53 protein-coding genes (2 of these 53 only partly in view) are annotated in these 56447 nt (G+C 70.0%); 24 read left to right on the plus strand and 29 right to left on the minus strand.

From position 1 onward, the window contains the following. Positions 1-692, minus strand: the 5' end (the start) of a protein-coding gene (locus tag PROPJV5_RS02790) for an AMP-dependent synthetase/ligase (RefSeq protein WP_119714989.1). 1189 nt of this gene lie to the left of the window's left edge; the window shows 692 of its 1881 coding nt (coding positions 1-692); its start codon is at positions 690-692; its stop codon lies beyond the left edge, outside the window. 190 nt (positions 693-882) lie between these two features. On the opposite strand from PROPJV5_RS02790, the gene PROPJV5_RS02795 reads away from it, so the two are divergent. Together PROPJV5_RS02795 and PROPJV5_RS02800 are read left to right on the plus strand one after the other, a co-directional pair. Next, a complete protein-coding gene (locus tag PROPJV5_RS02795) occupies positions 883-1362 on the plus strand; it encodes a MarR family winged helix-turn-helix transcriptional regulator (RefSeq protein ID WP_119714810.1) in 480 nt (159 codons plus the stop codon). Positions 1363-1518: 156 nt separating this feature from the next. Then, positions 1519-4347, plus strand: a complete 2829-nt coding sequence (locus PROPJV5_RS02800) for an FAD-binding and (Fe-S)-binding domain-containing protein (RefSeq protein ID WP_420812712.1) — start codon at positions 1519-1521, stop codon at positions 4345-4347. A gap of 64 nt (positions 4348-4411) precedes the next feature. Here the strand turns inward: PROPJV5_RS02800 and PROPJV5_RS02805 are convergent, their stop codons facing one another. Next, positions 4412-6463, minus strand: a complete 2052-nt coding sequence (locus PROPJV5_RS02805) for a M3 family metallopeptidase (RefSeq protein ID WP_119714990.1) — start codon at positions 6461-6463, stop codon at positions 4412-4414. 110 nt (positions 6464-6573) lie between these two features. On the opposite strand from PROPJV5_RS02805, the gene PROPJV5_RS02810 reads away from it, so the two are divergent. From PROPJV5_RS02810 to PROPJV5_RS02820, 3 genes are all read left to right on the plus strand, one after another. Next, positions 6574-7908 carry a DUF4921 family protein gene (locus PROPJV5_RS02810; protein ID WP_220474309.1) on the plus strand — a complete coding sequence of 445 codons (1335 nt, stop codon included), beginning with the start codon at positions 6574-6576 and terminating at the stop codon, positions 7906-7908. 256 nt (positions 7909-8164) lie between these two features. Next, a complete protein-coding gene (locus PROPJV5_RS02815) occupies positions 8165-8770 on the plus strand; it encodes a TetR/AcrR family transcriptional regulator (RefSeq protein ID WP_119714813.1) in 606 nt (201 codons plus the stop codon). After that, on the plus strand, positions 8767-9381 hold the full coding sequence (locus PROPJV5_RS02820; RefSeq protein WP_119714814.1) for an NAD(P)H-dependent oxidoreductase: 615 nt from the start codon (positions 8767-8769) through the stop codon (positions 9379-9381). The genes PROPJV5_RS02815 and PROPJV5_RS02820 overlap by 4 nt, the downstream gene beginning before the upstream one ends. Before the next feature lie 23 nt (positions 9382-9404). Here the strand turns inward: PROPJV5_RS02820 and PROPJV5_RS02825 are convergent, their stop codons facing one another. The 10 genes from PROPJV5_RS02825 to PROPJV5_RS02870 all read right to left on the minus strand — a co-directional run bounded on the left by PROPJV5_RS02825 (position 9405) and on the right by PROPJV5_RS02870 (position 18525). Then, positions 9405-10028, minus strand: a complete 624-nt coding sequence (locus tag PROPJV5_RS02825) for an SDR family oxidoreductase (RefSeq protein ID WP_119714815.1) — start codon at positions 10026-10028, stop codon at positions 9405-9407. Continuing rightward, entirely contained in the window at positions 10025-10321 is a 297-nt protein-coding gene (locus PROPJV5_RS02830) for a DUF6767 domain-containing protein (protein ID WP_147385328.1), read from the minus strand. Before PROPJV5_RS02830 ends, PROPJV5_RS02825 begins: the two co-directional genes overlap by 4 nt. Positions 10322-10397: 76 nt before the next feature. Further along, positions 10398-10904, minus strand: coding sequence for a GNAT family N-acetyltransferase (locus PROPJV5_RS02835; protein ID WP_119714817.1), 507 nt, complete (start codon positions 10902-10904; stop codon positions 10398-10400). 195 nt (positions 10905-11099) lie between these two features. After that, the gene (locus PROPJV5_RS02840; protein ID WP_119714818.1) at positions 11100-11771 is read right to left on the minus strand and encodes a methyltransferase family protein; all 672 of its coding nucleotides are present in this window, start codon (positions 11769-11771) and stop codon (positions 11100-11102) included. A 140-nt stretch (positions 11772-11911) separates the two neighbouring features. Further along, complete coding sequence (locus PROPJV5_RS02845) at positions 11912-12853, minus strand: DMT family transporter (RefSeq protein ID WP_182858547.1); 942 nt, start codon at positions 12851-12853, stop codon at positions 11912-11914. A 79-nt stretch (positions 12854-12932) separates the two neighbouring features. Beyond that, positions 12933-15452 (minus strand): excinuclease ABC subunit UvrA, encoded by a 2520-nt coding sequence (locus tag PROPJV5_RS02850; protein WP_119714820.1) that lies wholly within the window; start codon positions 15450-15452, stop codon positions 12933-12935. A gap of 136 nt (positions 15453-15588) precedes the next feature. Continuing rightward, positions 15589-15879: a putative quinol monooxygenase gene (locus tag PROPJV5_RS02855; protein WP_119714821.1), complete on the minus strand. Its 291-nt coding sequence runs from the start codon at positions 15877-15879 to the stop codon at positions 15589-15591. Positions 15880-16110: 231 nt separating this feature from the next. Next, the gene (locus PROPJV5_RS13110; protein ID WP_220474310.1) at positions 16111-16326 is read right to left on the minus strand and encodes a DUF3592 domain-containing protein; all 216 of its coding nucleotides are present in this window, start codon (positions 16324-16326) and stop codon (positions 16111-16113) included. 480 nt (positions 16327-16806) lie between these two features. Beyond that, positions 16807-17349, minus strand: a complete 543-nt coding sequence (locus PROPJV5_RS02865) for a GNAT family N-acetyltransferase (RefSeq protein WP_119714823.1) — start codon at positions 17347-17349, stop codon at positions 16807-16809. Positions 17350-17367: 18 nt separating this feature from the next. Then, on the minus strand, positions 17368-18525 hold the full coding sequence (locus tag PROPJV5_RS02870; protein ID WP_119714824.1) for a class I SAM-dependent RNA methyltransferase: 1158 nt from the start codon (positions 18523-18525) through the stop codon (positions 17368-17370). A 508-nt stretch (positions 18526-19033) separates the two neighbouring features. Here PROPJV5_RS02870 and PROPJV5_RS02875 point away from each other — a divergent pair. Then, entirely contained in the window at positions 19034-19681 is a 648-nt protein-coding gene (locus PROPJV5_RS02875; protein WP_119714991.1) for a potassium channel family protein, read from the plus strand. 12 nt (positions 19682-19693) lie between these two features. Beyond that, a complete protein-coding gene (locus PROPJV5_RS02880; RefSeq protein WP_119714825.1) occupies positions 19694-20383 on the plus strand; it encodes a potassium channel family protein in 690 nt (229 codons plus the stop codon). Between the two features lie 17 nt (positions 20384-20400). On the opposite strand, the gene PROPJV5_RS02885 is transcribed toward PROPJV5_RS02880, so the two are convergent. Both PROPJV5_RS02885 and PROPJV5_RS02890 read right to left on the minus strand, forming a co-directional pair. Then, positions 20401-20754, minus strand: a complete 354-nt coding sequence (locus tag PROPJV5_RS02885) for an OB-fold nucleic acid binding domain-containing protein (protein ID WP_119714826.1) — start codon at positions 20752-20754, stop codon at positions 20401-20403. A 2-nt stretch (positions 20755-20756) separates the two neighbouring features. Then, positions 20757-21539: a DUF3710 domain-containing protein gene (locus PROPJV5_RS02890; protein WP_119714827.1), complete on the minus strand. Its 783-nt coding sequence runs from the start codon at positions 21537-21539 to the stop codon at positions 20757-20759. Positions 21540-21759: 220 nt separating this feature from the next. Between PROPJV5_RS02890 and PROPJV5_RS02895 the strand changes: the two genes are divergently transcribed. Beyond that, positions 21760-22065: a DUF4235 domain-containing protein gene (locus PROPJV5_RS02895; protein WP_182858548.1), complete on the plus strand. Its 306-nt coding sequence runs from the start codon at positions 21760-21762 to the stop codon at positions 22063-22065. A gap of 104 nt (positions 22066-22169) precedes the next feature. Here PROPJV5_RS02895 and PROPJV5_RS02900 read toward each other — a convergent pair whose 3' ends face one another. Continuing rightward, positions 22170-22466, minus strand: a complete 297-nt coding sequence (locus PROPJV5_RS02900; protein ID WP_119714829.1) for a DUF4193 domain-containing protein — start codon at positions 22464-22466, stop codon at positions 22170-22172. A gap of 340 nt (positions 22467-22806) precedes the next feature. On the opposite strand from PROPJV5_RS02900, the gene sepH reads away from it, so the two are divergent. Then, positions 22807-23925, plus strand: a complete 1119-nt coding sequence (gene sepH, locus PROPJV5_RS02905) for a septation protein SepH (RefSeq protein WP_119714830.1) — start codon at positions 22807-22809, stop codon at positions 23923-23925. 74 nt (positions 23926-23999) lie between these two features. Here sepH and PROPJV5_RS02910 read toward each other — a convergent pair whose 3' ends face one another. Both PROPJV5_RS02910 and PROPJV5_RS02915 read right to left on the minus strand, forming a co-directional pair. After that, the gene (locus tag PROPJV5_RS02910) at positions 24000-25130 is read right to left on the minus strand and encodes an alkaline phosphatase family protein (protein ID WP_119714831.1); all 1131 of its coding nucleotides are present in this window, start codon (positions 25128-25130) and stop codon (positions 24000-24002) included. Then, positions 25127-25720 (minus strand): DUF5998 family protein, encoded by a 594-nt coding sequence (locus PROPJV5_RS02915; protein ID WP_119714832.1) that lies wholly within the window; start codon positions 25718-25720, stop codon positions 25127-25129. Before PROPJV5_RS02915 ends, PROPJV5_RS02910 begins: the two co-directional genes overlap by 4 nt. Before the next feature lie 81 nt (positions 25721-25801). Between PROPJV5_RS02915 and PROPJV5_RS02920 the strand changes: the two genes are divergently transcribed. The 4 genes from PROPJV5_RS02920 (at position 25802) to PROPJV5_RS02935 (ending at position 31692) form a co-directional block, all read left to right on the plus strand. Continuing rightward, on the plus strand, positions 25802-26905 hold the full coding sequence (locus PROPJV5_RS02920) for an App1 family protein (RefSeq protein ID WP_119714833.1): 1104 nt from the start codon (positions 25802-25804) through the stop codon (positions 26903-26905). A gap of 39 nt (positions 26906-26944) precedes the next feature. Next, the gene (locus PROPJV5_RS02925) at positions 26945-27970 is read left to right on the plus strand and encodes an MDR family oxidoreductase (RefSeq protein WP_220474311.1); all 1026 of its coding nucleotides are present in this window, start codon (positions 26945-26947) and stop codon (positions 27968-27970) included. Between the two features lie 160 nt (positions 27971-28130). Then, positions 28131-30593: a DNA gyrase/topoisomerase IV subunit A gene (locus PROPJV5_RS02930; RefSeq protein WP_119714834.1), complete on the plus strand. Its 2463-nt coding sequence runs from the start codon at positions 28131-28133 to the stop codon at positions 30591-30593. Between the two features lie 184 nt (positions 30594-30777). Beyond that, complete coding sequence (locus PROPJV5_RS02935; protein ID WP_182858549.1) at positions 30778-31692, plus strand: 2-dehydropantoate 2-reductase; 915 nt, start codon at positions 30778-30780, stop codon at positions 31690-31692. On the opposite strand, the gene PROPJV5_RS02940 is transcribed toward PROPJV5_RS02935, so the two are convergent. Together PROPJV5_RS02940 and PROPJV5_RS02945 are read right to left on the minus strand one after the other, a co-directional pair. Continuing rightward, on the minus strand, positions 31693-32973 hold the full coding sequence (locus tag PROPJV5_RS02940; protein ID WP_239018382.1) for an MFS transporter: 1281 nt from the start codon (positions 32971-32973) through the stop codon (positions 31693-31695). A 148-nt stretch (positions 32974-33121) separates the two neighbouring features. After that, positions 33122-35203 (minus strand): DNA gyrase/topoisomerase IV subunit B, encoded by a 2082-nt coding sequence (locus PROPJV5_RS02945; RefSeq protein WP_119714837.1) that lies wholly within the window; start codon positions 35201-35203, stop codon positions 33122-33124. A gap of 113 nt (positions 35204-35316) precedes the next feature. Between PROPJV5_RS02945 and PROPJV5_RS02950 the strand changes: the two genes are divergently transcribed. Further along, the gene (locus tag PROPJV5_RS02950) at positions 35317-35526 is read left to right on the plus strand and encodes a DUF7455 domain-containing protein (RefSeq protein ID WP_420812713.1); all 210 of its coding nucleotides are present in this window, start codon (positions 35317-35319) and stop codon (positions 35524-35526) included. Positions 35527-35649: 123 nt separating this feature from the next. Here the strand turns inward: PROPJV5_RS02950 and PROPJV5_RS02955 are convergent, their stop codons facing one another. Then, positions 35650-37062: an RNA polymerase sigma factor gene (locus PROPJV5_RS02955; protein ID WP_119714838.1), complete on the minus strand. Its 1413-nt coding sequence runs from the start codon at positions 37060-37062 to the stop codon at positions 35650-35652. A 361-nt stretch (positions 37063-37423) separates the two neighbouring features. Here PROPJV5_RS02955 and PROPJV5_RS02960 point away from each other — a divergent pair, with 361 nt between their 5' ends. Next, positions 37424-38347 carry a sigma-70 family RNA polymerase sigma factor gene (locus PROPJV5_RS02960; protein ID WP_119161243.1) on the plus strand — a complete coding sequence of 308 codons (924 nt, stop codon included), beginning with the start codon at positions 37424-37426 and terminating at the stop codon, positions 38345-38347. 100 nt (positions 38348-38447) lie between these two features. Here the strand turns inward: PROPJV5_RS02960 and PROPJV5_RS02965 are convergent, their stop codons facing one another. Beyond that, entirely contained in the window at positions 38448-39326 is an 879-nt protein-coding gene (locus tag PROPJV5_RS02965) for an acyl-CoA thioesterase (protein ID WP_119714839.1), read from the minus strand. A 31-nt stretch (positions 39327-39357) separates the two neighbouring features. Further along, positions 39358-39795: a hypothetical protein gene (locus tag PROPJV5_RS02970; RefSeq protein WP_119714840.1), complete on the minus strand. Its 438-nt coding sequence runs from the start codon at positions 39793-39795 to the stop codon at positions 39358-39360. Positions 39796-39961: 166 nt separating this feature from the next. Here PROPJV5_RS02970 and PROPJV5_RS02975 point away from each other — a divergent pair, with 166 nt between their 5' ends. Then, positions 39962-41713 carry an alpha/beta hydrolase family protein gene (locus PROPJV5_RS02975; protein WP_119714841.1) on the plus strand — a complete coding sequence of 584 codons (1752 nt, stop codon included), beginning with the start codon at positions 39962-39964 and terminating at the stop codon, positions 41711-41713. Here the strand turns inward: PROPJV5_RS02975 and PROPJV5_RS02980 are convergent. Genes PROPJV5_RS02980 through PROPJV5_RS03005 form a run of 6 tightly spaced genes read right to left on the minus strand, consistent with a single transcriptional unit; the run spans position 41628 to position 47617 of the window. Continuing rightward, positions 41628-42410, minus strand: a complete 783-nt coding sequence (locus PROPJV5_RS02980) for an acyltransferase (RefSeq protein WP_147385329.1) — start codon at positions 42408-42410, stop codon at positions 41628-41630. The genes PROPJV5_RS02975 and PROPJV5_RS02980 overlap by 86 nt on opposite strands. Beyond that, a complete protein-coding gene (locus PROPJV5_RS02985) occupies positions 42389-43699 on the minus strand; it encodes a hypothetical protein (RefSeq protein WP_147385330.1) in 1311 nt (436 codons plus the stop codon). Before PROPJV5_RS02985 ends, PROPJV5_RS02980 begins: the two co-directional genes overlap by 22 nt. Positions 43700-43703: 4 nt before the next feature. Further along, positions 43704-45065 (minus strand): hypothetical protein, encoded by a 1362-nt coding sequence (locus tag PROPJV5_RS02990; RefSeq protein ID WP_147385331.1) that lies wholly within the window; start codon positions 45063-45065, stop codon positions 43704-43706. After that, complete coding sequence (locus tag PROPJV5_RS02995) at positions 45062-45754, minus strand: YveK family protein (protein ID WP_119714845.1); 693 nt, start codon at positions 45752-45754, stop codon at positions 45062-45064. Before PROPJV5_RS02995 ends, PROPJV5_RS02990 begins: the two co-directional genes overlap by 4 nt. A gap of 37 nt (positions 45755-45791) precedes the next feature. Beyond that, positions 45792-46382: a YdcF family protein gene (locus PROPJV5_RS03000; protein ID WP_119714846.1), complete on the minus strand. Its 591-nt coding sequence runs from the start codon at positions 46380-46382 to the stop codon at positions 45792-45794. Further along, positions 46379-47617 (minus strand): lipopolysaccharide biosynthesis protein, encoded by a 1239-nt coding sequence (locus PROPJV5_RS03005; RefSeq protein WP_119714847.1) that lies wholly within the window; start codon positions 47615-47617, stop codon positions 46379-46381. Before PROPJV5_RS03005 ends, PROPJV5_RS03000 begins: the two co-directional genes overlap by 4 nt. 245 nt (positions 47618-47862) lie before the next feature. Between PROPJV5_RS03005 and PROPJV5_RS03010 the strand changes: the two genes are divergently transcribed. The 8 genes from PROPJV5_RS03010 (at position 47863) to PROPJV5_RS03045 (ending at position 56127) form a co-directional block, all read left to right on the plus strand. After that, entirely contained in the window at positions 47863-48429 is a 567-nt protein-coding gene (locus PROPJV5_RS03010; RefSeq protein WP_119714848.1) for an LbetaH domain-containing protein, read from the plus strand. Next, positions 48426-50816: a glycosyltransferase gene (locus PROPJV5_RS03015; protein WP_119714849.1), complete on the plus strand. Its 2391-nt coding sequence runs from the start codon at positions 48426-48428 to the stop codon at positions 50814-50816. Before PROPJV5_RS03010 ends, PROPJV5_RS03015 begins: the two co-directional genes overlap by 4 nt. A 71-nt stretch (positions 50817-50887) precedes the next feature. Continuing rightward, positions 50888-51961: a GDP-mannose 4,6-dehydratase gene (gmd, locus tag PROPJV5_RS03020; RefSeq protein WP_119714850.1), complete on the plus strand. Its 1074-nt coding sequence runs from the start codon at positions 50888-50890 to the stop codon at positions 51959-51961. Continuing rightward, on the plus strand, positions 51958-52968 hold the full coding sequence (locus PROPJV5_RS03025) for a GDP-L-fucose synthase family protein (RefSeq protein ID WP_119714851.1): 1011 nt from the start codon (positions 51958-51960) through the stop codon (positions 52966-52968). Before gmd ends, PROPJV5_RS03025 begins: the two co-directional genes overlap by 4 nt. Further along, positions 52965-54575 (plus strand): class I adenylate-forming enzyme family protein, encoded by a 1611-nt coding sequence (locus PROPJV5_RS03030; RefSeq protein WP_119714852.1) that lies wholly within the window; start codon positions 52965-52967, stop codon positions 54573-54575. Before PROPJV5_RS03025 ends, PROPJV5_RS03030 begins: the two co-directional genes overlap by 4 nt. A 1-nt stretch (position 54576) precedes the next feature. After that, complete coding sequence (locus PROPJV5_RS03035; RefSeq protein ID WP_119714853.1) at positions 54577-55011, plus strand: holo-ACP synthase; 435 nt, start codon at positions 54577-54579, stop codon at positions 55009-55011. Then, positions 54983-55225 carry a phosphopantetheine-binding protein gene (locus tag PROPJV5_RS03040; RefSeq protein WP_119714854.1) on the plus strand — a complete coding sequence of 81 codons (243 nt, stop codon included), beginning with the start codon at positions 54983-54985 and terminating at the stop codon, positions 55223-55225. The genes PROPJV5_RS03035 and PROPJV5_RS03040 overlap by 29 nt, the downstream gene beginning before the upstream one ends. Next, positions 55222-56127 (plus strand): class-II aminoacyl-tRNA synthetase family protein, encoded by a 906-nt coding sequence (locus PROPJV5_RS03045; RefSeq protein WP_119714855.1) that lies wholly within the window; start codon positions 55222-55224, stop codon positions 56125-56127. The genes PROPJV5_RS03040 and PROPJV5_RS03045 overlap by 4 nt, the downstream gene beginning before the upstream one ends. Positions 56128-56152: 25 nt before the next feature. On the opposite strand, the gene hrpA is transcribed toward PROPJV5_RS03045, so the two are convergent. Next, positions 56153-56447 carry the 3' portion of an ATP-dependent RNA helicase HrpA gene (gene hrpA / locus PROPJV5_RS03050; RefSeq protein WP_119714856.1) on the minus strand. It continues 3602 nt past the right edge of the window, so the window shows 295 of its 3897 coding nt (coding positions 3603-3897); its start codon lies off the right edge, out of view; the stop codon is at positions 56153-56155.

Genomic DNA, 56447 nt, shown 5'->3' on the forward strand with positions numbered 1-56447 from the left:
CCGTCCCACATGAGGCGCATGGAATGCCCCTCGTAGGTCCAGCAGCGGTGCGGCAGCTCGACGCCCTTGGGACGGCCCGTGGTGCCGGACGTGTAGATGAGGGTCGACAGCGTCTCCGGACCCATCAGGGCCAGACGCTCGTCGAGCACGCCCGGGTTGGCGGCCAGGTGCCCCCGGCCCAGTTCGTGCAGCTGCTCCCAGGTGACGAGACGGTCGTCGACGTACCCGGCGGGACGGTCGTCGTCCATGAGGACGATGTGACGGATCTGCTCGTCGAGTTCGGACAACCCGATGACCTTCTGCGCCTGGATCCAGTTCTCGGCCACGACCATGACCGACTCGGAGTCGCGCAGGATGAACAGCTCGTCATCGGGCTTGGTGTTGGGGTAGACGGTCGTCGTGGCGCCCCCGGCGCAGGCGACGGCCAGGTCGGCGAGAATCCACTCGATGCGGGTCATCGCCGCGATGGCCACGCGTTCCTCACCGCCCAATCCGAGCGCGACGAAGCCGGCGGCGAGTTCGTCGACCTCGCGTTCGGCCTGGTTCCAGGTGATGTCGACCCACTGCTCGGGTTCGGTGTAGAGGGGCACCTGGTAGGCCACGGCGTCGGGGGCGACGGCTGCGCGGGCCCTGAACATCGCCGGGTAGCTGGGCTCGCACTCGGCGAGGATCCGTTCGCGAACGTCCGCCATGAGGCCGCCTTCCATCGAGGTGAGTCCTGGGGTTCGATCCCTGCTCTCCAGACTATCGACTCCGCCGCTCGTCCTCGGAAGAATCCACGAGGACGAGCCACGGCACGTACAGACAAACTCCTCGGTGACATGTTGCAGAAAACAGCTTCATGTTTTAACCAAACCTGTGAGCTCTCATAGGATGTTAATCATGGAAGATGTCTCCTACCCCCGCTGGCTTGACGATGAGCAGCAGGTGATCTGGCGCAGCTGCCTGGCGGGCAGCGCCTACATCCTCGCCCAGCTGGGTGTCGCCCTGCGTCAGTTCGATCTCGACATCAACGAGTACGAGATCCTCGTGAGACTCTCCGAGTCGGAGCCCCATGCGCTGCGCATGTCGACGCTCGCCGAGAACACCTACCAGTCCCGGTCGCGGCTCACCCACACCGTCTCCAGGATGGAGAAACGCGGCCTGGTCACCCGCAGGCGCGCCCCCGAGGACCGCCGCGGCATCATCGCCGAGCTCACCGAGGCCGGCATGGCGCTGCTGCAGGCGGCAGCACCCGTCCACGTCGAGTCGGTCCGGCAGGTGTTCATCGACCGGGTGGACCCCGAGGACCTGAAGGCGGTCGGACGAGTCATGGCGGCCGTCCTGAGAGACCTGCCCACTGACTCCTACGCGCACTGCTGAGGGGGCCGCGCCATCGATGGCGCGAGAACCCTCGGACACGCTGGACGACGCGCCCCGGGCGGGGCATCGGCGGATGGCCTGGGACGCGTCGGGATGCGTCACCGCCTGGTGGCACACTTGGTGCCCGTGAGCGCACCAGCACGGGAAACGAGTCGTCTGCAGGTCCTGTCCCGGGAGTCGGCGGACAAGGCCAGGGCGCTCGATGCGGTGCTCGGCGCCGGCAACTGCCTCGACGACTCCGCTCTCACCCGCGCCGTCTACTCGTCCGACGCCTCGGTCTACCGCATCGTGCCGCAGGTCGTGGCCGCGCCCCGGGACGTCGACGAACTCGGGACGCTCGTCGGCGCCGCCCTCGAGGTGGGCATTCCGATCACCGGTCGCGGCGCGGGCACCAGCTGCGCGGGCAACGCGGTCGGTCCCGGCCTGGTCATCGACATGAACCGGCACCTGCGCCGCATCATCGACGTCGACCCCGACGCGCGGACCGCAACAGTCGAACCCGGTGTGATCCAGTCCGAACTGCAGGCCGCTGCCAGGCCCTTCGCCCTGCGTTTCGGCCCCGACCCGTCCACCTCGAACCGTTGCACGATCGGCGGCATGATCGGCAACAACGCGTGCGGCCCGCGTGCTCTCGGCTACGGTCGCAGCGCCGACAACACCCTCGAGCTCGACGTCATCACGGGCACGGGCGAACGTGTGCGTCTGGGCGAGCAGGATGCGTCCAGCGAGCCGTCCCGCCGCCTGGCCACCCTCGTCGACCAGAATCTCGCCCCCATCCGCACCGAGTGCGGCCGTTTCACGCGCGAGGTCTCGGGCTACTCGCTGGAGCACCTGCTGCCCGAGCGGGGACGTCACACCGCGAAATTCTTCTCGGGCACCGAGGGCACGCTCGGCCTCATCACGAAGGCGACCGTCCGCCTGGTCGCCGACGCCCCGTACAAGACGATGGTGGCGCTGGGCTATCCGACGATGCAGGAGGCCGGCGCCGCCACCACGACCATCCTCGGGTACGGCCCCACGGCCATCGAGGGGCTGGATTCCAGGCTCGTCCAGCTGGTCGCCGACCGGCTCGGCCCGTCGGCGGTGCCGCCGCTGCCGCGCGGCGAGGGCTGGGCCTTCGTCGAGCTCGTCGGCGACGATCCACGCGAGGTCGCCGACCGCGCCAGGCGCGTCGCCTCGGGCTGCGGGGCCATGGAGGGCTGGGTGGTCGACGACGCGGCGCGGGCGAGCCGGCTGTGGGGCATCCGCTCGGACGCCGCCGGTCTGGCCGGCGTCGCCCTCGAGAACCCCGCCTACGCAGGCTGGGAGGACTCGGCCGTTCCGCCCGAGAACCTCGGCGAGTACCTCACCGCCTTCAACCAGCTGCTCGCCGATCACGGCCTGCACGGCCTGCCGTACGGCCACTTCGGCGACGGCTGCGTGCACTGCCGCATCGACTTCCCGTTCGAGAGCCCCGGCGGCACCGAGCGGTACCACGACTTCATGCTGGCCGCCGGCGCCCTGGCCGCCCGCTTCGGCGGCTCGATGTCCGGCGAGCACGGGGACGGCAGGGCCCGCAGCGAGCTGCTGCCGCTCATGTACTCCGAACAGACCATCGCCCTGTTCGGACGGGTCAAGAACATCTTCGATCCCGAGAACCTCATGAACCCCGGCGTGATCGTCGACCCCGATCCCACGGACGAGGCCATCCGCGTGCCGGCCACGATCGCCGCCCCGCTGCGCATCGCCGACCCCGATTTCTCGCGGGCCGTCCACCAGTGCAGCGGCGTCGGCAAGTGCCTGGCCGACACGACCGCCACGGGCGGCGTCATGTGCCCGAGCTACCAGGCCACGGGCAACCAGAAGGACTCCACCCGGGGCCGCTCCCGCGTGCTGCAGGAGATGATCAACGGCGGGCTGCTCACCGACGGCTGGCGCTCCCCCGAGGTCGGCGAGGCCCTCGAGTTCTGCCTGGCCTGCAAGGGCTGCCGCCGCGACTGCCCCACCGGCATCGACATGGCCGCCTACAAGTCCCGCGTGCTGTACGAGAGGTTCAGGCACCGCTTCTGGGCGCGCCCGCGCTCGCACCTCGCCATGGGCTGGCTGCCCACCTGGGGGCGTCTCGTCACGAGGCTGCACGCCGGCGCGGTCGGCAACTTCTTCCTGCAGACCCCAGGGCTGAGGCACCTCGTCCGCTGGCTCGCCTGGGTCGATCAGCGTCGCCCCATGCCCCGGTTCCGCACCGGCGGCTCGGCCCGTTCCGAGGCCGCGGCTAGCCTGCGCGCCCGGCGGCAGGACGAGGGCCGGCCGGTGGCGATCTGGGTCGACTCGTTCTCCGACGCCTTCGAGGGCAATCAGGCGATGGGCCTGGTGCAGACGCTCGTCGCCGCCGGTTACGCCCCGCAGGTCATCGAGCAGGACGCCTGCTGCGGCCTGACGTGGATCACCACCGGCCAGCTCGAAGGGGCCCGCCGTCACCTGCGGCATGCGCTGGAGGTCCTGTACCCGATCGCCGCCCAGGGCATCCCCATCGTCGGGCTGGAGCCCAGCTGCATGGCCGTGTGGCGCTCGGACGCCGCCGAACTGCTCGACGGCGACGAGCGGGTCGAGGTCGTCACCGGGGCGGTGAGCACCCTGGCCGAACTGCTCGCCAGGACCGAGGGCTGGCAGGCTCCCGACCTGAGCGGGCACACGATCGTCGCCCAGCCGCACTGCCACCACTCGTCGGTGCTCGGCTGGGAGGCCGACAGGGCGCTGCTCGAGTCGACGGGCGCGACGGTCGTCGCCCTGGCCGGCTGCTGCGGCCTGGCCGGCAACTTCGGGGTCGAGAAGGGCCACTACGAGGTCAGCGTCGCGGTCGCCGAGCACGACCTGTTGCCGGCCATCGACGCCGCGGGGCCGGACGCGATCCTGCTGGCGGACGGGTTCAGCTGCCGCAAGCAGATGAAGGACCTGCGCGACCGCACCGCGATGAGCCTGGGCGAGTTACTCGCCGCCCACCTGTGACCATCAGGGGCGTACGCCTGCGTTTCTCGTGCGTCATTTCACGAGAAACGCAGGGTGAAGCGGTTCAGTCGCGGCGTCTGCGTCTCGCCAGGTGCGCGGGGTCCGGGTCGGCGCCGCGGAACGCACGGTAGGCCTCGGCGACGTCGACCGAACCGCCGATGGCCAACACCTCGCGGCGGAAACGCTCCCCGGCGCCGCGGTTGAGGCCGCCGTCGCCGTCGGCGGCGTGCTCGGCGAACCAGGCGCAGGCGTCCGCGTCGTAGACCTCGGCCCACTTGTACGAGTAGTAGGCGGCGTCGTAGCCCCCGCTCCAGATGTGCGAGAAGTAGCGGCTGCGATAGCGCGGCGGGACCAGGTCGAAGGCCAGTCCCCTGTCGCGCAGCGCGGCCGTCTCGAAGGCGTCGATCCCGTCGGGCGCCTGGGGCAGCAGGGTCGGCGCCGTCGTGTGCCAGGCCTGGTCGAGGCCCATCGCCGCCAGGATCTCGAGGTCCTCGAAGCCGGCATCGGCGAGACGACCGTCGAGCAGTCGGGAGACGAGTTCGTCGGGGATCGGCTCGCCCGTGGCGTGGTGGCGGGCGTAGCGGGCGATCAGTAACGGGTGCCATGCCCAGTTCTCGTTGACCTGGCTGGGGAACTCGACGTAGTCGCGCGGGGTGTTCGTGCCCGACAGGGATGCGTAGCGGGTGTCGGCGAACAGGCCGTGCAGGCAGTGACCGAACTCGTGGAAGCAGGTGATGACCTGGTCCCAGGTGAGCAGCGCCGGTTCCCCCGGTGCGGGGCGCGTCACATTGGTGTTGAGCGTGACGACGGGGCGGTCGCCGGTCAGGGTGTCGGCGCAGACCAGGTCGGTCATCCAGGCGCCGCCCTGCTTGGTGGGGCGCGTCCACGGGTCGACGATGCACAGTCCGAGCGGGGATCCGTCCTCCTCGTGCGCCTCGAAGACGACGCTGTCACTCGTGTACCCGGCCAGGTCGTCGCGGCGGACCATGGTGATCCCGTAGAGCTCGTGGGCGGCCGCGAAGACGCCCTCGTGCAGCACACGCCAGTACTCCAGGTATGGCCGCAGGGTCGCGTCGTCGACGGCCGTGGCGGCGCGCAGCCGGGCGGCGGTCCACGCCCAGTCCCAGGGGCCGAACTCCAGGCCCGGGGCGAGCCGCGCGAAGGCCTCCCGGTAGCGCTTCTCGTCGGCGCGGGCGAGGAGCACCGCGGGCCCGCCGATGTCGGCGAGCAGCGTCTCGATCGCGTCGACCGTCCGGGCGCAGCCGTCGTCGGCGACGAGGGCCGCGTGGGAGGCGTATCCCAGGAGCTCGGCGCGCCGGGCGCGCAGCCGGGCCAGCTCGATGATGGTCCGACCGGTGGCGTTGTCGCCGCCTGTGCCGCGCCGGGTTGAGGCCTCGAAGACGCGACGGCGAACGTCCTGGCGGTCCAGGCTCGCCAGCCAGTCCTGTCCGGTGGTGTTGACCAGTTCCAGCAGCCAGCCGTCCAACCCTCGTTCCGTGGCGGCGGCCGCGGCGGCTCGCCGCTGAGCCGGCGACAGGCCGTCCAGTTCGGACTCGTCGATGATGTGCACGGCTGCCTCGTTGCGTCCGGCCACGACGAGCCGCTCGAACCGGGCCGAGGCCGTGGCGATGGCCTTGTTGAGTCCCCTGAGGGTCTCCTGGGCGTCCGGGGCGAGATCGACGCCGCTGCGCCGGTGCCGGCGAATCCGTTCGGACAGCCAGAAGCGGTCCTGCTCGTCCAGCTCGGCCCGGCCCTCGGCGTCGGCGTCCCGGAGGGCCAGCAGCCGGTCGAACAGCGGGCGGCTCAGCGCGATGGCGTCCTCGTGCTCGGCCAGCTGCGGGGCCAGGCGCTCGTCCAGCGCGTCGAGATCGTCATTCGTGTCGGCGTCGCGCACGGTCATGAACGCGCTCAGGGCGCGCGTCAGGGGCGTCTGCGCGAGTTCCCAGGCGTGGATGACGTTCTCGGCGGTCGGCGGGTCTGGGTTGGCTGCGAGTTCGTCGAGCACCGCTCGCTGCGAGCGCATCGCCTCGTGGATGATCCGGTCGTGGGCGGCCGCGTCGAGCCGGGCGAAATCGGGCAGCCGGTACCGGGGCTGGTCGGGCAGGAGGGAACTCATGGCGTCCATGATCGTCCGCCGACGCATCCCCCGGCGGGCACCCCGCCGGGACCTGTCCACATTGGGTTGGACTGCCCACATCATGGATTCGGGCCCCTAGAATCACGGTCATGGGCAATGAAGACCATGTCGAGCCGATCCGAGTCATGCCAGATGGCACCGTCAAGCAGATCAACCCCCTGTCGGGCGTCGAGGTCTGGACCGTCCCCGGGCGCGGCAACCGCCCGCTGACCAGACCCGCGGAGAACGTCCGTCCGCTGCAGCCAGGCGACAGCACGCACGCCTGCGTCTTCTGTCTGGGACGGATGTCCGAGACTCCCCCGCCGAAGTCGCGCCGCGTGAAGACGGCCGATGGCTGGCAGACCCTCTCCGGCGTCCTGCCGAGTCAGCGCACCGACACCGTGGCGGAGTTCCGTCGTGTGCCGAATCTCTTCGAGATCCTCGGCTTCAGCTACTGGCGCACCAACTACGACTACCGTCCCTCACCGTCCGTGATGGCCGCCTACGAGCGCTACCGGAATGACCCTGCCGGACGTCAGCACCTGCTGGGCATCTGCCGGGCGAAGCTGGCCGCCTCGGGGCTGAGCCCCGACCAGATCGCCGAGGTCGGCGAGGAGAAGATGCTCGAGGACTCGCTGGCCTTCTTCGCGTCCTCGCACGACGTCATCGTCGCCCGACGCCACTACATGGACTTCGCCGCCGACAGCAGTCAGCTGGCCGGGTCCGGCTCGCTGAGTGTCGAGGAGCACGAGCAGTACACGGCCTTCACCATCGAGGCGCTGCACGACTTGTACGAGGAGAACCGTTACGCCCGCTACGTGGCGGTCTTCCAGAACTGGCTGCAACCGGCTGGGGCCTCCATCGATCACCTGCACAAGCAGCTGGTGGCGATGGACGAGCACGGCGCCCAGACGAACGCGGAGGTCGCGGCGCTGCGCGCCAACATCAACGCCTTCAACCAGTACGTGCTCAACGAGGCCGTGCAGCACAATCTGGTGATCGCCGAGAACGACTCGGCGATCGCCTTCGCCGGGTTCGGGCACCGCTACCCGACGGTCGAGATCTACTCGAAGTCGAGCACCTGCGAGCCGTGGCTGCAGAGCCCCGAAGAGGTTGCTGACATGTCGGCCCTGCTGCACGCGATCCACGCCGCGACGGGCACCGAGGTGCCCTGCAACGAGGAATGGCATCACCGCTCCCCCGACATGGACGTCCCGATGCCCTGGCACATCAACCTCAAGTGGCGTGTCTCGACGCTGGCCGGTTTCGAAGGCGGCACGAAGGTCTACCTCAATACGATCGATCCCTGGCACGTGCGTGACCGTCTCGTGCCCAGGCTGCACGAGCTGCGCCGCGAGGGGCACCTGGCCGACGGCATCCTGCTGGACGAGCAGTGCCCGGCCCGCTACAACAGCCTGAAGTACAACCCGCTCCTTCAGTCCTGAACGGGCACGATGCGGCCCCGGGGAGGTTCGGCCTCCTCGGGGCCGCATCGTTGCATTCCGACGCCGCCCTTCTCTCCCCGCGTTTCTTGCGGGCATCCCCACCGATGGGATCGGTTCACAGGTCACGAGGGCCAACCGGGTCGTTCAGGCGGGCGTCGACCCCAACACATTGATAACAGTGTTATCTTATGGGGCGGGGCACCGGTCCTCGGACCAGGTGCAGGACCCACGATGGACGCCGCGACATTGGAGGAGCATGGTCACCAGACCCGGTCCCGACGCGGTCAGGGCTGAGATCATCAACGCGGCCCTGGCCAGAATCACCACAGGCGGCGCCGAGCAGGTCTCACTGAGGCCTCTCATGGCGGAGCTGTCGCTCACCACTGGCGCCTTCTACCGGTGCTTCCCCGGCGGCCGGGAGGACCTGCTCAACGCCGTCGCACGCACCGCGTCACAGCGGGTTCTGGACCTGCTGCCCGACGCGGAAACAATCGATGCCCTCGCCCCGTACGACGCGTTGCTGGAACTGGGTCGCGGGCTCATCGACCTCATGCGCGAGCAGGGCAGGCTCCTCGAGTTCGTCCTGTCCTATCCGCTCGCCGATGACGAGGGACCCTATCCCCTGGCCCAGCGAACCCTGACCACGGTGGAACGCGCGGCGGCTGACCACGGTCTCGACGGCTCGCTGCTGTTCACTCAGCTCTGGGGCTTCGTCTGCGGGCTGGGGCAGTTGACACGCCTGGGTCTCGTGGCCGATCCCGAATCGCTCATGTCCGCAACCCTGGCCGCCCTGCTGAGCGGCGACGAGCCGGCTCAGGCACCCGTATCCGCCGCATCCTTGAAGGAGAACCGTTCCTCATGAGAATCGCCATCGTCTACTGCCACCCGTGGGAGGGCAGTCTCAACCACGCCATCCTCGAGCAGGTGACGGCAAACCTCGACGAGCACGGCGTCGAGTACGACCTGATGGACCTGCACGCCGACGGTTTCCTGCCCTTCTACGACGCCGAGGAGCTGCGCCTGTTCAGCTCCGGCGGCACCCACGACCCGCTGGTGACCAGGTACCTCGGCTTCCTGCGCGCCGCAGACGGTCTCATCGTCATCACCCCGCTGTGGTGGAACAGCATCCCGGGCATGCTCAAGGGCTTCATCGACAAGGTGATGAAGGAGGGCGAGGGGCTCTCGCACACGGTGTCGGCGCGCGGCGTCCACGGTGAACTGGGCAATCTGCGCCGTGCCTATGTGCTGACGACGAGCACCTCACCGAAGTCCTACATCCGTTTCCTCAACGGCAACGCGATCAAGCGCATCTTCATGGGCCAGACGCTCAAGCAGCTGGGCGTGCGCCGCTCGACGTGGATCCATCACGGCCTGGTCAGGGGACAGGCCGGCGACGGCGCCTGGGCGCGCCGGATGCGCGCCCGCCACGCCCGTCACCTGGAGCGGGTGCGCACGATGGACTTCCGGTTCTGAGACGCCCGGGAAAACTGAGGGGTTCAGTAGGCGGTGATGGCCTCGTCGACCGGGTCCGGTCCGCCGATCAGCGGCACCGTGCGACGGTAGGTGTTGGTGCTCTCCAGCACTGCGACGAGCGCGTCCGCGAGGTCGGGAATCGGGATCGGCCCCACGTCGGGCGGGTCCAGCCGGATCCTGCCCGTTCCGGGGTCCTCGGTGAGGGCGCCGGGCTGGACGATCGTCCAGTCGAGGTCGGTCTGCTCGCTGACGTAGTTGTCGGCGAAGAACTTGGCGATGCAGTAGTTCATGAGCCTGTCCGACCACCTGTCCGGCTGCAGCGAGAACAGGAAACTGAGCAGGACGAAACGCCGGATCCCCCGGCTCTGGGTGGCCTGGGCGAGCTTGACGGCCCCGTAGGCGTCGGTCGCGAGGAGGTCGCCGCCGCGGGAGCCGGCGAGGAAGTAGACGGCGTCGTGGCCGTCGACGGCCCGGGCCAGGGTCTCCACGTCGTCGTGCAGGTCGAGAGCGACCGGGTGCACGTGCTCGCGAACGGTGACCTTGCCCGGGTCGCGCGCCCCGGCCGTCACCTCGTGGCCGCGGGCCACGAGCCCGGCGATGGTCGCGTCGGCGACACGGCCGTTGGCTCCGGCAACGAATATCCTCATGTGTCCTGTCCTTCCATGACGTCAAGGGCCTCCGTCTTCCCGGCGGCCCGGTGTGACTGGTTCCACTGCCTGCCGGCCTCGCGGTATCGGGCCAGTTGTTCCTTGTACATCTCCCGCAGCTCCGGGTCGTGCAGCACCATGTAGACCAGCCCGCAGTCCTGCGGACCGGTGGCGTAGGCCTGGCACTGGCTGCAGTAGTCCTCCGGCCTCAACGGGCACATCGGGATGACGGTGCCGGGCGCCTTCTTCCGCGATCCTGCCGCCGATTCGGCTGGTTGCACGTCTGCACCCATCAGGATCACCTCGTCATGCGGAGCGTGGAAGCGTTTCATCACGACGATACGTCGCGAACAGCCGAAGCACGAGGCCCTAGGTGTTGCGGTGGCCAGGTCCTGGCCGGTCCCGGCCCGGGACGAACTCGAAGGCGATGTCGCCGCGGGTGTAACCGTAGTCGTCGAGCTCGACCCGGCGGAAACCGAACTTCTCGTAGATGCCAAGGGCCGGGCCCAGTCTCGTATTCGAGATGAGCTGGAGACGACTGGCGCCCTTGTTCAGGGCCCAGCGCATGGCTGCGCCGAAGACCAGACTTCCTGCTCCGGCGTGCGGCCGCTCGCTCGTGGAGCCGAGCTTGCAGATCTCCCAGGAAGAACCCGCCCCGGGCTCGGTTCCCGGCACCGGCATGGCCATGCAGCAGGCCAGCACGTCGTCGCCCTCGATGGCGAAGAAGACCATCGCCCCCGTGTCGATGAGTTCCTCAAGGTGCTCGAAGGTCCAGTGGTCCTCATCCTCGAGCGGGCCGAAGTAGGTGGTGATCCATTCGGTGTTGAACCGTATGAAGTAGGGCTTGTACCTGGGTTCGTACTGAACGACGTGCATGTGACGGCTCCTCTGGCGCACCAGGTTATCCGACCGAACCGGTACTGCCCCCTACGACGGGGATCGGACGGGCACCGCGTGGATCGTCCGAGACCCTCCGGCGTTGGGCGGCCATCGTGGATCGCCCCGCCGTGAGGGCATGAAGGGCCCTCGTGTGCCGGCTCGGCCCCCGCAATGGTCGGCTCGGCGCCCGGCTCACCACAGTCCGGGGACGACCTTGTACCTCACCCGGTCCCTGTACTCCGCGTAGCCGTCGAGTCCCGCCACGAGCACCTGCTCCTCGTTCCTGATCCGTTTCGCGATGATCGGGATGGTCAGCAACAGGACGAGCAACGACGGCGGCGATCCCAGGACCAACGCCATGGTGAGGAACAGCGTCAGGACCGCCGAGTACATCGGGTGCCTGACGATGGCGTACAGACCCGTGTCGATCACCTCGTGATGGTCCTGCACCTCGACGGTTCGCGAGAGGTAGGCGTTCTCCCGCATCACCTCGGCGCACAGCAGGCAGGAGAGCAGGAAGATCACTGTCGCGACCCAGACGAGCCACGCCGGGATGATGAACCACTGGAATCTGTGGTTCAGCCCGGCGACGATGAATGCGGTCACGAGCACCAAGCCGCTCAGCAGGACGACCTGTTTCTGTTCCGTCTCGCCCTCGGTGCTGCTCAGCCTCTTGCGCAGCAGTTCCGGGTCCTTCATCGCCAGGACGAGCCCCACCCCGAGCATGGGGACGAAGAGCACGATCATGAGCAGCCAGGCATTCCAGTAGTGCACGGTGCCCGCCGGAACGAGAAGGAGGACGGGGACGAGCACCAGCCCGGCAACGAACCTGCCAAGGGCCAGGGCGAACAGCCTCATGTCCATGCCACCACTCCCACCTGCTCCGGTTCGACACGTCTGGAGCATCATCGGCACGGCTCCGGCGAACATGTCAAGGACGTCGGATCCCCCGGGGGGGATCAGCTGCCACGGAGCCCCGGAGGCCACGTCCTGCCCCAGCGAAGTCATCCAGCGGACGAGCCCGCCGACGCGGCGCCTACTCCTTCCCGTGCCCGGGAGGGGACCTGGGCGAGAACGATCGCGACGAGCATCACGACACAACCGGCCGTCTCGCGGGGACTCATGCGTTCGCCGAGCAGGACCGCCCCCGCCACGACGGCGAACACCGCCTCCAGGCTCAACAGCAGGGCCGCGACCGTGGGATCGGTGAACCGTTGGGCGGTGATCTGCAGGGTGTATCCGATGCCCCCGGACACGAGACCGCAGTACACGATCGGGATCGCGGCCGAGACGATCCTCCCCCAGCTCGGGTCCTCCACCATGAGGGCAACGACGGCCGAGAGGGCCGCCGCGGTGGTGAATTGGATTGCCGAGACCCGGATGGGATCCGCGATCCTGGCGAAGTGATCGCAGCACAGGATGTGGCCGCTGAACAGCAGGGCGCTGATGCCGACGAGGGCGTCACCACGGGCCGGGCTGAATCCCTCCGTCATGCATATCAGGTACATGCCGGCCACGCCGATCAGTACCGCGAGCCACACCAGCCGGGTCGTCCTTCTCCTGAAGATCAGGAAACTGACGACGGGAACGAGCAGGATGTACATGGCGGTGATGAAGCCGGCCTTCCCCGCCGTGATGTGGACGATACCCATCTGCTGGAAGATGCTGGCGGCGGCGAGGAACGCACCGCAGCAGACACCGCCGATGATCGTTCCGTGACGCCGCCGTGATTCCTCCACGACAGGGGCCTGCGAGTTCTCCCCCGCCACGCGACCCCATGCGAGCGCAACCAGTCCGACCGCGACGGCCGCCAGCGTCATCCTCGCCGCGGTGAACGTGATCGGCTCGATGTCGGCCATGCCGGCGCGCTGACCGACGAAGGCCGTTCCCCAGAGCATGGCCGTCAGCACCAGGAGCGAGTTCCCCAGTGCCCGCTTGCCGTTCATTGTCCGCACCCTGCCATGATCACCACACCACCGTTGACCGGCCACCGGAATCATCTGCCGGTGACAGACAGCCCACGCGTCAGGCCTGCCCCACGAGTTCGGCCAGGTACCGTCCCGTGACGCTCTCCTCGTTCGAGACGATGTCCTCCGGCGCACCGCTCGCAACGATTCGTCCGCCCTGGTCACCGCCTCCCGGCCCCATGTCGACGACGTAGTCGCAGTTGGCGATCACGTCCAGGTCGTGCTCGATGACAATGACCGTTGCGCCGGCTTCGACGAGGCGGTTGAACACGTCCAGCAGGACCTGCACGTCCAGCGGGTGCAGCCCGATGGTGGGCTCGTCGAAGACGAACACGCTGCCGACCTGGGTCCTGCCCATCTCGCTCGCCAACTTGAGACGTTGCGCCTCTCCGCCGGAGAGCGCCGGCGTGTCCTCGCCCAGGGTCAGGTAGCCGAGACCGAGGCCGTCGAGGATGGCCAGCCTCTCGTGGATCTTCTTGGCTCCCCCGAATACCTCCAGCGCATCGCTGACGGTCATCGCCATGAGCTCCGGCAGGGAGTACGTCGTGTCGGAACGCCCCGGCGACCAGCGGATCTGTTCGGCCTCGGCGCCGTACCGCGTGCCCTCGCAGGCGGGGCAGACAATCGTGACATCGGGCAGGAACTGAACGTCGAGGGAGATCTGCCCGGTGCCGTCGCACGTCGGGCAGCGCAGCGAGCCCGTGTTGTAGGAGAAGGCCCCGGCCTTCAGCTTCTGCGCCTTGGCGGCGTCCGTCCCGGCGAAGAGCCTGCGCAGGTTGTCGAGGACTCCGCTGTAGGTGGCCACGGTGGATCGGACGTTGACCCCGATCGGTGAGGCGTCGATCAGGCTGGCACGGCGGATCCCCTCGGCATCGATGGCCACGACATGGGGCGGCAGTTTCTGCCCCTCGCACTGCGCCGTGATACCGGGGATCAGGCTCTCCAGCACCATCGTCGTCTTGCCGGAACCCGACACCCCGGTCACGGCGATCAGCCGGCCCCTGGGCAGTTCGACGTTCAACGCGCGCACCGTGTGGATGGGGGTGGTGGCCATGCGGATGGTCCCCTGCGCGAACAACTCGTCGCGGCCGGCGCGCCTGCGGGTCAGCACATCGGCTTCCCCGGTGATGAACGGGGCGATCCTGGAGGCCGGCGTACGGGTTATCTCGTCGACGCGGCCCTGGGCGAGGATCGTTCCGCCCTGGCTGCCGGCCATCGGCCCCAGTTCGATCATGTGGCCGGCACGCTTGAGCACGCGCACGTCGTGATCCACGAGCACCACGGTGTTGCCGTCCGCGATGAGGTCGTCGACCACCGCCATGAGGCCGTCGATGTTCGAGGGGTGCAGGCCGATGCTCGGCTCGTCCAGCACGTAGAGCACACCGGTGGTCTCGTTGCGGACGGCGCGGGCGAGCTGCACACGCTGGCGCTCTCCGGTGGAGAGCGTGCTGCTGGCACGGTCGAGGGACAGGTAGCCGAGCCCGAGGTCGTCGAGGCGGCGCGCGTTGTCCAGGAACGACTGTCCGATGCTCATGGCCATCGGGCGCATCTGCTCAGGCAGGGTGTCGGGGACCTGCCGGACCCAGTCGATCAGGGTGTCCAGGGTCATGGCGGTGGCCTCCGCCAGGTCGATGCCGACCAGCGTGGTGGAGCGCACCTTGGCGCTCAGGCGCGTACCGCCGCAGTCGGGGCAGGCGGCTTCCCGCAGGTACCTCTCCACCCGTTTCATGCCTTTTTCGTCCTTCACCTTGGAGAGCGCGTTCTCGACGGTGTGCACGGCGCTGTAATAGGTGAAGTCCATCTCGGCCGCCACATTGGTCTTCTCGTTGACGTAGAAGATGTGTTTCTTCTCGGCTGGACCGTGGAAGACGATGTCACGCTCGGCGGGGGTCAGATCGCGGAAGGGAACATCGGTCCGCACCCCCATTTCGCGGGCGATGTCCTTCATGAGCGCCCACATGAGGTTCTGCCATGGCGCGACGGCACCCTCGTCGATGGACAGCGACTCGTCCGGCACGAGGGTGTATTCGTCCACCGTACGGACCACCCCCGTACCCGTGCAGGTGGGGCAGGCGCCGTCGGAGTTGAAGGCCATCTCCTCCGCGCCGGGCCCGTAGAACTCCTCGCCACAGACGTGACAGGTGATCGGCAGCATGAGGGCCACGTCCATGCTCGGCGGGCAGGAATGCCCGTTGGGGCAGCGATGACTGCCGAGCCGGGAGAACATCAACCGCAGGCTGTTCAGGAGTTCCGATGCGGTGCCGAAGGTGCTGCGGACCCCGGGGATGCCCGGGCGCTGGTGGAGGGCGAGCGCGGCAGGGACATGACGGACCTGGTCGACCTCGGCGCGGCCTGCCTGCGTGATCCGGCGGCGCGTGTAGGTGGACAGCGCTTCCAGGTAGCGACGAGAACCCTCGGCGTACAGCACGCCCAGCGCCAGCGATGACTTCCCCGAGCCCGAGACCCCGGCGATCGCGACCAGTTCGCCGAGGGGGATGTCGACGTCGATATTCTTCAGATTGTGCACCCGGGCGCCGCGAACGAGAATCTCATTCGGTTTCTTCCTGTCGCTCGTCATGCTGGCAGACTTTACTGCGCCGTGATCTTGCCGGCAAGCGCAGCGCCACCCACTGAACGGATGCACCCACTGCTTTCATGGCTGAACGGGAACGAGCGGCCCCGCCTTTTCGCGGGGCCGCCCGTTCCAGCCTGCATTAGAATTCGATGGTATCGAACTGCTCGATGCCGACCTCACCGTCACACAGTTCCGCCAGCTTGGGAAGCAGGGTGGTGAAGTGCTCGGTGGCGTTGTGGAAGTCGATGGCCGCCTGATCCTTCCAGAACTCCACGATGGCGAAACAGCTGGGATCGTTCTGGCTGACGTTCAGGGAGTAAGAAATATTCCCCTCCTCAGCAGCGGACTTGGCCACCAGCTCCTTGGCGATGGCCTTGAAATCCTCGCTGTTCTCAGCCTTGACAGACATTGTGGCAATGATCTTGATCATGCGACCAGTTCCTTCCAATGCGGTTTGTTCATATCGACAGCAATACACGAATCATATTCCCGGCGTCCCATGGATAAGCATCATTGCAGGTCGACGCCGCGCGGGCCGGCGATGCCGCGGACATCACAGCACCCCGGACACCCCCAGGAAGAGGAACAGCAGTGCGGCGAGCAGGAACACCGAGCCGAACACGGACATCAGGATCCGCAGGACCCTCCCCTCCCGGATCGGTCACTGCACATAGGCATTGCGGGGGTCCGCTGGGTCGTACCAGATGTCGACCTCGGAGCCGACCGGATAGAGCTCACTCAGTGCGCTCTTGTGGTAGTGGAGATCGCGGTAGTGAAGTGACCTGATGTTGCCGGAGAACGTTACCTGCCGGCCCTTGAACGTTCTCGGCAGGTCCTCCCTCGTCGTGAGGTTGCTCTGCACGGAGGGGCCTGTCACGCCATACTCGAATCTCGGGCCCGTCACCTCGTAATCCGTGCCGTTGACCCGGTACGCGCACCTGGGCAACAAATTGTAACCGTAGTGCACCTTCGAGCCTCCGGTCACCGTGCCGACGACGTGAGCGGTGCAGCGATTCTTGTTGTCCCTCCGCAGCAATACGATACAGAAACACAGGATCGCCAGGAGTGCACATATTATCGCCAGCAAGTACGCTAACATCAACACGACCTCCCCATTCTCGACCACACCGGGCAAGGCACCGGCGCGTCATTTTCCCACCTTTCAAGAAATCACCGCGGATGAACCGGAAAGAAAACGAGAGCAATGCCACGCTCTCCAGCCGTCAAGCCCTCGGGCCGGTGATCCCTCTTCTGGCCGGCCATCAGTGTACCTGAGCCCGATCAAGAGGGGACGAAGCACTCATCCCGGCCCCGCACGTCCGGCCCCCGCTCGGTGAGCGCTCCCATGAATGGCGACTCACCTTCCCGATGACCATTCCTGCTTCGACATGCACGTGATGTGTTCTGTCCGGAGCAGTCCCGGTATCGCACAAGGAACGTCCTCCACGGTGCGCTGATAGGTGAACCCGCACTTCTCCTGCACCCGCCTCGACTGCGTATTCCCATCGAAGTAGCCGCACCAGATCCTGTCCAGCCCCAGATCCTCGAAGCCATGGCGGATGACCTCACGGACCGCCTCCGGAATGAGCCCCTGCCCCCAGTAGGGAACACCGATCCAGAAGCCGATCTCACCCTCGGTGTCCGGAATGCCGATGTTGCTCGCCGCACCGATCATCAATCCGATGCTGCCGACCGGTCGCCGTGTCCGTTTCAGGACCACCGCATATGTCTCCGGCGCGGACAGTACGCCCCGGATGATCTGGCGGCTGTTCTCAACGCTCGTGTGAACGGCCCACCCGGCGATCGGCCCCACGGCGGGATCGCTGGCGTACTTGAACAAGTCTTCCGCATCGTTCTCAGTCCAGCAGCGCAGCAGCAGCCTCTCTGTCTCTAGCCTCATTGAGACTCCCCCACGCTCCTACCCCTGACCCCTCGTCAGCAGGACAACGGTCTCCACGTGGTGGGTCATGGGGAAGATGTCGAAGGCCCGCACCCCGGTGAGCTCGTAGCCGCGGGCGCGCAGGCCGGCCACGTCGCGGCCGAGGGCCGCCGGGTCGCAGGCGACGTAGACGATGGCGCGGGCACCCAGCCCGGTCACCGCGTCGATGACCCGCTTGCCGGCACCCGAGCGCGGCGGGTCGAGGACGACGGCATCGGCCCGCGTTCCCAGCCTGGTCAGGCCGCGTTCGAGACGGGAGGCGAGGAAGCGGGCCTGAGGCACATTGGCGCGGGCCAGGCGCACGGCCGTCTGGTTCGCCTCCATGCCCGTGACCCGGGCGCCGGCCCGGGCGAGCGCGCCGGCGAACAGACCCACGCCGCAGTACAGGTCGAGCACTCTCTCCCCCTCGCGCACCCGGAGCGCGTTCAGGACGGCGTCGGTCAGGGCCTCGGCGGCGCCGGGGTGCACCTGCCAGAAGCCGTCGGCGCGGACCCGGAAGTCCATTCCGCGCACCTGCTGGGTGACGACCGGCTCGCCGGAGAGCACCCGGCCGTCGCTCGTGACCGTCACGCCCGAGTCGGCGACGGTGACGGTGATCTCGCGCCCGGCACGGGCGGCATGACGCGCGAGGTCGTGCGGCGCGGGCCCCCGCGGGTCGGCGAGCAGGAAACCCGTCCCCGCCGGTGGTTCGACGAGTTCGTCGGTGTGGTAGCCGCGCAGGCCGACCCGGCCGTCCTCGTGCAGGTACCGCATCCGGGTGCGCCAGCCCCAGCCCTCACGATCACCGGACACCGCCTCGACCCGGACCTCGGCGTCGACGCCGCCGAGGCGGGCGAGCTGCTCGGTGACCACCTGCGCCTTGAGGCGGCGCTGGGCCGCCAGGGTGGCGAAGGCGAAATCGGTGCCGGCGTAGGCGGCCGGCGCCAGCTCCGGCTCGACACGGTCGGGTGAGGCCTCGAGCACCCGGCGGACGCGCCCGTTCCAGTACCGGTCGTGGCGGGTGTCGGTGAGCTCGACGATCGCCGTCTCGCCGGGCAGCCCGCCGCGGACGAAGACGACACGGCCCTCGTGACGGGCCACGACGTGGCCGCCGTGGGCGATGGGTCCGAGTTCGAGCGGTCCGATGAACTCGTTCATGCCGCACCGCCCCGCACGACGGGGGCACCACAGCGGGGGCACCGTGGCTCAAGGGCGCGCGGCGAAGAGGCCCGCGCACCATCGCAGCGTCCGGCCCCGTTCCCGATCCTCACAGGAACTCAGCCTAGTCCGGTCGGGGGCCGGCACGCCCTGCCGAAGGGTCACGGCGGCTGCGTCGCGGCGCGGGCGAGCCCTCGGCGGTCGACTCGCCCGGCCGATGCGGTGCGGCACGAGGAGAGGGCCTGCGGTCGAGCGCCGTCGCCGGCAGGTCCGGCTGTGGGCTGCTCAGAGCGAGCGGCAGCCGCCGACCCCTCGATCAGAGAGGGCGCTGGGGATCGGCCCAGGAGCGTGCGGACGACCGACCGGGGCATCCGGCCGCTGGGAATCCGGCCGGGGTCGGCCCAGGAGCGTGCGGGCGGCCGTCCCCGGGGCTTGGCTAGTCTTGTCAGCGCTGCCGGCATCGTCCGGGCCGGTGGCCGGAGCGGAGGTCGAGGTGCACATCATCATCATGGGCTGCGGGCGTGTCGGCTCGACCCTGGCCCGCGGCCTGGAGCGGCGCGGGCACACGGTCAGCGTGATCGACCAGAACGCCGAGTCCTTCCGCCGTCTGGGTTCGGAATTCGGCGGCCACACCTACAAGGGCATCGGTTTCGACCGTGACGTGCTCATCCGGGCCGGTATCCGTGATGCCGACGGTTTCGCCGCAGTGGCGAGCGGAGACAACTCCAACATTCTGGCGGCCCGGGTGGCCCGCGAGGAGTTCGGCGTGCAGAACGTCGTCGCCCGCATCTACGACCAGGGGCGCGCCGAGGTGTACGAGAAACTCGGCATCCCCACCGTCGCCACCATCCGCTGGGCGGCCGGCCAGGTGATGAACCGGCTCCTCGGGGACGCGGCCACCCCCGTGTGGCGTGACCCGTCGGGCACCACGGCGCTCTACCAGATGCCCTTCGCCGCCGAATGGGTCGGCACCCCCATCGAGACCATCGAACACCGCCTGCACCTGAGGATCCCGTTCCTCACCCGGCTGGGCACCGGCATGGTGCCCTCGGGCGAGCTGCTGGTTCAGGAGGGCGACGTACTCTACGCCGCGGTGCCCACCGAACGCGCCGCCTCGGCGTACGAGGCCATGTCGAACCCACCCGAACAGGACTGAGAGGGAATCACGGTGCGCATCTCCATCGCCGGGGCGGGCAACGTCGGCCGTTCCATCGCTCGCGAACTCATCACCAACGGGCACGAGGTGCTCCTCATCGAGAAGGACCCGCACGCCATCAGGTCCGATGCGGTCCCGGAGGCCGAGTGGCTGCTCGCCGACGCCTGCGAGATGGATTCGCTGGCCGAGGCGGGTCTGGAGACCTGCGATGTGATCATCGCCGCGACCGGTGACGACAAGGTCAACCTCGTCTACGCGCTGCTGGCCAAGACCGAGTTCGGCGTGCCCCGGACCGTCACCCGCATCAATCACCCGGAGAATGAGTGGCTGTTCACCGAGCAGTGGGGGGTCGACGTGGCCGTGTCCACGCCGCGGATCATGTCGGCCCTGGTCGAGGAGGCCGTCTCGGTCGGTGCGGTCGTGCGCCTGCTGACCTTCAACGCGGGTTCGGCCAACCTCGTCGAGCTGACACTGCCGGATTCGGCCCCGGCCACCGGCCGTCGCGTGAGCGACCTGGAACTGCCCGGCGATGGCGTGCTCGTGGCGATCATCCGCGACGGCCAGGCCCAGCCACCACGCCCGGACGAGGCCCTCGAGGGTGGCGACGAACTGCTCTTCACGATCAGTGCGGACCACGAGCGGCAGCTGACCGCCCTCCTGGCCGGCAGTGACTCCGAGGCACCGCGCCACCCCACGCGCTGACCAGGTCCATCCCCGGCTCAGGCGAGCAGTTCGTACCGCGGGTTGAAGATGACGCGTCTCCCACGGTGCTCGCCGATGAGGCCGGTCACCCTCAGGGCCCGGCCTGGGGTGACGCCCGCGATCTGGCGGCGGCCCATCCAGATGATCGTCACGGTGCCGGTACCGTCCGCCAACTCGGCCTCGAGCCAGTGCTGCCCGGGGCCCGGGTTGGCGGCCAGGGCCGCCACCCGGCCCTGGAGCGTCAGGCGCTCCCTGGCGGGTGCGGTGGCGATGGGAACCGGCCCGTCGTCGCGGGCCTCGTCCTGGTCGTCGTCCCGGTCGCTGCCGAACAATCGGGACAACAGGCCTCTGCGCCCACCCCCGCCGGGCATGATCACTTCGTCCCGGCGGGCTTCTGCCGAGTCTGGGCGGCGAGCTCGGGCGACATGGTCATCGGGATGAGCTCGCCGGGCACCTTCGGCTTGTCGCCGCGGCGCACCACGGTGTTGGCGAAGAGTTCGTAGAGCAGCTCGGTGGAGCCCTCGACGCCCTCGGCCAGTCCCGCCTCGCCCATGAGGACGCCGCGCAGCAGCCAGCGGGGCCCCTGGGCGAACCAGGTGCGCGAGACGTGGTAGCCGTGCTGGCCCTGCTGGGTGGTGATCGGGACGACGCGACGCACCTCGGTGCCGAACGGGCCGGCCGTCAAGGTGGCCTTGCCGCCGGCCTTCTGGGCGTTGGCGACCATCTCGTCACGCACCTCGGCGCGCATGTCGCGGTGGGCCGGCGCGGCGAACAGCGACAGCTCCATGACGGACTGGCCCGACACGGCCAGGATCGCCTGCAACTGCTGCGTCTGCTGGTTGACCTGCAGCTGCAGCTGCATGCCGTCGAAGGGGGTCAGGATCAGCGCATCGAAGTCCATGCGTTCGATGTCGTCGGCGTCCAGGTCGACCTCTGACAGGTCGAAGGGCCCCTCCTCACGCCAGTCGCGCGACGCGTCGAGCCGCTGCCACTCGTCGAGCTCGACCTCCGGCTCATCGGACTCCGCTTCTGCGTCATCGTCGACGTCGTCGACGGCCTCGTCTGCTGCCTCGTCCGCGTCGGACTCGGTCTCGTCGAGGAGTTCCTCCTCGGGGGCGTCCTCGTCAACTGCCTTGCGCTTCTTCCGGCCGAACATTCAGGCTTCCCACCATCGTCTTGCGTCTGCGTGAGGTTCACTTTGCGGCAGGCCCGGTGCCGTGCCGTGCTCAAGCCTAACGCCACACCCCCAACCAGTCGGCCCTCGCGGCCTGACGGCTGACACTCCACGGCGAGGCAGCCGTCGGCGCGGAACCAGACCTTAGGATGGGTTCGTAGCGGATCAAGACGTCCGCGGCCGATACCAGATGGGAGGCAGGATGGCATCTCGCGCCACAAATACCCAGTTCAAGGTGCTTGCAGGAGTCCTCGGCACGGTTGCAGCAGTCGCCGGCCAGAAGCTCCTGACCGCCTCATGGAAGAAGGTCACGGGCGAGGAGCCGCCTGACCCGAATGATCCGAAGGTCCCTCTGACGAAGGCGGCGGGCTGGATCATCGCGAGCGGCATCAGCGTGGCAGTCATCCAGCTCGTCGTGGAGCGTTGCGCGGCGGCCAGGATCACCCGGTTCACCGGTGAGATCCCCGACCTGGGCAGACGCAAGATCCACGTCAACCTGAAGAAGTGACCCGGGCCGATCGCCCCAGGACGCCAACGGGGGTCCGCACCATTGTGGTGCGGACCCCCGTTGTTCGATCACACGTGAGCCGGCCGGTCCTGTTCGGCTCCGGATCAGACGCAGTCGACGCAGTAGGCCTTCCCGTCTCGTTCCTCCGCCAGCTGGCTGCGGGACTTCACCAGGAAGCAGCTGGCGCAGGTGAACTCGTCGGACTGCCTGGGCAGGACGCGCACGGTCAGCTCCTCGTGGGACAGGTCCGCGCCGGGCAGTTCGAATGACTCCGCCGCCTCGGCCTCGTCCTCGTCGACCTTGCCAGAATTCTTGTCGTTACGACGGTTCTTGAGCTCCTCGATCGAGTCTTCGCGGGACTCCTCATCAGTTTTGCGGGGTGCATCGTAATCAGTCGCCATGATGACCTTCCGAAAAGAAATGGGTGGGCTTCGCTACCGGCGCCAGCGAACAGTACCTCCTGACCGGTAAATCGTGGGCATCATACCCAAAGAATCCCCAAAACAAACACCATGTCGCGAACGAGGACGGGGACGGTCCGCCAACGCACGATGAGCGGCGCTGCGGCGCCTCGCCATGCCGGCCTCGACGGCGACGTCCCCGCGGATCGCACCCCGCGGGCATGCCGGGAGGACTCGCGGACAGCCGGGCGCGGTAGATTTGCCCCAGTCACGTGCCCAGTCGCGTGAGTCATGATGACCGACCAGGCCCGGGCCCGGGCAGCATACGGGGAGATGCCAGATGGACAGTGCCTTGACGCCGCGCGAGATTCAGTCCCGCATCCGCGCAGGCGAGTCCCCTGCTGATGTCGCACGCGCCGCAGGGGTGCCGGTCGACGGCATCGAGGGCTACGCGGCCCCCGTTCTGGCCGAGCGCGAGCACATGGCCACGACGGCCCAGGCGGCCCAGTGCCGCCGCGGCGACGGTCGCGGACTGGTGCAGTTGGGTCAGGCGGTGCGCACCCGTCTGGGGTCAGAAGGCATCGACGCGGCCTCTGTCGACTGGGACGCCTGGCGCGAGGAGGACCGGGTCGACCGTCACTGGACGGTTCAGGCCAGCTACCGCATCGGCTCCACCGTCCACCAGGCGCGATTCGACTTCGACCCTCGCGGCCGTTTCGCGTCGGCCATCGGCGACGACGCCCGCTGGCTCCTCGGTGAGGAGCCGCCACGTCCACGCACCCCGATCCGCAGAACCGACCCCGACACCGAACCCACCGTCGACCTCAATGACGAGATGGCCATCGTCCGGGCCGTCCAGCCCTCCGGGCGACCCGGCGGGGGCGCCGCGCTCGCCGAGGTCTACGAGGCGGCCGAGTCCAGCGGGCTCGACGACGGCCGGGGCGAGGAGGACGGCGACGAGGGCGACGAACTCGAGCACACCGGTCTGACCAAGGTGGGCGGCGTCTACGATCTCGTTCCGAACCCGACCTCCGACATGGACGTCCTGTACGACATGCTCTCCGGTTTCGACGAGGACTCCGTGCACGTCTACGCCGGCCTCAACCAGCCGGTTGCGGTGAGCGGGGCAGACGTCGGGGAGGCAGACCGGGACGAGCCGCCGGAGCCCGACCGGGACGAGCCGTCCCCCGACGGGTCCGAGCCGGCCCGGGAGGAAGCCGCTGAGACACGGCCGGGGGCGGACCAGGGGCCGTCCGACGAGCAGGCGCCCGCCGACACCGATGGCACCGAGACGGCTCCCGAACCCGAGCAGGATCCGCTGCTTGAGGCGCCGCCCCCGTCCGAGCCGAAGAAGAAGACCCCGCGTCGACGCAAGAACCGTGCCTCGGTGCCCAGCTGGGACGAGATCATGTTCGGGGGCCCGCGCAAGCCCGGGGATTCGGACACGGACCTGCGCTGACCCCGCTGCGCCCCGGAGGGGGCTCTGTCGAGCCGGAGCCCGCCGCTCCCCGGGCCCGCGGCCGTGGCGGGCGCTCAGCCTCGACCCGCGTCCACGAGCAGCGGCACCTCGATCTCGGCGGGTTCGAGTGAGCCGTGGTGGCCCACCAGCCGGAACTCGTGCTCACGGGTGCGGGTCATGACGGCCCAGTCCCGGCGAGCGGCGACGAGGACGTCCCCGAGCCGTGCCGTGGTGCTCGCCGTGACCTGCGGACCGAACCAGCCGGCGGCGACGGCCTCCTCGCGGGTGCAGACCCAGGCCCGCTCTCCCATGACCTCGGTCCAGCGCGCCGCGACGGCCCCGGGTTCGCGCGTGTAGAGGTGCCGCAGGCGCGGCTCGCCGCCGACGAGGTCGACCTGGTCGCTCAGGCCCGGCGTGTCCTCGAGCGGGACCTGCCCCCTGGCCGGCACGTCGACCATGCCGTGGTCCCCGGTGATGAGCAGGCAGACGTCCCCGGGCAGTGTCCTGCGCAGGACGGCGATGTCGGCGTCGATGCGGGCCAGCTGGTCGCGCCAGGGGCGGGAGGCGACGCCCTTGCCGTGGCCGGCGTGGTCAAGACCTCCCTCGTAGACGTAGGCGAAGGACGGCCCCGCGGCGACGGCTGCCCTGACGGCCTCGGCCCGGGCCGCGATGGGGGCCCTCTTGCCGAAGCCGCGGAAGAAACCGCCGCGCAGTGCCGCGCGGGTCAGGCCGCTGCCGCGGAACGCGGCCTGTGAGACGGTGGTGACGGTGACACCGTCCTGCTCCATGCGTTCGAGCCAGGTGGGGTGCGGTTGGAGTCGCTCCGGGGGCGGGTCCATGGGGCCCCAATCGAGGGGGCACAGGAGCCCTGCACCACTACTGGGCCGGAAGGTGTAGCCGACGATGCCGTGTACGCCGGGCGCGCAACCCGTGCCGAGTGTCGCCAGCGAGCAGGCCGTGGTGGTGGGCACGGGCGCGCTGACCGGGAACGAGTCGGCGAGCAGCTCGGGCAGGTGCGACAGCGAGGACCCGTGGGCGCGCAGCTGGTTCCAGCCCATCCCGTCAACGAGCAGGAGCACGTAGGCGCGGGCCTCCGGAATGCCCAGGGCGTCGTCGACGTCCTCGGCGCCCAGGTGGGATGCGATGGCGGGGAGCACCTCGGCGAGTGTCCCGCGCCCGTAGCCGGGGCCGGCGGGAATGCTCACCGCGGGCCCTGCCCGTGGGCCAGACGTTGGAGCGTCGAGGCGAACTCGACCAGGCGCTGCACGTTCTCCGGGCCGTCCGCGGCCGGGCTCATCCGGATCGTGATGTCCTCGCCGGCCGCCTCACCCTCGAAACCGTGATCGGCCGTGCAGGACGGGTCGCCGCAGTGGGCGGGGACGATCTGCAGGCGCCGCACGGCGTCCCAGGTGAGCGTCAGCCAGGTCTCGGTGACGGCCGAGTCGGAGCCGCCGTAGTGCTCGGGGTGGGTGACGGCCCGGCTCACCGTGATGACCCCGAGCAGCCGCAGCGGCACCGACTCACTCGTGGTGACCGCCGAGTCCCGGCCGTGGGCGTCGGTCTCCTCGTCGGTGTGGCTGACGATGAGACGCCCGGGGGTGAGGACGAGGACGGTGAGATGACGGATGATGCCCTCGGCCCCGACCGTTGCCTCGTGCTGGACGAGGAAGTCGACGATCGTCTCGCCCCCGACCGCCATGGAGACCGAGTCCTCGACGAGTTCGGGGAAGAACCCGCACTCGTCGACGCGGTCGCGCAGGGCCTTCGGAAGCGTGGGCTGACTGATGTTCGTCACGGCACCATCGTGCCATCTTCACCGGCCCGCCAGTGACAGCCGGAACCCATCGGCGCCCCTCGCCCGTTATGGTTGGTGGGCATGAGGCACGGACCCGCGATCGGTGTGCGCGTCACCGACTTCGTGACACGCCGGATCGGCGCGGTGCTGCGCCGCCGCGGCTGGCGGGAGAAGCCGGTTCCGTTCGTCGGCTACGGCACCGAGGAGCGCATCCGCGTGCTGGGACGCCTCGTCCTGAGCCCCGCCGACGACAAGCGGCTCCCCTCCCACGCCGCGGCCTGGCTGCACCGCCGCGGCTGGCGCAACTTCCTGGCCCTGCCGGCGCCCCACCGCCCCGTCCGGCTCACCGTCGGCTCGCGGACGCTGATCCTGCGCACAGACCGGCGCGGCTACGTCGACCTGACGGTGACCGCCCGGCTCGAACCCGGCTGGCACCGGCTGCGGCTGAGCGCCGCCAACGGTTCGACCACCGAGGTGCCGGTACAGGTCATCGCCGCCGACACCGCCTTCGGCATCATCTCAGACATCGACGACACGATCATCACCACGTGGCTGCCCCGCCTGTTCCTGGCGGCCTGGAACAGTTTCTTCCAGCTCGAGGGCAACCGTCAGGCGGTTCCGGGGATGGCACGCATGTACCAGCGGCTGCTGGCCGAGCACCCGGGGGCGCCGATCTTCTACGTCTCGACCGGCACGTGGACCTCGATCCACTTCCTCAACCGGTTCATGACCCGCCACGGCTACCCGCGCGGCGCGATGCTGCTCACCGACTGGGGGCCCACGACGACGGCGTGGATGCGTTCGGGCACCGACCACAAGCGCGACGCGATGGCGAGGCTGGCCCGGGACTTCCCCCGCATCGGCTGGGTGATGATCGGCGACGACGGACAGCACGACCCGGAGCTGTACGAGGAGTTCGCGCAGAATCACCCGGGCAGGGTGCGCGCCGTGGTGCTGCGCACCCTGAGCCCGACCGAGCAGATCCTCGCCCACAGCACCGTGCCACTGGTGGCCGAGCCGCACCGCGCCAGGCACCCGCGCCGGGTGCCCTCGCTGCGCGGGGCCGACGGCGACGACCTGTGGCCCGCCCTGGCCGACGTCCTGGGCATCGAAACCGAGCAGCCGCCCAGGCGCCGCCGGGCACCCCGCCACCGACGGGGACCTGGTTCCCTTGCAATGCCCTGACCACACCCGGCATGCTGAGGGAAGTCTGACAATCGACCAATGGAGGTCCTCGCCATGGCGCGCGCCATCGTCATCCGTTCCAATCCCGCCTACGAGCGTGGCAGCGATCAGCCCGTCAACACCGCGGCCATCGAGGAGGTCGACGAGGCCTTCCTCGGTGACGACCCCGTTCTCGTCGAGGTCAGCCACTCGAGCATCAACTACAAGGACGCCATGGCCCTCACCGGCCTGCCGGGTATCGTCCGCAAGACCCCGCTCATCGGCGGCATCGACCTGGTCGGCACCGTCAAGGAGTCGGCCGACCCGAACTGGAAACCCGGCGACCAGGTCATCCTCAACGGCATCGGCATGTCGGAGAGCCGCAACGGCGCCTTCAGCGAGCTGGCACGCGTACCCGGTGACCGTCTCGTGGCGCTGCCCGAGTCCATGACGGCGGCCCGCGCCGCCGCGATCGGCACCGCCGGCTACACGGCCGCCCTGTGCGTTCTGCGGCTGGGGCACGCCGGGCTGGAGACCACGCAGGACAGGCCCGTGCTCGTCACGGGCGCGACCGGCGGTGTCGGTTCGGTCGCGACCCTGCTGCTGGCCGCAGCCGGACACCACGTCGCCGCCCTCACCGGCCGTCCCGGGGAACTGGGCGGCTACCTGCACGAGCTGGGCGCCGAGCAGATCATCGACCGCGCCGAGCTGCTCGACGCCAAGGGCGCCCTGCAGAAGCAGCGCTGGTCCGGTGTCATCGACACGGTCGGCGGTGAGGTGCTCGTCAATGCGCTGGCGCAGACCGTCTACTCCGGCACCGTCGCGGCCTGCGGCCTGGCCGGCTCGCCCAAGTTGCCCGGTACCGTCATGCCGTTCATCCTGCGCAACGTGACCCTGGCCGGTGTGGACTCGGTCGAGGCGCCCGTCGAGGCGCGTCGGGAGGCCTGGGCGCTGCTCGCCGAGCTGCCCGGTGAACGCATCGACGCGATCTCCAGCACGGTGCCGCTGTCCGGGGCATTCCAGGCGGCCAAGGACCTCATGGGGCATCGCCTGCACGGCCGCGTGGTCGTCGACGTCCGCGCCTGAACGGCGGTGCGGCCGAGGGCCGGTGGCAGTTCATCCGGGCTGCCGCCGGCCCTGCGGCGTCCCCGGCGTCGATCGGGGCCGGCACGGCGTGGAATAGTTCTCCTCGCCGGCTTGATGCCGGACAATCATGGCTGGCCCACAGTCAGGAGCAGATCAGCAGATGGCACGCACCACCACGCCCGTCGAGGACGACTTCACCGAACGCATCATCGACGTCGACGTCTCGAACGAGATGGAGTCCTCCTTCCTCGAGTACGCCTACTCGGTCATCTACGCACGGGCCCTGCCCGACGCCCGCGACGGACTGAAGCCCGTGCAGCGCCGCATCCTGTACGGCATGAGCCAGCAGCGGCTCCTGCCCGACCATGCGTTCGTCAAGTGCGCCCGCGTCGTCGGGGACGTCATGGGCAAGCTGCACCCGCACGGCGACTCGGCCATCTACGACGCCCTCGTCCGCATGGGCCAGGACTGGTCGATGCGTCTCAAGCTCGTCGACGGGCACGGCAACTTCGGTTCGCCCGACGCCGGGCCAGCCGCCATGCGCTACACCGAGTGCCGGATGGCCCCGGCGGCGCTCCCGATGATCGACGGTCTGGACGAGGACACCGTCGACTTCCGGCCCAACTACGACGGCAAGGAGACCGAGCCGGCCGTCCTGCCGGCGGCCTTCCCGAACCTGCTCGTCAACGGCGCGACGGGGATCGCCGTCGGCATGGCCACGAACATGCCCTCGCACAATCTCGTCGAGGTCGTCCAGGCGCTCAAGCACCTGTTGAGCCATCCCGACGCCGACCTCGACGAGCTGATGCGCTTCATCCCCGGCCCGGACTTCCCCACCGGCGGGAAGATCGTCGGGATGGACGGCATCCGGGACGCCTACGCCACCGGACGGGGCAGCTTCAAGACCCGCGCCACGGCCCGGATCGAGCAGGTCAGCCCCAGACGACGCGGCATCGTCATCACCGAGCTGCCGTTCGCGGTCGGCCCCGAGAAGATCATCGAGCAGATCAAGCACCTGGTGCAGGGCAAGAAGATCACCGGCATCTCCGACGTGAAGGACCTGACCGACCTGACCAACGGCCTGCGCCTGGTGATCGAGGTCAAGAACGGCATCAACCCCGAGGCCCTGCTCGCTCAGCTGTACAAGCACACGAAGCTCGAGGACTCCTTCGGCATCAACAATGTGGCGCTCGTCGACGGGCAGCCGCGCACCCTCGGCCTCAAGGAGCTGCTGCAGGTCTACCTGGACCACCGCCTCGAGGTCGGCCTGCGCCGCGCCAGTTTCCAGCTCAACAAGGCCCAGGAGCGCCTGCACCTGGTCGAGGGCCTGCTGCTGGCAATGATCGACATCGACGACGTCATCGCGATCATCCGATCCTCGGACGACGCGAACCAGGCCCGCGAACGCCTCATGTCGGCGTTCGAGCTCGACGAGGTGCAGGCCAACTACATCCTCGACATGCAGCTGCGCCGCCTCACCAGGCTCAGCCGCATCGAGCTGGAGGCCGAACGCGACGAGCTGAGGCGCCGCATCGCCGAGCTCACCGAGATCATTGAGAACCCCGAACGGCTGAACGACCTCGTCGCCGCCCAGCTCACCGAGATCGCGGAGCAGTACGGCACGCCGCGCCGCACGGTGCTGCTCGAGGGCTCGGGCGCCGTCCTGCCGGCGGCCACCGAGCCGCTGGAGATCCCCGACGGCCCGTGCTGGGTGATGCTCGGCTCCGCCGGCCTGGTCGCCCGCATGAACCGGCCGGCCGACGCCGCCGACCCCGGCGTGCTGCCCGCCGAGGGGCCGCGCGGGCGCCATGACGTCGTCGTCTCGGCGATCGCGACGACCACGCACGCCGAGTTCGGGGTCGTCACCAACCGGGGCCGGCTGGTCAGGGCGCGCGTCCTCGACCTGCCCGAGACCGTGCAGACGGCCAACGCCCCCAACCTGCGCGGCGGCAGCAGGCTCACCGAGCTCATCGCCCTCGACCGCGGGGAGCGGCCCCTCGCCCTGACCACGCTCGATCCGCAGGGGCCGGGCCTGGCGGTCGGCACCCGCCGCGGCGTGGTCAAGCGGGTCAACCCCGAGGTGCTCTCCCGCGACGCGTGGGAGATCATCCGGCTCGATGACGGCGACGAACTCGTCGGCGCGCTGCAGCTCGTCGCCGAGGACGACGACCTGGTGTTCGTCACCTCGGACGCGCAGCTGCTGCACTTCCCCGCCTCGCTCGTGCGCCCGCAGGGCCGTGGTGGCGGCGGCGTGGCCGGCATCCGACTCGGCGCGGACGCCCAGGCCATCTGGTTCGGCGCCTCCCCGACGACCGGCGCCGTGGTCGTGACCGTGTCGGGTTCCTCGCAGGCCCTGCCGGGCACCCAGGCCGGCAGTGTCAAACTCACCGACTTCGACGAGTACCCGTCGAAGGGCCGGGCCACCGCCGGGGTGCGCTGCCATCGCTTCCTGAAGGGCGAGGACGCCCTGACACTGGCCTGGGTGGGTCCTGCCCCCGCCGTCGCGGCGGCGGCCAGCGGTTCGGCCGTGGACCTGCCTCCGGCAACCGGGAAGCGGGACGGCTCGGGCACCCCCCTCGCCCAGCCCGTCGCGGCGGTCAGCTCCCGCGTCATGCCGCACTGAACCCGCTCCGGGTCACCCTGTCTGCTCTGCGAACCATGCCGCGCGGACCGCGGGCACGGTCTCTGGCTGGGCAATGGCATGCACGCCCTGCGGTTCTCGTGCGTCTTTCCACGAGAACCGCAGGATTGCTGGTGTGGCCGATCGACGGGCGGCGCCGGGCCGCGCTGCCCGTAGACTCGGTCCCATGAGGTTCGCCGTCATCGGAGCCGGCGGCGTGGGCGGTTTTCTCGGCGGACGGCTGGCCCGCGCCGGGCATGACGTGTCCATCGTCGCCCGGGGCCGCACCCTTGAGACGCTGCGTTCGGACGGGCTGCGGCTGACCGGCGACGAGGAGTTCACCGTCCCGGTCATCGCCACCGCGGACCCGGCCGCGATCGGCCCCGTCGACTACGTGCTCAGCTGCGTCAAGGCCACCCAGATCACCGAGGCGCTGGCCACCGCCAGCCCCCTCGTCGGCCCCGGCACGGCCGTCGTCACCACGCAGAACGGCGTGGACGGCCCGCGTCTGACCGCATCCGCCGTCGGTGCCGGGCACACGCTCCCCGGCGTCATGAAGATCTTCGCGATGATCGAACGGCCAGGCGTCATCGCCCGCCGCGGCGGCCCCGGGACGCTTGAGGTCGGCGAGTGGGACAACACCGGCACCGCCCGCGTCCGCGCCCTGCGCGAGGCGCTGGAGGGCGCCGGCGTCGGCTCCCCCGCCCCGGACGACATCTGGGCCGTGCTGTGGCGCAAGGCCATGATGGTGATCCCGCTCGGCGAGCTGGGCGCCATCACCGGGCTGACGCTCGGCCGGCTGCTCGACCGGCCCCAGCTGGCCGACCTGTGGCGGCGCGCCACCGCCGAGATCGCCGCCGTCGCACGGGCGCAGGGCGTCGACGTGGGCGAGGACGCGGTCGACGAGGTCATGGCCTTCAACGCCCAGCAGCCCGCCGACAGCACGGCATCGCTGTGCCGCGACCTGATGGCCGGGCGTCCCAGCGAGCTCGACGCGCAGACCGGGGCGATCGTCCGGCTCGCCCGCGAGGCCTCGGTGCCCGTCCCCCTGCACGACCTCATGTACGAGGTGCTGCGCCTGGGCCGGGCGCAGGCCCGCTGATCAGTCCCGCGCGGCCCCGGCCGTCACCTTCGGCACCTTGGCCAGGAGGACCAGCAGGCCGGCGGCGAGTACGACGGCGATGCCGACGATGCCGAAGTACTGGGTGTTCTCGGCCCCGGTGAGGCGGGCACCGAGACCGACGCACAGGCCGAACATGAGCGGGGCCAGCGGCGAGGCGACGCGGCCGGTCGTCGCGTAGAGTCCGAAGATCTCGCCGCTGCTGCCCGGCGGGATGATGCGGGCCAGATAGCTGCGCGAGGCCGCCTGCGCCGGGCCGACGAAGACGCACAGCGCCAGGCCGAGCACCCAGAAGACGGTGCTGCCCCCCGAGTGCAGGACGAACACCGTGGTGGCCAGGGCGACGAGCATGACGAGCGAGCCGACGATGACCGCCCTGGGCCCGACCCGGTCGTCGAGACGGCCGGAGCAGATCGTGGCGACACCGGCGATGACATTCGCGGCCGCACCGAAGACCACGACCTGCCCGGCACTGAAACCGAAGGTGTTGCGGGCCAGCGCACCGCCGTAGGTGAAGATGCCCGTCAGGCCGTCGCGGAACAGGGCCGAGGCCAGCAGGAACCAGACGACGCGGCGGTCGTGGCGCCACAGCCGCACGATGGTGGCGAGCAGGGCCCGGTAGCTGTCCAGCACGCCGAGCCGGCTGCCGCGCGGCGCCGGGTCGTCCCTCAGCACGAGGAAGGTCGGGATGGTGAAGACGAGCGTCCACGCCCCGCACAGGAGCATGGCGGTGCGCACCGCCATGCCGTGCTCGGCGGTGACGCCGAACAGGCCGACGTCGGGTGCGATGAAGCCGACGTAGATGATCATGAGCGCGAAGATGCCGCCGAGATAGCCCATGCCCCAGCCCAGGCCCGAGACGCGCCCGACGTTCCGGGGCGTCGAGACGCGGTCGAGGACGCCGTTGTAGACCGAGCCGGCGACCTCGGATGCGACCGTGCCCAGGCCCAGCATGACGAAACCCGCCCACAGGTAGGCGGGCTCGTCGGCGATGAGGAACAGGGCGGCGTTGATGAGCGCCACGGCCCAGGTGAGGACGCGCAGGGTGCTCATCGTCCGGCCGGTGCGGTCGGTGTTCTGGCCCAGCACGGGGGCGATGAGGGCGATCGTGACGGAGGCGACCGTCATGCAGACCGACTGCACGTAGGCGGTGTGGTTGGCCGAGCCGAACGAGGGGCCGACCAGGTAGACGGAGAAGACGAAGGTCGTGACGACCGTGTTCCACGGCTGGGTGCCCCAGTCCCACAGGGCCCAGGCCAGCACGCGGGTGCGCGAGGCGGCACCGGGCGGTGCGGGAGCGGCCGGGGGCGCGGCGGGCCTGGACGGGGGCGGCGTACTGGCTGAGCTCACCGCCCCAGGCTACGGGCAGGACCGGCGGCCGGGCGGGTGTCCCGGCGGCCGGACACCGGGCTCACACGTCGATGCGGTCCTCGTCGAGCTGGTAGGCGCCGGCGACGATGAACTCCTTGCGCGGGGCCACCTCGTTGCCCATGAGCAGCTCGAAGGTCGTGGAGGCGGCCTCGGCGTCGTCGATCGTGATGCGCCGCAGCATGCGGTGGCGCGGATTCATCGTCGTGTCGGCCAGCTGGTCGGCGTCCATCTCGCCCAGGCCCTTGTAGCGCTGGGGCTCCTTGAAGCGGATCTTCTTCTTCGTCAGCTCGGCCATCTTCCGCTGGTACTCGGGATCGGAGTACGTGTAGATGTACTTGTCCATGCCCTTCTTCGGGTTCGTCAGCTCGAACCGGTGCAGCGGCGGGACGGCGCTGTAGACCCGGCCGGCCTCGATCATCGGGCGCATGTAGCGGAAGAACAGCGTGGCCAGCAGGCAGCGGATGTGGGCGCCGTCGGAGTCGGCGTCGGCCATGAAGATGACTTTGCCGTAGCGCGCCTGGTCCAGGTCGAAGCTGGCCCCCGAGCCCGCGCCGACCACCTGGATGATCGAGGAGCACTCGAGGTTCTTCAGCATGTCGCCGAGCGAGGCCTTCTGCACGTTGAGGATCTTGCCGCGGATGGGCAGCAGGGCCTGGAACTCGCTGTCGCGGGCGCGCAGCGCGGTGCCCAGGGCCGAGTCGCCCTCGACGATGAACAGCTCGCTGCGCTCGCCGTCCGCGCTGCGGCAGTCCTTCAGCTTGGGCGGCATGGAGCTGGACTCGAGCGCGTTCTTGCGGCGCTGGTTCTCGCGGTGGGCACGTGCGGCCCGGCGGGCGCGCGAGGCGTTGACGACCTTCTCCATGAGCGTGCGGGCCTGGGCTCGCACGGCGGGTTTTGTGGAGTTGAGGTACTCCCCCATCTGGTCCTCGACGATCCTCGCGACGAGCCGGGTGACCGGCGGGGTGCCGAGCACCTCCTTGGTCTGGCCCTCGAACTGCGGCTCGGGCAGGCGCACCGTGACGACGGCCGTGAGGCCCTCGAGGATGTCCTCCTTGGTGACGTCATCGCCCGACTTGAGCAGGCGCGTGCCGTCCAGCCCGGCGGCGAAGGCCCTGGCCAGGCCGCGCTCGAAACCCTGGACGTGGGTGCCGCCCTTGGGGGTGGCGATGATGTTGACGAAGGAGCGCTCGACGGTGTCGTAGCCGTTGTCCCAGATGACGGCGATGTCGACGTCGAGCCGGCGCTCCACGTCGGTGGGGGTCATGGCGCCCCCGGCGTCGAGCACCGGGACGGTCTCGACGAACGAGTCGGAGCCCTGCAGGCGCAGCACCTCGGTGACGGGTTCGCCGGTGCTCAGGAAGTCGGCGAACTCGCTGATGCCGCTGTCGTGCCGGAAGGACTCGACGGCCGGCTCGGGGCCGCGTTCGTCGTCGACGACGATCTCCAGGCCGGGCACGAGGAAGCTGGTCTGGCGGGCCCGCTCGACGAGCTTCTCGACCGACAGCTGGGCGTCCTTGAGGAAGATCTGGCGGTCGGGCCAGTAGGTGACGCGCGTGCCGGTGACGCCCTTGGCCACCCTGCCGACCTTGCGCAGCCCGCTGCCCGGGGTGAAGGCGGCGTCGGGGCCGTCGCCGTCGAAGACGCCGGGGATGCCCCGCTGGAAACTCATCGTCCACGTGGCGCCGTCGCGGTCGACCTCGACGTCGAGGCGCGAGCTCAGGGCGTTGACCACCGAGGCGCCCACGCCGTGCAGTCCGCCGGCCGCGCCGTAGGAGCCGGCGCCGAACTTGCCGCCGGCGTGCAGCTTGGTGAAGACCACCTCGACACCGGTCAGGCCGGTGCGGGGCTCGATGTCGACGGGGATGCCGCGGGCCCGGTCGGCCACGTGGATCGACCCGTCGGCACGCAGCTCGACCCGGATGACGTCGCCGAAGCCGGCGAGCGCCTCGTCGACCGCGTTGTCGATGATCTCCCACAGGCAGTGCATGAGGCCGCGGGTGTCCGTGGAGCCGATGTACATGGCGGGGCGCTTGCGGACCGCCTCGAGCCCTTCGAGGACGAGGAGGTTCTTCGCGCCGTAGGAACGCGCCGTCCCGGGCTTGTCGGACTTCTTGCGGGTCATCGTGGTTGACACGAGCGAAACTTTATCGGCGGGCACCAACAATCCCGGTGAGCGGCAGGCCCGCCGGCGCCGGTTCGCCGCAAACGGCACGCCTGTTGTGCGCGGCGCGTACTGTGGTGAACGTGAGCACGCCTGTTGTTGAGAACACCCGACTGACCGCAGCCGACCGCTGCGACCGATGCGGTGCCCAGGCCCACCTGCGGGTGAGCCTCGCGAGCGGCGGCACGCTTCTGTTCTGCGCGCATCATGCCCGCGCGCACGCCGAGAAGATCAAGGAGGTCGCCGTCCGTCTCGAGGGCGACACCTCCCTTCTCGGCAGCTGACCGCCCGAGGTCCGCTGGGGCAGACAGCACCGATTCGTCCGCGAGGCGCACGCGGCGCCGACCAGCGCCCGGCCGACGCCGGTGGGCCGCCCGGTAGGAACTGCCCGGCGGTGCGGCGTCCGATCAGTCCAGGTAGTCGCGCAGCACCTGGGAACGGCTGGGATGCCGCAGCTTGCTCATGGTCTTGGACTCGATCTGGCGGATGCGCTCGCGCGTCACGCCGTAGACCTTGCCGATCTCGTCGAGGGTCTTGGGCTGGCCGTCGGTCAGGCCGAAACGCATCGAGACGACACCGGCCTCACGCTCGGAGAGAGTGTCGAGCACGTCGTGCAGCTGCTCCTGCAGGAGCGTGAAGTTCACGGCGTCGGCCGGGACGATGGCCTCCGAGTCCTCGATGAGGTCACCGAACTCCGAGTCGCCGTCCTCGCCGAGCGGGGTGTGCAGGCTGATCGGCTCACGACCGTACTTCTGCACCTCGATGACCTTCTCGGGGGTCATGTCGAGTTCGACGGCGAGCTCCTCGGGTGTGGGCTCGCGCCCGAGGTCCTGCAGCATCTGGCGCTGGACCCGGGCGAGCTTGTTGATGACCTCGACCATGTGGACGGGGATGCGGATGGTGCGGGCCTGGTCGGCCATGGCGCGGGTGATGGCCTGCTTGATCCACCAGGTTGCGTAGGTGCTGAACTTGTAGCCCTTGGTGTAGTCGAACTTCTCGACCGCGCGGATCAGGCCGAGGTTGCCCTCCTGGATGAGGTCGAGGAAGAGCATGCCGCGGCCGGTGTACCGCTTGGCCAGTGAGACGACCAGACGCAGGTTGGCCTCGAGCAGGTGGTTCTTGGCGCGGTGCCCGTCCTCGGCGATCCACTCGAAGTCCTCGATGTCGCTGGCCTTGATCTTCTCGCGGTGCTGGGCGAGCTGCTCGTCCGCGAAGAGACCTGCCTCGATGCGCTTGGCCAGGTCGACCTCCTGGGCGGCGTTCAGCAGGGCGACCTTGCCGATCTGCTTGAGGTAGTCCTTGACCGGGTCGGCCGTGGCGCCGGCGACGGTCACCTGCTGCTCGGGCTCATCGGCATCGTCCTGGTCGGACAGGCTGAAGCCGGTGTCCTCGTTGATCTCGGCCTCGTCCTTCTCGGCCTCCTTGTGGTCGAACGCCGACTCGTCGACGTCGTCGAGGCTGCGTTTCTTGCCGCCGGCGCGCACCACGATGTCATCGCCGTCCCGTTCGAAGGTGACCTCGATGCCATCGGCCTCGGCGGTTCCCGCGGTCTTTCCGGCCATGACCTGCGTCAGGGCCGCCTTGTTCGTCGTGTTCTTGGCGGCCGTCCGTGTCTTCTTGGTGTTCTGGGCGGTGCCCTTCTTCGCTGTCGACGCGGAGCTGCGGGTGGTCTTCTTCGCGGCGCGCTGGCCTGCTGTGGTCTTGACGGTGGTGCTCTTGGAGCGGGTACGAGTCGTCGTCTTCTCGGCCGATACGGCGTCGGCATCTACGGAGGTCTGGGCCGGGTTCTTGGTACGAGCCGTCACGGGGGACCTTTCCAGCTAGTGAAGCGTTCGACGAGCCCGGAATGGACCCGGGTTCAGGGCGTACTCAGGGCTGTGCGCGTCAAGAGGACGTCATCTCCAAGTGTGACACCCGGCAACAAATGGCAGCGGCCGAACTCCCGCCGATGAGATGCTTTAGTGTTCTACCATTCGGCCGATGACGCCGCCCGGGCACGGGACCACCCGCGCCCGACCGGGCCAGAACACCTGAGACCGGCGTCGGGGCCGCCGCCCTCGGGGCATCAGACCGTGGTTGCACGATTACCCGCGGTTGCGCCTCTTTTCAACTTTTCACTGGCAACCGGAATGGTTTTCGCCTCTCGCGTTGTTAGACACTATGGACGACGGAAGGGAACCGATGGAGAAAACTCGCGCACGCAGCAACGACGGCATCGACGGCAAGGACTCGGTGGGCCTCTACCTCGAGTCGATCGCCAAGACGCCGCTGCTCGATGCAGCCGAAGAGGTCGAGCTCGCTCGACTCATCGAAGCCGGTCAGTACGCCCAGGCGATCCTGCGCGGGGACGCCGAGACCTCAAGTGACGCCACACGCGAGGAGCTGGAGCTCATCGCGGAGGAGGGTGAGCGCGCCATGCAGCACTTCGTGCGCGCCAACCTGCGTCTGGTGGTCTCCGTGGCCCGCAAGTACGGTCGCTCTCAGATGCCGCTCCTCGACCTTGTCCAGGAGGGCAACACCGGCCTGATTCGCGCGGTCGAGAAGTTCGACTACGCGAAGGGGTTCAAGTTCAGCACCTACGCCACGTGGTGGGTCCGTCAGGCCATCAGCCGTGGCATCGCCCAGCAGGGCCGTATCGTGCGGCTGCCCGTCCACGTGGCGGAGCAGGTCAACCAGATCCTGGCGGTGCGTCGCAACCTCGAACGCAACCTGGGCCGCGAGCCCGAGGTGGCGGAGATCGCCGAGGAGCTCGGCGTCGAGGAGTCGAAGGTCGTCGACCTCATCCGCTACTCGCGCGAGCACGTCAGCCTCGACGCCCCTGTCGAGGACGACGGTGACACCTCGCTCGGCGATCTCATCGCCCGCGAGACCGCGCCCGGGCCCGACGAGCTCGTGCTCGACGCGGAGGACCGCACGCGTCTTGAGGGCATGCTCTCGGACCTGGACGAGCGCTCCGCCGACGTCATGCGCCGCCGCTACGGCCTGCTCGACGGCCGCCAGGCCAAGCTGGCCGACATCGGCGCCGTCTGGGGCATCACCGCCGAACGAGTCCGCCAGATCGAGAGGGCCGCTCTCAACCAGCTGCGCCAGACCGCCTCGGTGTGACGCCGCCGAGCCGACTCGGGCGATAGACGCGGTGAGGGGCCGCGATCCGTAACGGATCGCGGCCCCTCACCGCGTTCTGAGGAGGAACCGCACGGTCTGGTCAGGTGAGAATCTCGCGTTCTGTTCCGAGCACCCGGATGAGGCCCTCCTGCGAGCACGAGGCGACGAGCTTGCCGTTCTGGAAGAGCCTTCCGGTGGCGATGCCCAGGCTGTTGGAGGCCGAGGGCGAGAGCATGTCGTAGAGCAGCCACTGGTCGGCGCGGACCGCGCGGTGGAAGTGCATGATGTGGTCGAGCGTGGCCACCTGCAGGTGCGGCGACATGTAGGTGACCGAGTGCGGGATCACCGTCACCGACAGCAGGGTCAGGTCCGACAGGTAGGCCAGCACGGCCTGGTGGATGGCGTTCTCGTCGGCGGGCAGGGCCTCCGTCGTCCGCACCCAGACACGCATGTGCGCGGGGTGGTTGGCCGGCTCGATGATCCCGCCCTTGCTGGAGTCGCCGGCGAAACGCACGTCCAGGGCGTCCCACTCGTGCCACAAGGGCGAGGCCCCGTAGCGCTCCTCACTGATGTCGAGGAACCCCGGGCAGTCCTCCGGGGGCGGCACCTGCGCCGCGATCGGGTCCGAGTGGTCGAGGCCCTCCTCCATCTCGTGGAAGGAGTAGGAGCCGGTGAAGATCGTCCGGCCGTCCTGCAGGGCCGTGACGCGGCGCATCGAGAAGGTCCGCCCGTCACGCAACGGCTCGACGACGTACTCGATGTCGCCGGACGCCTGGCCCGGGCGGATGAAGTAGGAGTTCAGGGAGTGCGCGACCCTGCTCTCCGGAACGGTGCGGTAGGCGGCCATGAGGGACTGGGCGAGCACCTGCCCACCGTAGGTGCGTTGCATCATCGTCCGCGGGTGACGCCCGATGAAGACGCTGTCGGGATCCTGGGTCAGACGCAGCAGGTCGACGAGTTCAGCTGTTGTTGCCGGCATGGTCCAACTCTGCCACGACCCGGGCCCGCGGTCAGCCGGTCGGGGCCTGCTCCCCGCGTCCGTCATCGTCCGACGGGGTCTCCTCGACGGCGTCCTGGATGCGTCGACCCAGCCGCTCGGCCCGCTCCGAGATCCGCTCGCCCAGGCCGCTGGAGGCCTCGACGACCTGGTCGCTGACCTGCGTCGCCCTCTCGCGCACCCCGACCGACCAGGCGTCGATCCTGTCGATGGCCGCGCCCGAGCGTCGGCGCGCCCGGTTGAACGCGGCGGCACCGTTGTCCACCGCCGCGTCGAGTCCCTTGTCGAGCCGGGATGCGGCGCGGGACGCGAACGCACCGCCCTTCTCGCGGGCGGCCCTGGCGTACTCCCCGGCCTGCTCGCCCGTCCTGCCCGCGGCCCTCCTGCCATGTGAGAGCAGGGAGCGCAGTCGACCCATCGTGCCGGTGGTCTCCTGCTCGGAATCACTCATGGGACCCTCCTGGGATCGGGGACGTCCCCATCGTGCCGCACCCCGGGACCGGCGGGCAATGGGCCGGCGCGCCGATGACGTAGGATCGTGACCTGTCGGCCACGAGTGCCGGCAAGCGTGCCACTCACCCGCCACCCCGTGTCCACGCCGATGAATGGAATCGCCCGTGTCCAAGAGCACCGCCCTGGGCGAGGAGGCCACTCGCCCCAGGCTCCAGCACTCCCCCTCACTGCCCGACCCGCTGCGGCCCGGGGTGCAGGGTTGCCCCACGTGGATCGGCGGCGCCGACGACCACCTGGCCGCCTGGGTGCACACCCCCGCCTCGGGCACCGCCACGGGTGTCGTCGTCATCGCGGGCCCGGTCGGCCGCGAGTCCGTCATCACGTTCCGCACCCTGAGGACCCTCGCGATCGCCTGCGCCCGCGCCGGGCTGGTCGCCGTGCGCTTCGCCTGGCGGGGCGACGCGGACTCCCACGGGCTCACCGCGGAAACCGATCCGGCCGAGGCCTGGCGCTCGGACCTGACCCGGGTGCAGCAGTACGCCGCCGGGCTCCTGCCCTCGCACCCGGTGACAACGGTGGGGCTGCGCCTGGGCTGCGCCGTCGCGGCCCGCACCAGCGCGGTGGAGCACCTCATCAGCTGGGAGCCGATCGACGGACGACGCCAGCTGCGCGAGCAGCAGCTGCTGCGCAGCGTCGCGGTGCAGATCGCCCCCGAACCCGGCCTCACCGAGACACCTGGCCGGCACTGGACCTCCGCCCAGGCCGCATCCCTGCGAACACTGCGCCTCGAGACCGGGCCGGGCACCGAGGTGCGCGTGATCACCGAGGAGGACCGTGAGGCAACCGAACGGCTGTACGCCGTCGCCCCGCACCTGTCCAGGGTGCCGTGGGCGAGGATCGGCCAGATCGTCGCGATGATCCCGCGCGGGGCCCCGGGCACCGTCGAGTTCTCACCCGCCTGGTCCGTGCGCTCCAGCTGCGGCGGCACGTCGATCATCGAGGAGTTCGTGAGCGTCGACGGGCTGCCCGGCGTCCTGACCAGGCCGGCGGGCGAACCCCGGCTGGCCGTCGTCTTCACCAGCATCGGCGGCGAGCCGCGCGACGGCGGCACCGGGCTGTGGGCCCAGAGCGCACGCGAACTCGCCGCCGCCGGGGCCGCCAGCCTGCGATGCGACCGCACCGACCAGGGCGACGCCTACACCGGTGTCACCGACGGCGAACCCAACCCGTTCAACGACCAGGGCGTCATGGACTGCGTCAGCGCCCTGCGCGCCATGCACCGCGCCGTGCCGGGCGTTCCGGTGATGGCCGTCGGGGCGTGCATCGGCATGTGGCTGTTCGGCCGCGCCGCCGCCCACGCGCGCATCGACCACATGGTCGTCCTCAACCCGACGGGCTGGAATCCCAGGCCACGCCACTACCGCAAGGTCCTCGAGGGCCCCTGGCTGAAGCAGTACCTGCAGCACCTGCGCGTCGACCGTCCCCTCACCGCCGGAGCCGCCGACGACGGGTGCACGCCCTACCAGCGGGCCAAGAGGTCCGCCAAGCGAGCCCGCCTGCGCCTGCTGCAGGCCATGCCCCGCCGTACCTGGACGGCGCTGGCCGGGCTCGGCGTCCTCGACGACGCGGCGGTCCTGCTCGGCCAGATCCCGCCGACGACGGCCGTCGAGATACACGTCGGCGAGGACGACGCCCCGCACTGGCGCACCGAGCGCGGCGACGAGGCCGTCGCCCGCCTCGACCGGCGAGGGCGGGCCGTCACGAGCAGTGCCGAGCGGACGCTCGACCACTCGCTGCTCGCCCATGCATCGCGGGCCCGGGCGCGCCGGATCATCCTTGACGCCGCCGCGAGACTCGCGGCAGGAGGCGCCCCAGCAGCTGCCGCGCACGGGTCGGGGACGGCTCCTCGGCCTTGACCGTCCGGCCCGTGCTGGGCACGTACAGGTCGTTCGTGTGCGGATGACGCCGATGGAACCAGGCCCCGTCGACCTTCTTCCTGAAGACTGCCGGGTTGCCGGCGTACAGGCCCTCGGGACGTTCGTCCCCGCGAGGGCGCAGCATGGTGGAGCCGGCGGCCAGCACCGATCTCGCCGGCAGGTCCGCGCCGCCGAGCAGCAGGCAGCGGGTGCCGACGAAGCTGCGTTCGCCGATCGTCACCGGGTAGGCGGCCTGGGCGTCACGGCCCAGGTCGACGCTGTGCGTCAGGACGTTCGTGCCGTGGCCGGCGATCGTGGCGAAGGAACGCACGCGCACCGCGGCGGAGCAGTCGAGCTGGTGGCGGCTGAGCACCTTGGCGCCGGTCTCCAGGAAGAGGCCGTTCGGTTCCGGGTAGTGGGCCTTGTAGGTGGGGTGGGCCGAGATGAGGTTGAACTTGCCCAGCAGCGCCTCATCGGCGACCTCGACGGCGCTGAGGTGGCGGATCATGTTCCCGGCGAGCACGAGCGCGCCGTCGCCGACGGTGAACTCGTCGACGTCCCACACGAAATTCGGGGCGGCGACCGCCGCCGGGGCGACATGATGGCCCAGACGGGTCAGCAGGCGGTTCTTCGCGCCGCAGGCGGGTAACAGCCACGCCAGGGCCCTGGCCATTGTCAGGGGGCGGGTAGCGGACATCCGGGGACGCTCCTCTCTGGTGTTCTGCAGCGTATCGGAGTTTCGGCGGCGGCGCCCTGGAAGAGCGGCGGCCCCGAGCCACCACCGGGGCGAGCAGGGCGGCGGGCCAGTCTCGCCTGCGCCGCGTCCACCCATGGCCGCGCGATGCGCTCGAGGACGGCCAGCGCCACCAGGAAGTCCTGGATGCGCATCGTCATGCGGGTGTTGTACTCGCAGAACTGCACTGCCGCGATGACGCCCAGGGCGATGCCGCCGGCGAGCGCCACCGGCATCGTGGCGTTCGTACTGCGTCCCAGCGAGAGCAGGCAGCACCTGGTGAGCAGGCCGAAGGCCACGACCGAGCCGACCACGCCGGCGACGCCCCACAGGGAGGCCCACTCGCCCACCGCGGAGAACGGGATGTAGGTGTGGACGCGCATCTGGTCGGCGATGTCCGGCCACCCCGCCAGGCCGGAGGGCAGCGGGTTCAGTTCGACGAGCAGGTGATCCAGGGTGATCCAGGGCACGCGCGAGCAGTAGATGAGCAGCGGGACGATGAAGGCGATGTTCTCGGCGAAGGTGCTCCCGGTCGAGGACAGATACCCCGGATCGGTCACGAGATCGGCAGTGGCATCCCAGTACGGGATGAGGCCGTGGGTCGCCTGGCCGCGGTTGTTGAGGGGGATGGGCAGGGTCAACAGGGCGAAGGCCAGGCCGCCCAGCCACGCCCACCACGCCACCCGCCGTCCCCCCATGACCCGCCCCAGCAGGTGGAGCACGACGACGCCGCAGAGGACGCGCGTCGCCGAGCCGAACATGAACACGACCGAGACGGCGAGGAAGAGCGCACCGAGCACCGGGTGCCGCTGCCCGATCATGCCGGCCAGCATCGGCAGCAGCGGCAGGGCGGCGCCGGCGACCACGACCACCATGTGCGGCGCCGATGTCATGAGGTAGTCGGTGGCGAAGAAGAGGTACTGGCCCTTGGCCGCGGCATTCGTCACGATGACGACCAGCCCGAGCACGATCCACAGGGGCATGAGGACCGCGACGGGTTCACGGGTGCGCTCGGTGACCTCGGCCAGGGTCAGCCCCGGGCCCAGTGGCAGCGCGAGCGCGACGAGCGAGCCGACCACGATCGCGGCGACCAGACGCACGGCGGTGTCGTGGTCGTAGACCTGCCAGACGTTCACGAACGGGCCCCGCTCCCCGGGTGAGGGCCGGCGGACGGCCCACTCGGCCACCGGGAGGCAGACGAGGAAGAGGAGCCCGACGATGAGGACCGGCAGACGGTCGATGGTCACCCTCATGGGGTCAGCCGATCCGGGTGACGATGTCGCCGGCATTGCAGAAGACGATGTCCTCGACGCCCTGGACGGGCCCGATCTTCGTCCGGATGGTCTCGCTCGGGGACTGGCGGAAGGCCAGCACGCAGTCGGGCGAGCCGCCCGAGATGGTGATGGGCCCGATGTAGCAGTCCAGGATGTTCGGGGTCGCGGACACGACGGCGCCCTCGTAGCCGCCGCTGTTCCCGGCGAAGTTGCACCCGGTGATGGTGTGTCCTGCGATGTACCCGCTCGAGATGGCGTCGGAGGGCATCGCCCGGGCGAAGTCGTCGCCGTCCTGGTCCAGGTAGGCGATGCGCAGGTCGGAGCTGTCGGCGAACTCGTTGCCGAACTTGTTGGCGTCCACGAGCAGGCCCGAACCGGCGTTCACGGCCTTGTCGCCAGGCACGATCCACACCGCGACCCGGTTGGACCCCGAGCTGGTCTGGACGAAGTCGTTGTTCTGGATGTGCGCGTTGTTCCCGCCGCGACCCAGCTTGATGTGCACGCGGTTGTTGACGAAGGCGTTGTCCGAGATCGTCGTGCCGTCCGTCAGGCCCGGCAGGGCGACGGCGATCGAGTTCTCGGAGCCGGCCGCCGAGAAGTAGTTCTGGGTGATCTTCCAGTAGGGCATGTCCGAGGAGGCATGGCAGATCGCGTTCTCCTCGTAGCCGACGAAACGGCAGTTGCGCACGACGTGCATGGTCGTCACGTTCGCGCCCCGGTACCGGTTGCGGATGACGGCCCGCCCGCCGGTGAAGCTGATGCCCTCCACGAACAGCGAGCCCCACTGCTGGTCGGAGTCGATGAGGTAGTCCGCGTCGATGGTGATGAAGGTGCGGCCGGCGCCCAGGCCGCGCAGCACCGGCGACGACACGTCGATGCCGGAGCCCCGGTAGACGAAGGCGCCCTCGCCGAGGGTCAGTCCCTCGCGCACCGCACGCTCGATGGTCTCGGTGTCGTCGACGCCGGTGGCCGTCAGCCCCTCGCCGGTCACCGGGGCGTACTCGGGTTCGTCGGGCGCCCCCGGCGTCGTGGCCGGTTCCGACGACTCGGTGGCCTCGGCGCTCTGCTCGCCGTCGGGCCGGGCATCGGAGCCGCCCGGCTCGGGCGCATCCGTGCCCGTTGCGGGAGCCGACTGCTCGATGCCGGCCGACTCCTGGCCGGCGGGCGTCGTGGCGCCCGAGGCGGACAGCCCGGGCACGCCGCCGGGAGCGGACGATCCAGGCGGGGCGGTTCCTTCACCCGTGCCCGAACGGGCCGGCGAGTTCTGGGTGCCGCAGCCGGTCGTACCGAGAGCGACGGCACCGGCCGCCCCGGCTCCGAGGAAGAATCGTCGAGAAGTCTTCATGAGAGTGTCACAACCTCCTGGTGGTCTGTCGGGTTGTCTGGGAGCGGGCCGCGGCGGGGCTGGGAGACGTCCGGCCCGCCGTGCCGGACGGATTCTGCGAGCGAGGCGATGACGGCGCCGAGGACGAGACCGGCGAGCAGACCGACGAGGCCATCGGTCACGGGATCGGCACTGGTCTCGGTGACCGCGTCTGCGCCGTCCTGGATGGTGACCGTCTTGAGCGCCGGGTCGCCCGAGCTCTGCTTCATGCCGGAGTCGATGATCTCCTCGCCGAGCACCTCGACGGTGGTGTTGGCCAGTTCAACGGCCCGGTCCGGGTCGTCGGCGGTGGCGGTGACCTCGACGATCGAGGTGTTCAGCGGGACGGTGGCGCTGAGCCGCCCGGCCAGGTCGGCGGCGGGCTGGTGCAGGCCGAGACGGTCGTTGACCTCGTTGAGGACGACCCCTGAGGTGGCCAGCGCCGAGTAGGTGCCCATCGAGTTGGAGATCATGGTGGGCACCGTGGACTGGTAGGTCTGGTCTGCGCCCTCGGCCGGGTCGGCGGCACCGACCAGCACGGAGGCGGTCGAGGAGTAGCTGGGGGTGCTCAGTGCGGCCCGGCCGGCACCGACGAGCGCCCCCAGGATCGCGATGACGAGGACGATCCACCAGTACACGCGCAGGGCGTGGAGGATTCGCGGGGTCTTCACTGTTCGGCTCCTTCGGTCGTGTGGCGGAGAGCGCGCATCACCGGCACTCCCCCATGGCGATGGCCTTGATGAAGGCGAGGCCCTGGTAGGCGAACTGGTAGGCCCAGCCCAGGGGCGTCATGGCCGCGTCGTAGGACCAGACGGTGACCGGTCCCCCCGCACACTGGCCCATGACGTAGCGGGTCCGGCTCACGTGGGGACGGGTCGTCAGCACGATGACCCGGTCCCAGCCCCGCTCGCCGCGCCAGCGCGCCAGCTGTGCCGCCTCGCCCCTCGTCGTGGAGGGATCGGGCTCGAAGCAGGTCACCGGATAGGGGTGCTCCTCGGCGCAGAACGAGGTGCTCGGCTCGGGCCGGAACACCGAGCCGAGCACCGGGGTGGACACGACCAGCTCGTCGGCGACACCGTCGTTCATGAGCTGCAGGGCGTAGGCGACACGGCCGCTGTCGTGCGGGCCCAGGACGAACAGCACGTCCGCATGGCCGGGCGCCGTCTCATGGCGGGGGAAGGCGACGAGACGGATGTCGAGAACGCCCAGGACGAGTACGAGGACGACGACCAGGAGCCACAGAACCCGGCCGAGGCGTCCCGGCCCCCGGCCTCCCGGCCTGCTGCGCTGTCCGCTCATGATCGCGGCACCTCCGCGGCGGGTTCCTCGCCGGCTCCGGCGATGTCGGGACGCACGCCCACGTACTCGTCGAGGATGCGTACGAGCATCGAGACGACCACACCGATCAGGGCGCCCGCAGCGCCCCAGACATGGACGCCGGCCGCGACCATGGCGGTGGCCAGCAGGCCGCTGGCCACGTTGGCGCGGGTGATGCGGCGCAGCCGGCCGAAGGCGGTCAGGACGGCGCGGCTGAGGACCGTCTCGTAGGTGCCGAGTGCCACGAACAGGGCCATGAGCACGGTGATGAGGGCGTCCGGGCGGATCACCCCGTCACCGAGGTAGTCGGTGAGGAACGGCCCGAGAATGATGACGGCGACGAGGATGAGTGCGCCCATCGGGATCATGGCGAGCAGGGCCCGGCGTCCGCGACTGCGCCGGTCCCCGCGCGGCACCCAGCCCTGCATGACCGTGGACAGCGGGGTGAGGGCCACCGTGATCTGGCGCTGCACCCTGTCGACGAAGGCGAACATCGGACGGGCCGCCGGGTTGACGAACGAGACGATCACCATCGGCAGCGACAGGACGACGGCGTTCGTGATCGACGCCGCCACACCGTCGAACTTCTCGCGCAGCACGACATGGACCGGGCGCACCGCACGCGCGACGGCGCCCTCACGGCGCAGCCTGGCCAGGATGTGGACGGTGCTGAACACGACGGCCGCGGCGATCCCCAGGCACTGGCAGCTCGTGCCGACGACGGCGCTGGCGCCGGAAGTGTTCATGACGAACCAGCCGGTCATCGTGCCGGCGACCCGCGGAAGGGTCTCGACCAGGAGGAACCAGTAGGGCGCCATGATGCCCACGAAGTACCACTGGCCGCTCATGCCGACGAGGGCCTGGGCGAGAGCGCCGATCGCGCCGAAGACGCGGAGTCCGGGACCGGCGACGACGGCGCCGATGAGGCAGCAGGCCAGGCAGACCGGCAGACACAGGAACAGGCGGGCACGCATCGCCTCGACGTACTCGGCGCGGCGCCCGTCGGCATCGGCGCGGGCGATGATCGCCGGCCCGGCCATGCCCCAGCCGTAGCCGATGACGACGGCACCGACCGCCCCGATGACCTGACCCGCGCTGAGGGCGCCGTAGGCCACGTCCCCAGAAGCCCGGATAAGAGCAGGGATGACCATGAGGGATGCCAGCGCCAACAGGATCATCGACAGCCCGTAGCCGATGGCCTTGGATGCACCTCGCATGCGGGAACTCCTCGCCCAGCTGCGCTCACCGACGCGATCAGGGGGTGGTAGGGGATGGAATCAGGGGTGAGATCGGACAGCGCCCGGGGACCATTGAGAGGTGGCCCGGGAACGATCCGTGCGCCATGTTAGCGCCTCTATTTCTTAGAAAATCATATGTACTGCATGCATTCGACAACGCAACCTGAGAAGGCTGTGTAAAACCATTGAGTGCATGGGCCGAGCCGAGGAGTCACCCCGCCATCATGACCGACCACACCGATCACGCCGTCGCGCCGCCCCGCCACAGACTCGCCGAGTTCACCGGGCGAGGTTACGACAAGGGACGCGGAAGGCTCGTGTGCGCCGCGTGGGTGCTTCTCGCCGAGCCCATCCAGCGATCGGTGCTCGTCCCTCCCCGGCTGCGCACGCGCCTGCTGCGCGCCTTCGGCGCGAGGATCGGACGCGGCACGCTGATCCGGCACGGCGTCCGCATCCACTGGCCGTGGAAGCTCACCGTCGGGCGTGACTGCTGGATCGGTGTCGGCGCACAACTACTCGACCTGGACCGCATCGTCATCGGCGACGACGTGTGCATCAGCCAGCAGGCCATGCTGTGCACCGCCTCGCACGACGCCGACGATCCCCGCTTCGAGATCCAGCTGGGGCCCATCACCGTGGGCTCGGGAAGCTGGATCGCCACCCGTGCCACCGTGCTGCGCGGGGTCACCGTCGGCGAGGATGTCGTGGTGGGTGCGACCGCCCTGGTGACCAGGGACGTCCCAGACCGCACGAGGGTCCTGCCCCCCAGGCCGGAGGAGAAACCCCGGTGAGGATCCTGCAGATCGTCGCGGCAGTCAGTCCCGACAACGTCTACGGCGGCCCCACGACCGTCGCCGTCAACCAGTGCCGTGCCCTGGCCGCAGCCGGTCACGAGGTGACGCTGGCCGCCATCGGCCTCGGCTTCGACGGCGACCTGCCCGGCAGCTGGGAGGGCGTGCCCGTCCGGCTCTTCCCCGGCCGCAGGGTGATCCCGGGGGCCGGTTTCGCGGGCCTGACCAGCCCGGCCCTGCTCCGCTGGCTCACCCGGCACGCCCACGCATTCGACGTCGTCCACGTTCACCTGGCCCGTGACCTCGTCACGTTGCCCGCCGCCAGGATCGCCCAGCGCGCCGGGGTGCCGGTCTACGCCATGACGCACGGCATGATCGACGCCTCGGACAATCCGCTGGCCGCTCCCCTCGACGCGGCCATGACGGCACGGGTGCTGCGGAACTGCGTCCGGGTCTTCCACCTCACCCGGCGCGAGCACGACGACCTTCGGTCACTGTTCGGCGATGGCCTGCGCCTCGCCGAGTTGCACAACGGCGTTCTCGTACCGGACCGTCCCCCCGAGCGCGATCCTCAGGCCGCGCCGACGGTCCTGTACCTGGCCCGCGTGCAGGAACGCAAGCGCCCCGGCACCTTCGTCGAGATGGCCCGACGCCTGGCCGATGAATTCCCCACCGCCCGTTTCGTCATGATCGGCCCCGACGAGGGCCTCGGGGCCGAGCTGCGGTCGAAGATCGCCACGGCCGGGCTCGGCGACCGCCTGGTCTGGAAGGGACCGGCGACACACGCCGAGGGCATCCGCGCGATGGCCGAGTCCGACGTCTACGTGCTGCCCTCGGTCGACGAGCCCTATCCGATGAGCGTCCTCGAGGCCATGAGCCAGGGCCTGCCCGTCGTGCTGACCGACAGCTGCGGCCTGGCGCCGGTCGTCGCGCAGCACGACGCGGGCATCGTCACCGACGCCTCGGCCGCGCAGGTCACCTCCGCCGTCCGTGCGCTGCTCGCCGATCCGGCCGAACGCAGGGCCGCGGGGGAACGCGCCCATGCCACGGCCCGCGACGAGTTCGGCATGGCGGCCATCGCCCAGCAGCTCGTCGACGCCTACTCGCTGGGCGCCCCGGACGCCGGGCGGTCCCCCGCCGCCGGGCCCGACACGGGTCGGCGTCCCGGACCGCGGAGAGTGCTGTTCGTCGGTATCAACTACGCCCCCGAGAGCACCGGTATCGCCCCCTACACCACGGGCATGGCCGAACGGCTGCTCTCGGCGGGCCACCGGGTGCGGGTCATCACCGGGGTGCCCCACTACCCCTCGTGGTCGAACTTCACCGGGATGAGGGGGCTGCGCCGGCGCGAGCGCGTGCACGGTGTCAGCGTGCAGCGCATACGCCACTACATCGGTTCGGGCGGCCATGGACTGGGCCGCATCGGGCAGGAACTCAGCTTCGGCGCCGGTGCGGTCACCAGTTCATGGCGGGGTGCCGACGCCGTCGTCGCGGTGAGCCCGGCCCTGCTCGCCACGGCCTGCGTCGTGGCCCGCGCCAGGGCAGGCGGCAGGCCGGTGGGCGTGTGGGTGCAGGACCTCTACTCCTCCGGCGCGGCCGAGATCGAGAGGGCCGGGGTCGTCTCGCGGCTGCTCACCCGGGTCGAGTCCTGGGTGCTCGGCCATGCCGACGGCGTGCTCGTCATCCACTCGCGCTTCCGGGATCACGTCGTGAACGTGCTGGGCGTCGATCCCGACAGGGTCGCCGTGTGCCGCAACTGGTCCCACGTGGACACCGACCGGCACGACGAGGAACTGGCCGCCGCGTTGCGCCTCAAGTACTTCGGCGACGCCCCGCTCGTGGCCCTGCACACCGGGAACATGGGCGCCAAGCAGGGCCTGGAGACCCTGGTCGACACGGCCCGGTACGCCGAGCGGGCCGGTTCGCGCACGATCATCGCCCTCGTCGGCGACGGCTCGCGCCGGGAGGCGCTCATGGACTACGGCGCCGGTGCGCGGAACCTCGTCTTCGTGCCCTCACTGCCCGACGAGGAGTACCGCGCGATCCTGTCGGCCGCCGACGTACTCGTCGTCAACGAGAAACCCGGGTTGCGCGAGATGGCGGTGCCCAGCAAGCTCACCACCTACTTCCGCAGCGGCAAGCCCGTTGTCGCGGCGACCGAGTCCGACTCGGCCACGGCCGACGAGATGGCCGCCGCCGGGGCCGGTCGGGTCGTCCCCCCGGCCGATCCCGCGGCCCTGCTCGCGGCGATCGAACAGGCTGCCGCCGACCCGGCGGGCTGCCGGGAGGCCGCCCGCAGCGCACAGCGTTTCGTCCACGACAGACTCACGGTCGAGGCAGCAGTCACGACCATGCGCGACTGGTTGTCCCAGATGACGAGTCGCTGACCCCGGGCCCCGCTCGGCCCCGTGCGGGGCCCGGTGAAACAAACCCATATCCCCTACCGAAAGTCACCCCCATGGCACACCGCGCATTCATCACCGGTATCACCGGCCAGGACGGCTCCTATCTCGCCGAGTTCCTGCTCTCGAAGGGATACGAGGTGCACGGGCTCATCCGCCGGTCGTCGAGCTTCAACACGCACCGCATCGACCACCTGTACCGCGACCCGCACGACGAGTCGGCACGTCTGTTCCTGCACTACGGGGACCTGTCGGACGGGGCGCGCCTGGTGACCCTGCTGCACGACATCAATCCCGACGAGGTCTACAACCTCGCCGCCCAGTCGCACGTCCGCGTCTCCTTCGACGAACCCGAGCACACCGCCGACACCACCGGCGTCGGCACGGTCCGCCTGCTCGAGGCAGTGCGCCAGTCGGGCATCGGGGCCCGGTTCTACCAGGCCTCCACCTCTGAACTGTTCGGTGCGACGCCCCCGCCGCAGAACGAGACCACCCCGATGTACCCGCGTTCGCCCTACGGCGCCGCGAAGATGTACAGCTACTGGGTCACCAAGAACTACCGCGAGGCGTACGGCATGTTCGCGGTCAACGGCATCCTGTTCAACCACGAGTCCCCGCGCCGCGGCGGCACCTTCGTGACCCGCAAGATCACCCGGGCCGCGGCCGCCATCAAGGCCGGCCAGCAGGACGTGCTCTACATGGGCAACATCGACTCGATCCGGGACTGGGGCTACGCCGCCGAGTACGTCGAGGGCATGTGGCGCATGATGCAGGCCGACGAGCCCGAGGACTTCTGCCTGGCGACCGGCCGGGGCACGACGGTCCGCGAGTTCCTCGACTACTCCTTCGGCCACCTCGACCTGGACTGGCGTGACCACGTGCGCTTCGACGAGCGCTATCTGCGCCCCACCGAGGTCGACGCCCTCATCGGCGACCCGACGAAGGCCCACGACAAACTCGGCTGGCACGCGCAGGTCGACGCCAGGGGTCTGGCCGAGATCATGGTTGACGCGGACGTCCAGATCCTCACCCACCACACCGATCCGTGGATCGACGTCCCCCGGACGTCCTGGGCCGACCGGATTCCCCGGGTCGAGGCGACCTCCGAGACGGCGGGGGTGCGGGCATGACCGGCGTGGACTACACCCCGGCACCGATCGACCGGGACGCGGTCACCTACGTCGCCGGGCACCGGGGCCTGGTCGGCTCGGCGATCTGGCGCCGTCTTGAGCAGGAGGGCTTCAGCCGCCTGGCCGGCTCGAGCCATGCCGAACTGGACCTGACCGACCGGGACGCGGTCTTCGCCCACTTCGAGGCCGTCGGCCCCCGGTACGTCATCCTGGCCGCGGCCAAGGTCGGCGGCATCCTGGCCAACGACACCTACCCGGCCGATTTCTGGTCGGTGAACCTGCGCATCCAGACCAACGTCATGGACGCCGCGCTGGCCTGCGGCACCGAACGCCTGCTGTTCCTCGGCTCCTCGTGCATCTACCCGAAGCTGGCCCCCCAGCCGATCACCGAGGACCGCCTGCTCACCGGTCACCTCGAGCCCACCAATGACGCCTACGCGATCGCCAAGATCGCCGGCATCATCGGCGTCCAGGCCGTTCGTCGCCAGTACGGTCTGCCGTGGATCTCGGCCATGCCGACGAACCTGTACGGTCCCGGGGACAACTTCGCCCTCGTCGGCTCGCACGTGCTGCCCGCGATGATCCGCCGGTACGACGCGGCGGTCGCCGAAGGGGCCACGCGCATCACGAACTGGGGCACCGGCAGGCCGCGCCGCGAGTTCCTGCACGTGGACGACATGGCCGACGCCTGCCTGTTCCTCCTGGACAACTATGACGGCCCGACCCAGGTCAATGTGGGGACCGGCAAGGACTGCACCATCGCTGAACTGGCCGGCCTCGTGGCCGAGGCCACCGGCTACACCGGAGAGGTCGTCTGGGACACCACCAAGCCCGACGGCACCCCGCAGAAACTGCTCGACGTGAGCCTGCTGACCGGTATGGGCTGGCGGCCCCGCCACGGCCTGCGCGAGGGCATCGCCGACACGCTCGCCTGGTACCGGGAGCACCGGCAGAGCTTCCGCGACAGCGACACGGAGCAGCCGCGCAGCGGCGAGGGGCACGCGTGATCGGCGGCCCGTGGGTCGACCAGTACCCGCCGGCGACCGAGACGGTCCTGCCACCGGTCACCGACGACATCGTGAGTCATCTCGGTCTGGAGACGGTCGACCCCGACCGGATCGCGATGCGCTGCCACGGGCGCACCCTCACCTACGGACGGCTCATCGAGGCTCACCGGCGCGTCGCCGCCGGCCTGGCCGGCGCCGGCCTCGGGCCCGGGGATCGGGTCGCCGTCATCGCCGGCACCGGGCCCGAGCATCTCATCGCGCTGCTGGCCGCCCTGCGCCTCGGCGCCATCGTCGTCGAGCACGACACCGCGGCGACCTCCCACGAGCTGGCCGGCCTGTTCGCCGACCACGGTGCGCGCCTGGCATTCACCGACCCCGAGGTGGCCCCCCGGGTGCCCGGTGACGTGCGGACCGTCGTCCTCACCGGGGAGCACCGGGCCGCGCCGGCCCACCCCCCGGGCTCTCCGGTCTGGGCAGATCTGAGCGGGCACGCGCCGCTCGGTGACGAGGCACCGCGGCCCGCGCCGCAGGACACCGCGCTGCTGCTGTACACCTCGGGGTCCACCGGCCGGCCCAAGGGGGTGCCGTTCACCCACGCCATGATCGGCCATGCGATCGACCAGAACCTCAACTTCTTCCGCATGCAGGGCCGTGGGGACGGCCGTCACTACCTGACGCTGCCGCTCAACCACGTCTTCGCGCTCGTGGATCAGCTGTTCAGCGCGCTGGCGCGCGCCGTCGAGCTCATCGCCTTCCGCCGGGGCGACATCGACGCCGTCGTGGCGGCCGCTGCGACCCGGCCGCCACGCAAGCTGGGCACCGTCCCGCCCGTCCTGGACGCCATCGCGGCCGGCGCGGCCAGGGCGGGCGTGCGCTTCGACGACCTCTACGTCGCCACCGGCGGGCTGCCCCTGACCCGGCGCACCGTCGACGCGTGGCTGCGGATCAGCGACAGCCCGCCCGTCAACGGCTGGGGCATGACCGAGTCCTGCGGCTACGGGCTCATGCCCCTGCCCGACCCCGCCCGGGTGCCGGCCGGCAGCTGCGGGGTGCCACTGCCGGACCTCGACGTGCGGGTCTGCGACCCGGCCGATCCCACTCGCGAACTCGGCGTCGGCGAGACGGGTGAGCTCCAGCTGCGGGGACGCCTGGTCTTCGGCGGCTACTGGAACGACCCGCGGGCCACGGCCGAGGCCTTCACCCGCGACGGCTTCCTGCGCACGGGTGATCTGGTGAGCATGGACGGGCAGGGATTCTTCTTCTTCCACGGACGCCTCAAGGAGATCATCTCGGTCCAGGGCGAGAACGTCTCGCCGGTGGAGGTCGAACGAGTGCTCGAGGCCGCGCCGGGCATCGCACGCGCCTTCGTCTACCCCCGCGAGACGACGCCGGGGGTGAACATCCTCCTGGCCGCCTTCACCGCCGCCCCGGGAACCGCCGCCGACCCGGATGCCGCGCTCGCCCTGTGCGCCGAGCGGCTCGCCCCGTACAAGGTACCCATGCGCCTGACCCGGGTCGATACGCTGCCGCTGTCCGCCGCCGGAAAGCTGCGGCGCGACGTCGACGGACAGGCCTGGACGCGCGCGCATCGGGTGAGGGGGCACTGAGATGGGCGTCGGGATCGACATGGTCGACGTCGCCGAGGTGACGAGCGCCCTCGAACGCCACGGCAGGCACTACCTCGACCGGGTCTACGCACCGGCTGAGCAGGCCGAGACGGCCTCGATGAGTCCGCGCCGGATGCGCGAGTACCTGGCCGGGCGGTTCGCCGCGAAGGAGGCCGTGCTCAAGGCGCTGCGGCCGCCGCCCTGTGCGGCGGCCGCGCTGACGCAGATCGTGGTGACCGGGGCCGGGGGTGCTCCCCGCGTCGAGCTCGCCGGGAACCTGCTCGCGTGGTGGCGCTCGTCGGGGCACGGACCGGTGGACGTGTCCATCAGCCACACCAGGGTCATGGCGGTGGCCGTGGCCCGGACGGATCAGGGCCCGGGGCCCGGCACACAGGAAGGGGACGATGATGAGCAGGACGGAGCAGACGGTGCGTGAGGCGCTCGCCGAGGTGGGCAACCTGGACGAGGACGCGATGAGCCTCGCCGCGGACGCCTCGCTGGCCGACGCGGGACTGACCTCGCATGCGGCGGTCAGCCTGCTGCTCGAGATCGAGGACCGGCTCGGCATCGAGTTCCCACCCGAGCAGATGACGCCGGAGACCATGGCCTCGATCCGTGCGATCGAGGCGGGGATCGAGGCGCTGTCATGAGCCTGGCCGCCAGTGAGACCACGCTGCGTGACGCGCTGCGCGACGCAGGGCACCTGCTTCCCGGCCCCCGCCCAGGGATCGACGGGCACGGCCCGGAGTTCGAGGCCGTCGTCGACGGGATCTGGCGGGCCTACTTCGACAGGGCGCCCGCCGGGACCCCGGTCATGGCCTTCGGCCCGCTCATCGACGCGGCCCAGTTCACCGCCACGGACTACCCCCGTTCTTTCCCGCACCTGGTCGGTGAGGTCGAGGTCTTCGACGGCGGTGACGCCGAGCACGGCGCCCTCATCCGGGACATCGATGCCGGGGCCGACTGGACGACGCACTTCGTCCCCAGTGGCATGACGTTCGTCCCGGCCACCTGCGAGAACGTCTACCCGCGCTACGCCGGCACGCTTGAGGGGCCGACGATCGTCGCCTGCCGCAGCTGGTGCTTCCGCCACGAGCCCAGCGACGACCCGATGCGCATGGTGAGTTTCCGCATCTGCGAGTACGTCTACCTGGGCTCTGCCGATGGCGCCGAGTCGTTCCGCACCGACTGGCTGGGGCTGCTCCTGGAGTTCTTCACCGATCTCGGCCTGGAGGTCGCCAGCGACCGCGCGAACGACCCCTTCTTCGGCCGGATCGGCGCGATGCTGGCGGCCAACCAACGTCGGTCGGGCATGAAGAACGAGATCAGCATCGCCCTCTACCCGGACCGCCGTACCGCTATCTCGAGCGTGAACACGCACCGCACGCACTTCGCCGACAGCTTCGGCATCCGGCAGGCCGGCGGTGAACCCGCCCACACCGCCTGCGCCGGCTTCGGCATCGAACGGGTCGCCATCGCCCTGTTCGCCGCCCACGGCATGACCACCGCCGACTGGCCGGAGCCGGTGCGTGCGGTCCTGCGGCTGCCCTGAGAGCCCGGCCGGCCTCGTCGGGCTCTCATCCGGCGGCCCGGGCGATGGCCCGGCGGATGCGTTTGGGTGAGACCGTCTGGCTGGTGCCCAGGCGCTGGGCGAACAGCTGCACGCGGTACTCCTCGAGCAGGAAACCGATGTCGTCGACCTGCCGGCTCAGCGGGCCGGGCGGCTGGGCATCGCACAGCTCGTCGTACTCCGCGGCGAGTTCGTCGAACCCGCCCATCAGCTCCTCGTCGCGGGCCGGATCGGACCGTGCCGCGTCAAGGCGCATCGAGGCGGCCTGCAGGTAGCGCGGCAGGTGCTGGTACCAGGGGTCG

It is taken from the genome of Propionibacterium ruminifibrarum (assembly GCF_900289195.1).
In the GTDB taxonomy this organism is placed as follows: Bacteria; Actinomycetota; Actinomycetes; order Propionibacteriales; family Propionibacteriaceae; genus Propionibacterium; species Propionibacterium ruminifibrarum.

Coding starts and splice junctions, on each gene's coding strand:
- PROPJV5_RS02870 (WP_119714824.1), bottom strand. CDS start 18,525: ATGAACGAGTTCATCGGACCGCTCGAACTCGGACCCATCGCCCACGGC.
- PROPJV5_RS02855 (WP_119714821.1), bottom strand. CDS start 15,879: ATGATCAAGATCATTGCCACAATGTCTGTCAAGGCTGAGAACAGCGAG.
- PROPJV5_RS03005 (WP_119714847.1), bottom strand. CDS start 47,617: ATGCGAGGTGCATCCAAGGCCATCGGCTACGGGCTGTCGATGATCCTG.
- PROPJV5_RS02925 (WP_220474311.1), top strand. CDS start 26,945: ATGGAGGTCCTCGCCATGGCGCGCGCCATCGTCATCCGTTCCAATCCC.
- PROPJV5_RS03045 (WP_119714855.1), top strand. CDS start 55,222: ATGAGCCTGGCCGCCAGTGAGACCACGCTGCGTGACGCGCTGCGCGAC.
- PROPJV5_RS03010 (WP_119714848.1), top strand. CDS start 47,863: ATGACCGACCACACCGATCACGCCGTCGCGCCGCCCCGCCACAGACTC.
- PROPJV5_RS02945 (WP_119714837.1), bottom strand. CDS start 35,203: ATGACCCGCAAGAAGTCCGACAAGCCCGGGACGGCGCGTTCCTACGGC.
- PROPJV5_RS02875 (WP_119714991.1), top strand. CDS start 19,034: ATGGGCTGCGGGCGTGTCGGCTCGACCCTGGCCCGCGGCCTGGAGCGG.
- gmd (WP_119714850.1), top strand. CDS start 50,888: ATGGCACACCGCGCATTCATCACCGGTATCACCGGCCAGGACGGCTCC.
- PROPJV5_RS02985 (WP_147385330.1), bottom strand. CDS start 43,699: ATGAGGGTGACCATCGACCGTCTGCCGGTCCTCATCGTCGGGCTCCTC.
- PROPJV5_RS02970 (WP_119714840.1), bottom strand. CDS start 39,795: ATGAGTGATTCCGAGCAGGAGACCACCGGCACGATGGGTCGACTGCGC.
- PROPJV5_RS02805 (WP_119714990.1), bottom strand. CDS start 6,463: ATGAGTTCCCTCCTGCCCGACCAGCCCCGGTACCGGCTGCCCGATTTC.
- PROPJV5_RS02830 (WP_147385328.1), bottom strand. CDS start 10,321: ATGGGTGCAGACGTGCAACCAGCCGAATCGGCGGCAGGATCGCGGAAG.
- PROPJV5_RS02885 (WP_119714826.1), bottom strand. CDS start 20,754: ATGCCCGGCGGGGGTGGGCGCAGAGGCCTGTTGTCCCGATTGTTCGGC.
- PROPJV5_RS03035 (WP_119714853.1), top strand. CDS start 54,577: ATGGGCGTCGGGATCGACATGGTCGACGTCGCCGAGGTGACGAGCGCC.
- PROPJV5_RS02850 (WP_119714820.1), bottom strand. CDS start 15,452: ATGACGAGCGACAGGAAGAAACCGAATGAGATTCTCGTTCGCGGCGCC.
- PROPJV5_RS03040 (WP_119714854.1), top strand. CDS start 54,983: ATGAGCAGGACGGAGCAGACGGTGCGTGAGGCGCTCGCCGAGGTGGGC.
- PROPJV5_RS02965 (WP_119714839.1), bottom strand. CDS start 39,326: ATGCCGGCAACAACAGCTGAACTCGTCGACCTGCTGCGTCTGACCCAG.
- PROPJV5_RS02930 (WP_119714834.1), top strand. CDS start 28,131: ATGGCACGCACCACCACGCCCGTCGAGGACGACTTCACCGAACGCATC.
- PROPJV5_RS02820 (WP_119714814.1), top strand. CDS start 8,767: ATGAGAATCGCCATCGTCTACTGCCACCCGTGGGAGGGCAGTCTCAAC.
- sepH (WP_119714830.1), top strand. CDS start 22,807: ATGGACAGTGCCTTGACGCCGCGCGAGATTCAGTCCCGCATCCGCGCA.
- PROPJV5_RS02840 (WP_119714818.1), bottom strand. CDS start 11,771: ATGGACATGAGGCTGTTCGCCCTGGCCCTTGGCAGGTTCGTTGCCGGG.
- PROPJV5_RS02895 (WP_182858548.1), top strand. CDS start 21,760: ATGGCATCTCGCGCCACAAATACCCAGTTCAAGGTGCTTGCAGGAGTC.
- PROPJV5_RS02795 (WP_119714810.1), top strand. CDS start 883: ATGGAAGATGTCTCCTACCCCCGCTGGCTTGACGATGAGCAGCAGGTG.
- PROPJV5_RS02980 (WP_147385329.1), bottom strand. CDS start 42,410: ATGTCCGCTACCCGCCCCCTGACAATGGCCAGGGCCCTGGCGTGGCTG.
- PROPJV5_RS02865 (WP_119714823.1), bottom strand. CDS start 17,349: ATGAGGCTAGAGACAGAGAGGCTGCTGCTGCGCTGCTGGACTGAGAAC.
- PROPJV5_RS02920 (WP_119714833.1), top strand. CDS start 25,802: ATGAGGCACGGACCCGCGATCGGTGTGCGCGTCACCGACTTCGTGACA.
- PROPJV5_RS02815 (WP_119714813.1), top strand. CDS start 8,165: ATGGTCACCAGACCCGGTCCCGACGCGGTCAGGGCTGAGATCATCAAC.
- PROPJV5_RS02960 (WP_119161243.1), top strand. CDS start 37,424: ATGGAGAAAACTCGCGCACGCAGCAACGACGGCATCGACGGCAAGGAC.
- PROPJV5_RS03000 (WP_119714846.1), bottom strand. CDS start 46,382: ATGAGCGGACAGCGCAGCAGGCCGGGAGGCCGGGGGCCGGGACGCCTC.
- PROPJV5_RS02810 (WP_220474309.1), top strand. CDS start 6,574: ATGGGCAATGAAGACCATGTCGAGCCGATCCGAGTCATGCCAGATGGC.
- PROPJV5_RS02835 (WP_119714817.1), bottom strand. CDS start 10,904: ATGCACGTCGTTCAGTACGAACCCAGGTACAAGCCCTACTTCATACGG.
- PROPJV5_RS02900 (WP_119714829.1), bottom strand. CDS start 22,466: ATGGCGACTGATTACGATGCACCCCGCAAAACTGATGAGGAGTCCCGC.
- PROPJV5_RS02890 (WP_119714827.1), bottom strand. CDS start 21,539: ATGTTCGGCCGGAAGAAGCGCAAGGCAGTTGACGAGGACGCCCCCGAG.
- PROPJV5_RS02845 (WP_182858547.1), bottom strand. CDS start 12,853: ATGAACGGCAAGCGGGCACTGGGGAACTCGCTCCTGGTGCTGACGGCC.
- PROPJV5_RS02990 (WP_147385331.1), bottom strand. CDS start 45,065: ATGAAGACTTCTCGACGATTCTTCCTCGGAGCCGGGGCGGCCGGTGCC.
- PROPJV5_RS03025 (WP_119714851.1), top strand. CDS start 51,958: ATGACCGGCGTGGACTACACCCCGGCACCGATCGACCGGGACGCGGTC.
- PROPJV5_RS02825 (WP_119714815.1), bottom strand. CDS start 10,028: ATGAGGATATTCGTTGCCGGAGCCAACGGCCGTGTCGCCGACGCGACC.
- PROPJV5_RS02935 (WP_182858549.1), top strand. CDS start 30,778: ATGAGGTTCGCCGTCATCGGAGCCGGCGGCGTGGGCGGTTTTCTCGGC.